The organism is Streptomyces sp. NPDC001700, assembly GCF_053596435.1.
The window spans coordinates 57,672-113,236 of record NZ_JBSFGE010000026.1; the positions used below are offsets into that span (position 1 = coordinate 57,672).

The 55,565-nt window shown below is 71.2% G+C and carries 52 protein-coding genes, 1 tRNA gene and 1 riboswitch (2 of these 54 cut by a window edge); of the genes, 21 read left to right on the plus strand and 32 right to left on the minus strand.

Annotated elements, in window-relative coordinates:
- The 6 genes from ACWC5C_RS34270 to ACWC5C_RS34295 all read right to left on the minus strand — a co-directional run.
- Positions 1-735: the 5' portion of a hypothetical protein gene (locus tag ACWC5C_RS34270; protein WP_450881902.1), read on the minus strand. The gene continues 621 nt to the left of window position 1, outside the view; only the first 735 of its 1,356 coding nucleotides appear in the window; its start codon is at positions 733-735; its stop codon lies off the left edge, out of view.
- 14 nt (positions 736-749) lie between these two features.
- Entirely contained in the window at positions 750-1,769 is a 1,020-nt protein-coding gene (locus tag ACWC5C_RS34275) for a neocarzinostatin apoprotein domain-containing protein (RefSeq protein ID WP_450881904.1), read from the minus strand.
- Complete coding sequence (locus ACWC5C_RS34280; protein ID WP_450881906.1) at positions 1,766-2,659, minus strand: COG1470 family protein; 894 nt, start codon at positions 2,657-2,659, stop codon at positions 1,766-1,768. The genes ACWC5C_RS34275 and ACWC5C_RS34280 overlap by 4 nt, the downstream gene beginning before the upstream one ends.
- 7 nt (positions 2,660-2,666) lie before the next feature.
- Positions 2,667-3,464: an LPXTG cell wall anchor domain-containing protein gene (locus tag ACWC5C_RS34285; RefSeq protein ID WP_450881908.1), complete on the minus strand. Its 798-nt coding sequence runs from the start codon at positions 3,462-3,464 to the stop codon at positions 2,667-2,669.
- 186 nt (positions 3,465-3,650) lie between these two features.
- Entirely contained in the window at positions 3,651-4,160 is a 510-nt protein-coding gene (locus ACWC5C_RS34290) for an ATP-binding protein (protein ID WP_450881910.1), read from the minus strand.
- A 183-nt stretch (positions 4,161-4,343) separates the two neighbouring features.
- Positions 4,344-4,712 carry an STAS domain-containing protein gene (locus ACWC5C_RS34295; RefSeq protein WP_009717368.1) on the minus strand — a complete coding sequence of 123 codons (369 nt, stop codon included), beginning with the start codon at positions 4,710-4,712 and terminating at the stop codon, positions 4,344-4,346.
- A 254-nt stretch (positions 4,713-4,966) separates the two neighbouring features.
- Between ACWC5C_RS34295 and ACWC5C_RS34300 the strand changes: the two genes are divergently transcribed.
- On the plus strand, positions 4,967-5,929 hold the full coding sequence (locus ACWC5C_RS34300; RefSeq protein ID WP_450881912.1) for an RNA polymerase sigma factor SigF: 963 nt from the start codon (positions 4,967-4,969) through the stop codon (positions 5,927-5,929).
- Positions 5,930-6,008: 79 nt separating this feature from the next.
- Here ACWC5C_RS34300 and hutI read toward each other — a convergent pair whose 3' ends face one another.
- The 4 genes from hutI to hutU form a co-directional block, all read right to left on the minus strand.
- Positions 6,009-7,205, minus strand: a complete 1,197-nt coding sequence (gene hutI, locus ACWC5C_RS34305; RefSeq protein WP_450881914.1) for an imidazolonepropionase — start codon at positions 7,203-7,205, stop codon at positions 6,009-6,011.
- A 110-nt stretch (positions 7,206-7,315) separates the two neighbouring features.
- On the minus strand, positions 7,316-8,698 hold the full coding sequence (locus ACWC5C_RS34310) for a formimidoylglutamate deiminase (protein ID WP_450881916.1): 1,383 nt from the start codon (positions 8,696-8,698) through the stop codon (positions 7,316-7,318).
- Entirely contained in the window at positions 8,689-9,876 is a 1,188-nt protein-coding gene (locus ACWC5C_RS34315; protein ID WP_450882011.1) for an allantoate amidohydrolase, read from the minus strand. The genes ACWC5C_RS34310 and ACWC5C_RS34315 overlap by 10 nt, the downstream gene beginning before the upstream one ends.
- Before the next feature lie 92 nt (positions 9,877-9,968).
- Positions 9,969-11,630 carry a urocanate hydratase gene (gene hutU / locus ACWC5C_RS34320; protein WP_450881918.1) on the minus strand — a complete coding sequence of 554 codons (1,662 nt, stop codon included), beginning with the start codon at positions 11,628-11,630 and terminating at the stop codon, positions 9,969-9,971.
- Between the two features lie 166 nt (positions 11,631-11,796).
- Here hutU and ACWC5C_RS34325 point away from each other — a divergent pair, with 166 nt between their 5' ends.
- Together ACWC5C_RS34325 and ACWC5C_RS34330 are read left to right on the plus strand one after the other, a co-directional pair.
- Complete coding sequence (locus tag ACWC5C_RS34325) at positions 11,797-12,822, plus strand: zinc-binding dehydrogenase (protein ID WP_450881920.1); 1,026 nt, start codon at positions 11,797-11,799, stop codon at positions 12,820-12,822.
- 202 nt (positions 12,823-13,024) lie between these two features.
- A complete protein-coding gene (locus ACWC5C_RS34330) occupies positions 13,025-14,389 on the plus strand; it encodes a diaminopimelate decarboxylase (RefSeq protein WP_450881922.1) in 1,365 nt (454 codons plus the stop codon).
- 277 nt (positions 14,390-14,666) lie between these two features.
- Here ACWC5C_RS34330 and ACWC5C_RS34335 read toward each other — a convergent pair whose 3' ends face one another.
- Positions 14,667-15,545, minus strand: a complete 879-nt coding sequence (locus ACWC5C_RS34335; protein ID WP_385446186.1) for a MurR/RpiR family transcriptional regulator — start codon at positions 15,543-15,545, stop codon at positions 14,667-14,669.
- On the minus strand, positions 15,545-17,122 hold the full coding sequence (locus ACWC5C_RS34340) for an aromatic amino acid lyase (protein WP_450881924.1): 1,578 nt from the start codon (positions 17,120-17,122) through the stop codon (positions 15,545-15,547). Before ACWC5C_RS34340 ends, ACWC5C_RS34335 begins: the two co-directional genes overlap by 1 nt.
- A 163-nt stretch (positions 17,123-17,285) precedes the next feature.
- Here ACWC5C_RS34340 and ACWC5C_RS34345 point away from each other — a divergent pair, with 163 nt between their 5' ends.
- The 4 genes from ACWC5C_RS34345 to ACWC5C_RS34360 are packed head-to-tail and all read left to right on the plus strand — an operon-like array spanning position 17,286 to position 20,670.
- Positions 17,286-18,389 carry an ABC transporter ATP-binding protein gene (locus ACWC5C_RS34345; RefSeq protein ID WP_450881926.1) on the plus strand — a complete coding sequence of 368 codons (1,104 nt, stop codon included), beginning with the start codon at positions 17,286-17,288 and terminating at the stop codon, positions 18,387-18,389.
- Complete coding sequence (locus ACWC5C_RS34350) at positions 18,386-19,027, plus strand: ABC transporter permease (protein ID WP_385446189.1); 642 nt, start codon at positions 18,386-18,388, stop codon at positions 19,025-19,027. Before ACWC5C_RS34345 ends, ACWC5C_RS34350 begins: the two co-directional genes overlap by 4 nt.
- A gap of 1 nt (position 19,028) precedes the next feature.
- Positions 19,029-19,706 (plus strand): ABC transporter permease, encoded by a 678-nt coding sequence (locus ACWC5C_RS34355; protein ID WP_450881929.1) that lies wholly within the window; start codon positions 19,029-19,031, stop codon positions 19,704-19,706.
- A gap of 28 nt (positions 19,707-19,734) precedes the next feature.
- Complete coding sequence (locus ACWC5C_RS34360; protein WP_450881931.1) at positions 19,735-20,670, plus strand: ABC transporter substrate-binding protein; 936 nt, start codon at positions 19,735-19,737, stop codon at positions 20,668-20,670.
- Here the strand turns inward: ACWC5C_RS34360 and ACWC5C_RS34365 are convergent.
- From ACWC5C_RS34365 to ACWC5C_RS34375, 3 genes are read right to left on the minus strand one after another with little or no spacing between them, the layout of a single operon-like run.
- Entirely contained in the window at positions 20,657-21,385 is a 729-nt protein-coding gene (locus ACWC5C_RS34365) for a hypothetical protein (protein ID WP_450881933.1), read from the minus strand. The genes ACWC5C_RS34360 and ACWC5C_RS34365 overlap by 14 nt on opposite strands.
- Before the next feature lie 15 nt (positions 21,386-21,400).
- Positions 21,401-21,610: a DUF397 domain-containing protein gene (locus tag ACWC5C_RS34370; protein WP_450881935.1), complete on the minus strand. Its 210-nt coding sequence runs from the start codon at positions 21,608-21,610 to the stop codon at positions 21,401-21,403.
- Between the two features lie 11 nt (positions 21,611-21,621).
- Positions 21,622-22,473, minus strand: coding sequence for a helix-turn-helix domain-containing protein (locus ACWC5C_RS34375; RefSeq protein ID WP_450881937.1), 852 nt, complete (start codon positions 22,471-22,473; stop codon positions 21,622-21,624).
- Positions 22,474-22,708: 235 nt separating this feature from the next.
- Between ACWC5C_RS34375 and ACWC5C_RS34380 the strand changes: the two genes are divergently transcribed.
- Positions 22,709-23,026, plus strand: coding sequence for a hypothetical protein (locus ACWC5C_RS34380; RefSeq protein ID WP_450881939.1), 318 nt, complete (start codon positions 22,709-22,711; stop codon positions 23,024-23,026).
- 9 nt (positions 23,027-23,035) lie between these two features.
- Here the strand turns inward: ACWC5C_RS34380 and ACWC5C_RS34385 are convergent, their stop codons facing one another.
- From ACWC5C_RS34385 to ACWC5C_RS34400, 4 genes are all read right to left on the minus strand, one after another.
- A complete protein-coding gene (locus tag ACWC5C_RS34385) occupies positions 23,036-25,354 on the minus strand; it encodes an ATP-binding protein (RefSeq protein WP_450881941.1) in 2,319 nt (772 codons plus the stop codon).
- 54 nt (positions 25,355-25,408) lie between these two features.
- Positions 25,409-26,032 carry a DUF6879 family protein gene (locus ACWC5C_RS34390; RefSeq protein ID WP_450881943.1) on the minus strand — a complete coding sequence of 208 codons (624 nt, stop codon included), beginning with the start codon at positions 26,030-26,032 and terminating at the stop codon, positions 25,409-25,411.
- Positions 26,019-26,294, minus strand: a complete 276-nt coding sequence (locus tag ACWC5C_RS34395; RefSeq protein WP_450881945.1) for a hypothetical protein — start codon at positions 26,292-26,294, stop codon at positions 26,019-26,021. Before ACWC5C_RS34395 ends, ACWC5C_RS34390 begins: the two co-directional genes overlap by 14 nt.
- Positions 26,295-26,373: 79 nt before the next feature.
- Complete coding sequence (locus ACWC5C_RS34400) at positions 26,374-27,756, minus strand: acyl-CoA synthetase (RefSeq protein ID WP_450881947.1); 1,383 nt, start codon at positions 27,754-27,756, stop codon at positions 26,374-26,376.
- Positions 27,757-27,840: 84 nt separating this feature from the next.
- Between ACWC5C_RS34400 and ACWC5C_RS34405 the strand changes: the two genes are divergently transcribed.
- Positions 27,841-28,257, plus strand: a complete 417-nt coding sequence (locus ACWC5C_RS34405) for a hypothetical protein (protein ID WP_450881949.1) — start codon at positions 27,841-27,843, stop codon at positions 28,255-28,257.
- Between the two features lie 251 nt (positions 28,258-28,508).
- Here ACWC5C_RS34405 and ACWC5C_RS34410 read toward each other — a convergent pair whose 3' ends face one another.
- Positions 28,509-29,894, minus strand: coding sequence for a cystathionine beta-synthase (locus ACWC5C_RS34410; protein WP_450881951.1), 1,386 nt, complete (start codon positions 29,892-29,894; stop codon positions 28,509-28,511).
- A 190-nt stretch (positions 29,895-30,084) separates the two neighbouring features.
- On the opposite strand from ACWC5C_RS34410, the gene ACWC5C_RS34415 reads away from it, so the two are divergent.
- The 3 genes from ACWC5C_RS34415 (at position 30,085) to ACWC5C_RS34425 (ending at position 34,345) form a co-directional block, all read left to right on the plus strand.
- On the plus strand, positions 30,085-31,083 hold the full coding sequence (locus ACWC5C_RS34415; protein ID WP_450881953.1) for an SGNH/GDSL hydrolase family protein: 999 nt from the start codon (positions 30,085-30,087) through the stop codon (positions 31,081-31,083).
- Between the two features lie 854 nt (positions 31,084-31,937).
- A complete protein-coding gene (locus tag ACWC5C_RS34420) occupies positions 31,938-33,158 on the plus strand; it encodes an acetyl-CoA C-acetyltransferase (RefSeq protein WP_450881955.1) in 1,221 nt (406 codons plus the stop codon).
- A gap of 245 nt (positions 33,159-33,403) precedes the next feature.
- Positions 33,404-34,345 (plus strand): hypothetical protein, encoded by a 942-nt coding sequence (locus tag ACWC5C_RS34425; RefSeq protein WP_450881957.1) that lies wholly within the window; start codon positions 33,404-33,406, stop codon positions 34,343-34,345.
- A gap of 168 nt (positions 34,346-34,513) precedes the next feature.
- On the opposite strand, the gene ACWC5C_RS34430 is transcribed toward ACWC5C_RS34425, so the two are convergent.
- On the minus strand, positions 34,514-34,861 hold the full coding sequence (locus ACWC5C_RS34430) for a hypothetical protein (RefSeq protein WP_450881959.1): 348 nt from the start codon (positions 34,859-34,861) through the stop codon (positions 34,514-34,516).
- Between the two features lie 121 nt (positions 34,862-34,982).
- Here ACWC5C_RS34430 and ACWC5C_RS34435 point away from each other — a divergent pair, with 121 nt between their 5' ends.
- Positions 34,983-35,213, plus strand: a complete 231-nt coding sequence (locus ACWC5C_RS34435) for a DUF4287 domain-containing protein (protein ID WP_450881961.1) — start codon at positions 34,983-34,985, stop codon at positions 35,211-35,213.
- A gap of 140 nt (positions 35,214-35,353) precedes the next feature.
- On the opposite strand, the gene ACWC5C_RS34440 is transcribed toward ACWC5C_RS34435, so the two are convergent.
- Positions 35,354-36,250: a Bax inhibitor-1/YccA family protein gene (locus tag ACWC5C_RS34440; protein ID WP_450881963.1), complete on the minus strand. Its 897-nt coding sequence runs from the start codon at positions 36,248-36,250 to the stop codon at positions 35,354-35,356.
- A 207-nt stretch (positions 36,251-36,457) separates the two neighbouring features.
- A tRNA-Leu gene (locus ACWC5C_RS34445) sits at positions 36,458-36,540 on the minus strand.
- Positions 36,541-36,942: 402 nt separating this feature from the next.
- Between ACWC5C_RS34445 and ACWC5C_RS34450 the strand changes: the two genes are divergently transcribed.
- The gene (locus ACWC5C_RS34450) at positions 36,943-37,725 is read left to right on the plus strand and encodes an ABC transporter ATP-binding protein (RefSeq protein WP_385446910.1); all 783 of its coding nucleotides are present in this window, start codon (positions 36,943-36,945) and stop codon (positions 37,723-37,725) included.
- Positions 37,726-37,799: 74 nt separating this feature from the next.
- Positions 37,800-40,346 carry an ABC transporter permease gene (locus ACWC5C_RS34455; RefSeq protein ID WP_450881965.1) on the plus strand — a complete coding sequence of 849 codons (2,547 nt, stop codon included), beginning with the start codon at positions 37,800-37,802 and terminating at the stop codon, positions 40,344-40,346.
- Between the two features lie 88 nt (positions 40,347-40,434).
- On the opposite strand, the gene ACWC5C_RS34460 is transcribed toward ACWC5C_RS34455, so the two are convergent.
- The 9 genes from ACWC5C_RS34460 to ACWC5C_RS34500 all read right to left on the minus strand — a co-directional run bounded on the left by ACWC5C_RS34460 (position 40,435) and on the right by ACWC5C_RS34500 (position 50,782).
- The gene (locus ACWC5C_RS34460; protein WP_450881967.1) at positions 40,435-41,754 is read right to left on the minus strand and encodes a class I SAM-dependent methyltransferase; all 1,320 of its coding nucleotides are present in this window, start codon (positions 41,752-41,754) and stop codon (positions 40,435-40,437) included.
- A gap of 193 nt (positions 41,755-41,947) precedes the next feature.
- Positions 41,948-43,336 (minus strand): NAD(P)/FAD-dependent oxidoreductase, encoded by a 1,389-nt coding sequence (locus tag ACWC5C_RS34465; protein WP_450881969.1) that lies wholly within the window; start codon positions 43,334-43,336, stop codon positions 41,948-41,950.
- Between the two features lie 396 nt (positions 43,337-43,732).
- Positions 43,733-44,695 carry a Ppx/GppA phosphatase family protein gene (locus tag ACWC5C_RS34470; RefSeq protein ID WP_450881971.1) on the minus strand — a complete coding sequence of 321 codons (963 nt, stop codon included), beginning with the start codon at positions 44,693-44,695 and terminating at the stop codon, positions 43,733-43,735.
- On the minus strand, positions 44,692-45,234 hold the full coding sequence (locus tag ACWC5C_RS34475) for a DUF501 domain-containing protein (protein WP_450881973.1): 543 nt from the start codon (positions 45,232-45,234) through the stop codon (positions 44,692-44,694). Before ACWC5C_RS34475 ends, ACWC5C_RS34470 begins: the two co-directional genes overlap by 4 nt.
- Positions 45,235-45,302: 68 nt before the next feature.
- Positions 45,303-45,782, minus strand: coding sequence for an FtsB family cell division protein (locus tag ACWC5C_RS34480; protein WP_450881975.1), 480 nt, complete (start codon positions 45,780-45,782; stop codon positions 45,303-45,305).
- A 127-nt stretch (positions 45,783-45,909) separates the two neighbouring features.
- Positions 45,910-47,190 (minus strand): phosphopyruvate hydratase, encoded by a 1,281-nt coding sequence (gene eno / locus ACWC5C_RS34485; protein ID WP_385446913.1) that lies wholly within the window; start codon positions 47,188-47,190, stop codon positions 45,910-45,912.
- Between the two features lie 120 nt (positions 47,191-47,310).
- Complete coding sequence (locus ACWC5C_RS34490) at positions 47,311-47,994, minus strand: transglycosylase family protein (RefSeq protein ID WP_450881977.1); 684 nt, start codon at positions 47,992-47,994, stop codon at positions 47,311-47,313.
- Between the two features lie 6 nt (positions 47,995-48,000).
- A riboswitch (cyclic di-AMP (ydaO/yuaA leader) is annotated at positions 48,001-48,168 on the minus strand.
- A 254-nt stretch (positions 48,169-48,422) separates the two neighbouring features.
- Positions 48,423-49,397, minus strand: a complete 975-nt coding sequence (locus tag ACWC5C_RS34495) for a transglycosylase family protein (protein ID WP_450881979.1) — start codon at positions 49,395-49,397, stop codon at positions 48,423-48,425.
- Positions 49,398-49,510: 113 nt separating this feature from the next.
- Positions 49,511-50,782, minus strand: coding sequence for a cytochrome P450 family protein (locus ACWC5C_RS34500; protein ID WP_450881981.1), 1,272 nt, complete (start codon positions 50,780-50,782; stop codon positions 49,511-49,513).
- Between the two features lie 591 nt (positions 50,783-51,373).
- Between ACWC5C_RS34500 and ACWC5C_RS34505 the strand changes: the two genes are divergently transcribed.
- The 6 genes from ACWC5C_RS34505 to ACWC5C_RS34530 all read left to right on the plus strand — a co-directional run.
- On the plus strand, positions 51,374-52,489 hold the full coding sequence (locus ACWC5C_RS34505) for an ATP-binding protein (protein WP_385446900.1): 1,116 nt from the start codon (positions 51,374-51,376) through the stop codon (positions 52,487-52,489).
- Positions 52,486-52,884: a roadblock/LC7 domain-containing protein gene (locus ACWC5C_RS34510; protein ID WP_450881983.1), complete on the plus strand. Its 399-nt coding sequence runs from the start codon at positions 52,486-52,488 to the stop codon at positions 52,882-52,884. Before ACWC5C_RS34505 ends, ACWC5C_RS34510 begins: the two co-directional genes overlap by 4 nt.
- Positions 52,881-53,252 (plus strand): DUF742 domain-containing protein, encoded by a 372-nt coding sequence (locus ACWC5C_RS34515; protein WP_385446899.1) that lies wholly within the window; start codon positions 52,881-52,883, stop codon positions 53,250-53,252. Before ACWC5C_RS34510 ends, ACWC5C_RS34515 begins: the two co-directional genes overlap by 4 nt.
- Positions 53,227-53,817: a GTP-binding protein gene (locus ACWC5C_RS34520; RefSeq protein WP_385446898.1), complete on the plus strand. Its 591-nt coding sequence runs from the start codon at positions 53,227-53,229 to the stop codon at positions 53,815-53,817. Before ACWC5C_RS34515 ends, ACWC5C_RS34520 begins: the two co-directional genes overlap by 26 nt.
- Positions 53,818-53,826: 9 nt before the next feature.
- A complete protein-coding gene (locus tag ACWC5C_RS34525) occupies positions 53,827-55,209 on the plus strand; it encodes a cytochrome P450 (protein ID WP_450881986.1) in 1,383 nt (460 codons plus the stop codon).
- A gap of 150 nt (positions 55,210-55,359) precedes the next feature.
- On the plus strand, positions 55,360-55,565 hold the beginning of the coding sequence (locus tag ACWC5C_RS34530; protein ID WP_450881988.1) for a cytochrome P450. 1,054 nt of this gene lie beyond the right edge of the window; 206 of the gene's 1,260 nt are visible here — the first part of the coding sequence; the start codon lies at positions 55,360-55,362; its stop codon lies beyond the right edge, outside the window.

Genomic DNA, 55,565 nt, shown 5'->3' on the forward strand with positions numbered 1-55,565 from the left:
GCAGGCGTACTGGACCTGCACCTCCTTGCCGGTGAACGAGTCGCCCTCACCGCCGCCGTTACCTGCGGTGGTGCCGGAGGTGGTTCCGGAGGTGGTACCGCTGGTGGTACCGGAAGTGGTGCCCGATGTGGTGCCCGATGTGGTGCCCGATGTGGTGCCCGATGTGGTGCCGGAGGTCGTTCCGCTGGTGGTGCCGCCCGCGCTGCCGCCCTCCGTCACCTTGATGGTGGCGGCCGCCTTCACGGTCTCCTTCGCCGCGCACTTGGTGTCGGTCTCCAGCGGCTTGCTGACGTTGATGTTGTACGCGCCCGGCGTCAGCGTGACCTCACCGGCCTTCGTCAGCTTCAGCTTGGCCTTCATGTCCGACAGCTTCATCGGACTGTCCTTGGGGATCGGCGGATTCTCCCGAGGTCCCTCCATGGCCAGTTCACCGCTCTGCGCGCCACCCACCGTGAGCGTGCCGGTGGGCAGCACGGTGTTCTCCTCCAGGTCGAGGATCGGCGGGTTCTTGGAGGCGGCCTGGACCGTCTTCCACACCACCTCGACCTCGTCGCCGACCTTCGCGGTCGCCGGAGCCTGCACGTCCACGGTCGTGGTGCCTTGCACCGGGGGCAGTCCGGAGATGGGCGGTGGCAGGCATTCCGTCTCGTACGAGACCTCGGCTGCGTACGCGGTGCTCGCGCCGAGCACCACGCCCGCACCGCCGAGCAGCAGTGCGACGGCGGCCGCACTCACTCTTCGTCGCGTCCTCACGTCGTTCCCTTCGGGTTCGGTCGGTTCTCCTCGGACGATGCGGACAGGTGGTGCGTCGGGGTCCCCGGCAGCGTGTCCGGGGTGAACCAGGGCAGGGCGGCCTCGGTGTCCTTCGCGGCCTTGGTGGGCTTCGCGGGCGGGGGTGTGCGCGGCCGTGCCTTGTCCACGACGGCCATGCCGATACGGAAGACCGCCGCCGGGACGACGACGCACAGCAGGATCCAGAAGAGGGTCACGCCCCAGGGCCGCCCCACGCCCCACGGCTGTTCGACGAGCACCTTGCGCCCGTACTTGAGCGACACCTGATAGTCGCCGTGCGCGCCCGCCGACAACTCGACGGGCAGCTTGACCTGCGCCTTCTGCCCCGGCTTGATGGTGCCCCGCCACTGCTGCTCCTCCCATTCGGGAGCGAAGACGCCGTGCGAGGTGCCCACCTGGAAGACCGGATCGCGGGCCGGGGTCGAGCCGAGATTGCCGACGGTGACGACGAGCCGCCGCTGCGGTGGCGCGCCGAACCAGGTCAGCAGCCCGCTCGAACCGTCGAGCCGCGCGGAGAGCACGCTGAGCCGTTCACCTCCGGTGCGCTGCTCGGGCAGGGGCGCTACGGGATGCCCGGCGACCTTGAACGCCACGTCCACGGCGGCGGCTTCGCCGGTCACGGTCGCGACATGGACGACACAGGGGCAGGGCTTGGGCGGTTCGGCGACCGGCAGCGTCCGGCGGAACGTGCCGTCCGCTGCGGTGGTGACCGCCCTGCCCTCGGCGTTGGCGCAGGAGTTGGTGCCGCCGATCATGTTCTGACCGCAGATGAGCAGGGTCAGCAGGGCGCGCGGCCGCCAGCCGGTGCCGCTCACGGTGACCGTGCCGCCCTTGCCCGCCTGCTCCCGGGACACCTTCGCGGCCGGGCCGTCGTCGGCCGCGAAGGCGGGTCCCGGGGAGGGCAGGACGAGGGCGAGCGCGGTGAGCCAGGCGGCCAGCAAGCCTGCGTAGCGACGGTGGCGCGTCCCGGCGTTCATGCGCTCACCACCCCTGGCTCGCCTGCTCGATTCCCGCCGCGTCTGCGTCTGCGGAACAGCCAGGTGCCGCCGCCCGCCGCGCCCAGCGCCGTGGCCGCCGAGGCGGCGAGCAGCCATCCGGGGGCGGCGGTGTAGGTGGCGGAGGCCGCCGCGTGCGCGCCGCCGCCCGCGGTGACGGTGAGCTTCACGTCCACCGCGTCGAGGGCGGGGGCGTCCGGCCAGCGCTCGGTGAGCCGCACCCGCTTGCCCGGCGGCACCTGGACGGGGAGGGTGCGGGCGTCCCGGCGCAGCACCGCGCCGAAGAGGCCGTCGGCGCGTACGGCCAGCCGTGGCGTCAGCTCGGTGTTGCCACGGTTGACGACCGCGTAGCGGATGGCCGCCCCGCCGCCGCCCCCGGTCCGTACGACCCGTACGTCCTCGACGGAGAGCGCGGACAGCGTGGCGCCGCTGATCCGCAGATGCGTCCGTACGGCGGTCCGGTGGCCGCCGCCCGTGACGACGAGCGTGCCGGAGCGGTCACCGGGCGCCGCGTCGGGCGGGACGGTGATGGTGAAGGGGACATCGGCGCGGGTGCGGGCCGGAACGCTGACCGTGCGCGCGGCGAACGCGATCCACGCTCCCCCGACCCCTTCGCCGCGGAGCCGGAGGGTGTGGGGGCGCTTGTCCTTGTTGGTGACCGAGAGCTTGTCGTGGAGGACGGTGCCGGGCCGTCCCTCCAGGTAGAAGTACGGCCGGTCGGCGGCGTCCGATGCGGTGCCCGCGCCGGGCGCGGGCGCCGCCGACCAGCCGAGTCCTGCGGCAGCGGCGGGTGCCGGGGGCGCGCCCAGCAGCACCGCGGCAACGGTGACGGCGGCGGCCGCGCGTAACGCGGCGCCGGTACGGGACGGCATCGCCGCCCTAGGGGGTGTTTCGCCGGCGGCGGGTCAGCCAGAGCGCCCCGGCGGCTCCGCTGAGGAGCACCGTTCCGCCGAGAGTGCCGAGCGCGATGGCGGAGTCGGCGGGTCCGGTCTGCGGCAGCTGGCCGCCGCCGGTGCTGCCGGTGCCGCCGGTACTGCTCGTACCGCCGGTGCCGCCCGTGCTGCCCGTACCGCCCGTGCTGTCCGTACCGCCGGTGCTGGTGCCGCCGCTGCCGCTCGTACCGCCGGTGGAATCGGAGCCGCCGCTGCCGCCCGGGGCGGTGACGTCGAGGGTCAGCGAGGGCTTGGGGTTGTTGCCCGGGGTACAGGTCGTGGTCGTACCCAGCGCTTTGATGGTCAGGACCCCGGCGGTGAAGGTGACCTTGCCGCTCTTCTTGGGGGTGTACGTGCCCGTCAGCGTGCTGATCTTGATGGGCGTATTGGCGGGGACGGCCTGGTCGTTGGCGGGACCCGACACCGAGACGGTGCCGGTCTCCGCGCCGCCCAGCTTGATGAGCGCGCTGGGATGCATGGCCCCCTTGCCCAGTTCCACGGGGCTGGAGGAGACGCCCTTCTCGAAGGACATCGTGAGCTTGTAGCCACCGCCGCTCGGAGTGCTCTTGATGTCGATCGGCGATACGGCGCTCTTGTCGCCGATCGGCGTCTTGCACTGGTAGTTGACGTCCACCGTGGCCGCGTGGGCGGCCGGAGCGGTGAGCAGTACCGCCGAACCGGCCACGGCCGCGGCCAACGTGAGGGCACCGCCACGGCCGGCCGCGCGGCGCTGGGGTTGGGACACCTGAGATCCCCTCTCGTCAAGCGCCGCAGCCGAATGTAACTGACGGCACATCAGATCGGGCGCCGACAGTACGCCGGGGACCTTGTCGAGGGAAGACACAGAGCACGCCGAATCGGCGTGGGGCTAGAGGGCGCTCAGCGCCCGGGCGGAGAGGGGCTGAGCGGAGAGGGGCCGGGGCCGCGCTCTTCAGGCGGGCGCAGCCAGCTCGGCCCATACGGTCTTGCCGGACCCCTCCGCGTTCCGCACGACCCCCCAGTCGAGGCACAGCCGCTGCACGATGAACATCCCGTGGCCGCCCGGACGCCCGGCGCGGTGCGGGGTGCGGGGTGCGGGCGTACCGGTGCCGAGGTCCACCACTTCGAGGCGGAGCACCTTCGCGTTGCAGCTGACCCGCAGCTCTTCGGGGCCGTCGGCGTGCAGACAGGCGTTGGTGACCAGCTCCGAGACGACGAGCAGCACATCCTCCGCGGCGGCCCGCTGATCGGCGGTCGCGGCCGGAAGCCAGCCCCAGTCACGCAGCGCCTCGCGCGTGAAATCCCGGGCGCGCGGCACGGCGCCGCTGGCTCCGATCAGATGGAGCCTGCGGAGCTGGCGGATCGGCCCAGGGGGAGGAGTGGCCGGTGGGGCAGCCGAAGCGGCAGGGCCGTCCGGATCCGGGCCGCGGTCGCCCGGCGGGTACGGCCGGGTGGTGCTCATCAGCGCTTCACCTCACCGATTCACCGATTCAGGGACAAGGGATACCTGATCTCTTCAACAGTTTCAGCCTGTCTCCTGCCCGGTCAAAGCGTGAGAACACCCACTTCTCCGGTAGGGCTCGTGTGACGCGGACAACGCCCCGATGACACCCTGCCGACACACCGGAATCAGGAGTGGCGGAGATCACTCGACAAGCGCTGCGTCAAGGGACTCGTGGACCGTGAAGACGGCCTCCGCGCCGGTGATCTCGAAGACGCGGGCAACGACCGGCTGCATCCCGGCCAGGTGGACCGCACCGCCCTCGGCCTCGGCCTTCAGGCGCGCGCCGAGCAGCACATTGAGCCCGGTGGAATCGCAGAACTCCAGATGTGAGCAATCCACCACCAGTCGCACGCGCCCCCCTTCCACGCACTGCTCCAGCGGCTCTCGCAGCACCTCGGCGGTGTGGTGATCCAACTCCCCCGTCGGTGTCACGACCGCGCTCGCCCCGTGGTGCCGAACCTCGACCTGGAGCCGGCCCTTGCTGGCGCTGCCGACCATCCCGCGGTCCATGTGCGCACCTCTTCTGGCGTCTCGTTGCTTTCGATTGCGCGCAACGAACCTTACGCCCTTGACCGGTCCTCCGGTAGCCGAACATTTCGCATAGTTCGGCAAATATGGACAACGTGGACTTGCCACGCACCACTGAATACGGGTAGGCGTAGGAGGAACACAATCGAACCCACGGCCCGGCTTTGGAGGCGCCGCTCACCGGAGCAGCACGTCATGGCATCGGCAGCCATATGCCGAGAACGACGGAGGAGACTATGTCACCCCAGCTCGACGACTCGCGTACCGACCCGTCTTGGAGTACCAGGGCCACCGTCTCGTCGACTCACGTACCCGAGGCTCACGTACCCGAACAGTTCGTCCCTGATGCGGATGCCCAGGCGCTCGCCGGATATTCCTACGACGAACTGACCGAATTGTCTGATCTGCCGGAGATACCGTCTTTTGAGACGGTGAGTCCGGTCGACGCGAGGGCCCTTTCGAAGACGCTCTTCGAGCGCGTCGAGGCGCTCGAAGAAGGCACCCACGAGTACGCCTACGTCCGAAACACCCTGGTCGAGCTGAACCTGGCCCTGGTCAAGTTCGCCGCCTCCCGCTTCCGCTCCCGCAGCGAGCCGATGGAGGACATCGTCCAGGTCGGCACCATAGGCCTCATCAAGGCCATCGACCGGTTCGAGCCGGGCCGTGGCGTCGAGTTCCCCACTTTCGCGATGCCGACCATCGTCGGCGAGATCAAGCGCTTCTTCCGGGACACGAGTTGGTCCGTGCGCGTCCCCAGGCGGCTGCAGGAGCTGCGGCTGGACCTGGCCAAGGCCGGTGACGAACTGGCCCAGCGGCTCGACCGCGCGCCGACCGTGACCGAGCTGGCCGCGCGCCTGGACATCACCACCGCCGAGGTCGTCGAGGGCATGGCCGCGAGCAACGCGTACACCGCCAGCTCGCTGGACGCCCAGCCGGAGGAGGACGACTCCGAAGGCGCGCTGGCGGACCGCATCGGGTACGAGGACCACGGGCTCGAAGGCATCGAGTACGTCGAGTCGCTGAAGCCGCTGATCGCCGATCTGCCCGCCCGTGACAAGCAGATCCTCTCCCTGCGCTTCGTCGCCAACATGACGCAGTCGGAGATCGGCGAGGAACTGGGCATCTCTCAGATGCACGTCTCCAGGCTGCTGTCGCGCACCCTCCGTCGGCTCCGCAAGGGACTGATGATCGAGGAGTAACGCTTCCGCAGACGGGTAAGGGCCCGCCCCCGCTTGCCGGGACGGGTCCTTATTCGTGCCCTCTTTCCTTGATGTCGTGTCAGACGAGGGTGCCCGCGCGCCAGACCGCCGAGACCAGCGGTACGCCGGGGCGGTAGGCGAGGTGGACGTGGGAGGGCGCGTCCAGCAGCGCGAGGTCGGCCCGGGCGCCGGGGGCGATCCGTCCCACGTCGTCGCGGCGCAGCGCCCGCGCGCCGCCCGCGGTGGCCGCCCAGACCGCCTCGTCCGGGGTCATCCCCATGTCCCGTACGGCCAGGGCGATACAGAACGGCATCGAGCTGGTGAAGGACGAGCCGGGGTTGCAGTCAGGCGACAGCGCGACCGTGGCGCCCGCGTCCAGCAGCCGTCGCGCGTCCGGGTAGGTCGAGCGGGTCGAGAACTCCGCACCGGGCAGCAGCGTGGCGACCGTGTCGCCCTGCCCCAGCGCGTCCACGTCGGCGTCGGTGAGATGGGTGCAGTGGTCGGCGGAGGCCGCGCCCAGCTCGACGGCGAGCTGCACACCCGGGCCGTACGAGAGCTGGTTGGCGTGGACGCGCGGGATGAGCCCGCGCTCCTTCCCCGCGGTGAGGACGGCGCGGGCCTGGTCGCCGTCGAAGGCGCCGCGCTCGCAGAAGACGTCGACCCAGCGGGCGTGCGGGGCGCACATGTCGAGCATCGGCCCGGTGACGAGGTCGACGTACGCGGCGGGGTCGTCGGCGAACTCGGGGGCGACGATGTGGGCGCCGAGGAAGGTCACCTCGTCGGTGTGGGCGGCGGCGATGGACAGCGCGCGGGCCTCGTCCTCCGAAGTGAGGCCGTAGCCGGACTTGATCTCCAGGGTGGTGGTGCCCTGGTGCAGGGCCTCCACCACATAGCGGGCGACGTTGGCGTTCAGCACGTTGTTCGAGGCGGCGCGGGTGGCGGCCACGGTGGTGCGGATGCCGCCCGCGCTGTAGGCCCGGCCGGACATCCGGGCGTTGAACTCCTGCGTGCGGTCGCCCGCGAAGACCAGGTGGGAGTGGGAGTCGACGAAGCCCGGGATGGCGGCCCGGCCCGCCGCGTCGACCCGGTTGTCAGTGGCGGGTGCTTTGCTTGTCTCACCAACCCAGGCGATGCGGTCACCGTCGATGACGACCGCGGCGTCCTGGATCAGGCCGAGGGGGCCTTCGCCGAGGGAGGGGTCGTTGGTGACGAGGCTGGAGATGTGGGTGAGGGCGGTCGTGGTGGGGGTCGCGGCCGTGTCCGTGGCGGTGGTCATGGTGGGGGCTTTCTCCTTCATCAACCGGCTCGGCCTGGTCGGCGTGGTCAATCTGGCCGGTGTCGCTGGCCTGGTCGGCCTGGTCGTCAGGCGTGTTGTCGGCCGTGGTGTCAGGCGTGCAGGGCCGCGATGGCCTCGGCCAGTGCTTCGGGCACGCGCGGGACGAGCTGGTGGGCCCCGTCCCGTACGACATGGCGGCCGCCGACCACGGTGTGCCGGACGTCCGCGCTGGTCGCCGCGAATATCGCCGTCTCGGCGCCCAGCCGGGGTGGCGGCCCCGCCGTACGAACCGAGTCCAGCGCGATCGTGGTGAGGTCGGCGAGCGCGCCCACCTCGATCCGGCCGGTGTCCGCGCCCCAGCCGAGCGCGGCGTGGCCGTCGGCGGTGGCGGCGCGCAGCAGCTGGGCGGCGGTCCAGTGGCCGCGGGTGCGGGTGTGCAGCCGCTCGTCCAGCTCCATGGCGCGGGCCTCTTCGAGGATGTCGATCACGGCGTGGCTGTCGCTGCCCAGGCTCAGCGGTGAGCCCGCGTGGCTGAGCTGGGCGGCCGGGCCGATGCCGTCGGCGAGGTCACGCTCGGTGGTCGGGCACATGCACACGCCGGTGGCCGACTGACCCAGCAGCCGGATGTCGCCGGGGGTGAGGTGGGTCGCGTGCACGGCGGTCGTGCGCGGGCCCAGTACCCCGTGGTCGGCGAGCAGCCGGGTGGGGGTGAAGCCGTGCGCCTCGACACAGGCGTCGTTCTCGGCGGTCTGCTCGGACAGGTGGAGGTGGAGCGGCGCCGCCTGCCCCTCGGCCCAGCCGGAGACGGTCGCCAGCTGATCGACGGGGACGGCCCGCACCGAGTGGATCGCGGCCCCGATCCGGGTGTTGCCGTCGCCCTTGAGCGCGGAGACCCGCTCGGCCCAGGCGTCCGCCGTGCCGTCCGAGAAGCGGAGCTGGTGCTGATTGGGCTCCGCCCCGAAACCGGAGGAGAGATAGCAGGTGTCGAGGAGGGTGATGCGGATACCGGCCTCGGTCGCGGCCGCGATCAGGGCCTCCCCCATGGCGTTGGGGTTGGCGTAGCGGCTGCCGCCGGGCGCGTGGTGGAGATAGTGGAACTCGCCGACGCAGGTGATGCCCGCCATGGCCATCTCGGCGTACACGGCGCGCGCGAGATCGAAGTAGCTGTCCGGGGTGAGCCGGTCGGCCACCTCGTACATCAGCGTGCGCCAGGTCCAGAACGAGTCCGGGGCGGCGCCGCCCGACGGGCGCGCCGAGGCGCCCGCCTGCACGATGCCGCGCAGGGCCCGGTGGAAGGCGTGGCTGTGGGCGTTGGCCAGCCCTGGGACGGTCAGCCCGCGCAGGGTGACGGACCCGGCCGGGTGCTGTGCGGGGCTCCCGGGCCGCACGGCCTTGATCCGCCCGTCCGTGGCCACCACGATGACCACGTCCGGCACCACCTGGCCGTCCAGCCAGGCGTACTCCGCCCAGTAGGTCTGCGCCGTCAGTGACACGCCAACCCCTCCAGTACCTGCGCGAGCGCGGCCACACCGGCGAGGCAGTCATCCTCGCCCGCCGTCTCCGCGGGTGAGTGCGAGACGCCGGTGGGGTTCCTTACAAACAGCATGGCGGTCGGAACCGACGCGGACAAAATGCCCGCGTCGTGTCCGGCCCCGGTGGGGAGGACCGGCACGCCGCCGAGCAGGCCCGACAGCTGGTCACGGAGGTCGTGGGCGAATTCCACGACGGGGGTGAAGGACTCCCGGGTAACGCGGACGTCCACCCCGTCGCGCTGCCCGCGCTCGACCGCCGCGCGCTCGATCTCGCCGACGACGGCGGCCAGGGTCTCCTCGTCGGGCGCCCGGGAGTCCAGCCAGCCGCGCACCAGGCTGGCGATCGCGTTCACCCCGTTGGGCTCGACGCCGACCTTGCCGAAGGTCGCCAGGGCTCCCGCGATACGGGCCTTCTTGCGGGCCGCGAGCACCGTGTTCGCGTACGTGAGCATGGGGTCACGGCGATCGTCGAGGCGGGTCGTCCCGGCGTGGTTGGCCTCGCCGTGGAAGTCGAACCGCCAGCGGCCGTGGGGCCAGATCGCGGACGCGACGCCGACGGGGTTTTCTGTGTCGTCCAGGGCTCGGCCCTGCTCGATGTGCAGCTCCACGAAGGCGCCGATGCGGGCCAGGCGCTCCGGGTCCGGGCCGATGGCCTCCGGGTCGTACCCGGCGCGCTCCATGGCCTGCGGCAGGGTGATCCCGTCCGCGTCCCGGAGGGTGTGCGCCCGGTCCTTGTCGAGCTGTCCTGCGGTGAGCCGGGAGCCTACGCAGGCCAGGCCGAAGCGGGCGCCCTCCTCGTCGCCGAAGTTCACGATGGCGAGGGGTTTGGTGGGTTTTGCGTTGCGGGCCCGTAGCTCGTCCAGGGCGGCGAAGGACGAGACGACGCCCAGGGGGCCGTCGAAGGCGCCGCCGTCGGGGACGGAGTCCAGGTGGGAGCCGGTGACCACGGCGTTTCCGGCTTCCGGGTCGCCTAGCCAGGCCCACTGGTTGCCGTTGCGGTCGAGTTCGTAGGTGAGGCCGCGGGTCTCTGCCTGGGCCTGGAACCAGGCCCTGCAGTCGGTGTCGGCGGCGGTCCAGGCGTAGCGGCGGTAGCCGTTCGTGGTGCCGTTGCGGCCGATGGGGGTCAGGTCGCGCCACATCTCGTGGAACGACGGGGTTTCAGGGGCGGGTGCGGGTGCGTGGGTGGGTTGTGCCCACCCGTTCCGCCCGGCGGAACTGTTGCCCACAACAGTCACTCCTCGGTCTCCCTCATGGGGATCCTGACGTCTCGCTCGGCGGCTACCTCGTCGGCGCGGTCGTAGCCTGCGTCTACGTGGCGGATCACGCCCATGCCCGGGTCGTTCGTCAGGACGCGGCGGATCTTCTCGCCCGCCAGCGGCGTGCCGTCGGCGACCGTCACCTGGCCCGCGTGGATCGAGCGGCCCATGCCGACGCCGCCGCCGTGGTGGATCGAGACCCAGGAGGCGCCCGAGGCGACGTTGACCATGGCGTTCAGCAGCGGCCAGTCGGCGATCGCGTCCGAGCCGTCGAGCATGGCCTCGGTCTCGCGGTACGGGGAGGCCACCGAGCCGCAGTCCAGGTGGTCGCGGCCGATGGCCAGCGGGGCGGCGAGCGTCCCGTCGGCGACCATCTCGTTGAACCGCTCCCCCGCCTTGTCGCGCTCGCCGTAGCCGAGCCAGCAGATGCGGGCGGGCAGGCCCTGGAAGTGGACCCGCTCCCCCGCCATCTTGATCCAGCGTGCGAGGGACTCGTTCTCCGGGAAGAGGTCGAGGAGCGCCTTGTCCGTGGCCGCGATGTCCTTCGGGTCGCCGGACAGCGCCGCCCAGCGGAACGGGCCCTTGCCCTCGCAGAACAGCGGCCGGATGTAGGCCGGGACGAAGCCGGGGAAGGCGAAGGCGCGCTCATAGCCCGCGAGCTGGGCCTCGCCGCGGATCGAGTTGCCGTAGTCGAAGACCTCGGCGCCCGCGTCCATGAAGCCGACCATGGCCTCCACGTGCCGGGCCATCGCCTCGCGCGCCCGCTGGGTGAAGTCGGCGGGCTTCTCGGCGGCGTACGAGGCCATCTCGTCGAAGTCGACCCCGATGGGCAGGTACGCGAGCGGGTCGTGGGCGCTGGTCTGGTCGGTGACGATGTCGATCGGCGCGTTCATCGCGAGCAGCTGCGGGACCAGCTCGGCCGCGTTCCCCAGGACGCCGATGGAGAGCGGGCGACGGGCGTCGCGCGCCTCGGTCGCCAGCTGGAGGGCGTGGTCCAGGCTGTCGGCGCGGACGTCCAGATAGCGGTGCTCGATGCGGCGCTCGATGGCGCGCGGGTCGCAGTCGATGCAGATCGCGACGCCGTCGTTCATGGTGACCGCGAGCGGCTGGGCACCGCCCATGCCGCCGAGACCGGCGGTGAGGGTGATCGTTCCTGCGAGCGTGCCGTTGAACTTCTTCTCCGCCACGGCCGCGAACGTCTCGTACGTGCCCTGGAGGATTCCCTGCGTGCCGATGTAGATCCACGAGCCCGCGGTCATCTGGCCGTACATGGTCAGGCCCAGCGCCTCCAGGCGGCGGAACTCCTCCCAGTTCGCCCAGTCGCCGACCAGGTTGGAGTTGGCGATCAGGACGCGTGGCGCCCATTCGTGGGTCTGCATCACGCCGACCGGACGGCCCGACTGGACGAGCATCGTCTCGTCCTGCTTCAGCGTGCGCAGCGTGCGGACCATGGCGTCGAACGAACGCCAGTCGCGGGCCGCCTTGCCGGTGCCGCCGTAGACGACGAGCTTGTCGGGATGCTCGGCGACCTCCGGGTCGAGGTTGTTCTGCAGCATCCGCAGGGCGGCCTCCTGCTGCCATCCCCGGGCGCTCAGCTCCGTACCTCGCGGGGCCCGTACGGGTCGCGGTCCTGACATGGGCCATGCCTCCCTGCCGTCGACTGGATCGAGTTATTCACATCTTGAATGCGATGAATATAGCTAGTCAATAGGGCGAGGGCGGCATACACCCGGGTGGTTCCACCGAGGGGCGTGCGCGGAGAGGCGTGCGCGGGGCGCGGGCGCCAGGACTTAGCGTCCTGCCGTGCCCCTGCCCCGTACGCATCGCGAGGTGCGCCTCGCCGCCCGGCCCCGGCCCCAAGCGCCGCTCACCACCGACCACTTCGAGGTCGTCCACGCCCCGCTGGCCACGCCCGGCCCCGGCCAGGTGCTGGTGCGGAACCGGCTGATGAGCGTCGCCGCCGCCATGCGCCCGCTCGCCTCGGCCGATCCCGGCGCGCTCGGCCTGCCGCAGCTGCGGAGCCGGGTCGGCGACGTCATGCGGGGCCCGGCGATCGGCGAGGTGATCAGCGCCGAGCCGGGCTCTGGCCTGGCCTGCGGTGCTCTCGTACAGCACCGCTGCGGCTGGCGCGAGTACGCCGTACTCGACGCGGCCGAGGCGCGGCCGCTCGACCCCGACGCCCTGCCCGACCCCGCCGCGTACCTCTCGCAGGGCTTCACCGCCTGGCTGGGCGTGGTGCGGGGCGCCGGGGTGCGGCGCGGCGACACAGTGTTCGTCACCGGGGCGGCGGGTGGCGTCGGCACCCTGGCCGGGCAGTTCGCGCGGCTCCACGGCGCCGCGCGGGTCATCGGCTCCACCAGCTCCCGAGCGAAGGCCGACCGGCTCATCGGGGAGCTGGGCTACGACGCGGCGGTGATCCGGGGCGCGGGCCCCATCGAGGAGCAGCTGCGGGCGGCGGCGCCGGACGGCATCGACGTCCTGTTCGACACCGTCGGCGGCGAGCAACTGCGCGCCGCCCTCGCCCTGGCCCGCCGCAGGGCGCGCTTCGCCATCGTCGGCGCGCTCGCCGCCCAGCTGTCCGACGACGCCCTCGCCACCACCCCGATCAGCACCCTCGCCCTCATCGCCCGCGGCGTCACGCTCCGAGGCATCAGCGGCTACGACCACCCGGACGCGCTGCCCGCGTACGTACGCGAATTCGGCCGCGCGCTGCGCGAGGGCGCCATCACCTACCCCCACACCCGCCTCCCCGGCCTCGACCAGGCCCCCCGCGCCCTGGTCGAGCTACTGGAGGGTCGCCATGTGGGGGCGGTGCTGGTGGAGCTGTGAGCGGGGTGCCCCGCCGCCGCGCTGGCCCCGGACCGGTGCGGGCAAACACAGCGGGCCATGCCCGCGCCCCGCCGCGGAGTCGAGCCGGGCCACCCGCCCTGGGGGCCGGGGCAGCCGGGTGGCCTGGCCCGGAACGGTGTGGGCAGGCGGGGGCGTGGTGGTGGCCTGGCACGCTTCGCGGGTCGGGTGGTTGGGTGAGGGCATGAGTGCGCATCTGGGTTCGGGGCCGGGCAGCGCCGTTGAGCGGCGGGAGCAGGCCGTGCGCGGCGCTGTCGAGCAGGGGCTGCTCGGGGACGGGCAGCCTGTCGTCGGGCTGCTCGACGTCACCGGCATCCGCGCCGCCGCCGCCGAGCTGCGGGCGGCGTTCGATGAGGTCGTGGCGCCCGGCACGCCCGTGCTGCACGCCTTCGCCGTGAAGGCCGCCGCGCTCGTGCCCGTCCTGCGGCTGCTGGCCGACGAGGGGCTGGGCTGCGAGGTGGCCAGCCCCGGGGAGCTGGCCCTCGCCCGGGCCGCCGGGGTGGGTCCCGACCGCATCGTCCTCGACTCGCCCGCCAAGACCCCCGCCGAACTGCGCGAAGCCCTCGACCTGGGCATCGCCCTCAACGCCGACAACCCGCAGGAGCTGGCCCGTCTCGACGCGCTCGTGGCGGGCGCGGGCCACCCCCGCTCCCCGCTCGGCCTGCGGGTCAACCCGCAGGTCGGCGGCGGCAGCATCGGCGCGCTCAGCACCGCCACGGCGACCTCCAAGTTCGGGGTCGCACTGCGCGACGTAGGGGCGCGCGACTGGGTCGTACGCGCCTTCGCCGAGCGCCCCTGGCTGACCCGGCTGCACGCCCACGTCGGCTCGCAGGGCTGCCCGCTGGAGCTGATGGCGGCGGGCGTCCAGGCCGCGTACGAACTCGCCGAGGAGATCAACGAGACCATCGGCCGCCGCCAGATCGACACCCTCGACATCGGCGGCGGCCTCCCCGTGAACTTCACGTCCGACGAGGTCACACCCAGCTACCGGGAGTACGCGCGGCTCCTCCGGGCCACCGTGCCGGGGCTCCTCGACGGGCGGTACGGGCTGGTCACTGAGTTCGGGCGGTCGCTCCTCGCCAAGTCGGGCGTGGTGCTGGCGCGCGTCGAGTACGCGAAGTCGGCGGGCGGGCGCCCGATCGCCGTGACGCACGCGGGCGCGCAGCTGGCCACCCGTACGGTCTTCGCCCCCTCCTCCTGGCCGCTGCGGGTCGCCGCGTACGACGCGGACGGCCACCCCAAGCGCACCGACCCCGGCGGGCCGGTCACCCAGGACATCGCGGGCCCGTGCTGCTTCGCGGGCGACCTGGTGGCCGAGAACCGGGCCCTGCCGGAGCTGGCGGCGGGCGACCTGGTGGGCCTGCTGGACACGGGGGCGTACTACTTCTCCAACCACTTCGCCTACAACAGCCTGCCGAGGCCGGGGGTGTACGGATACGTGGCCGGTGATCAGGCGGTCCGCTTCGCGGAGGTACGGAAGCCGCAGACGGTGGCGGAGATCGTGGCGGAGAGCGGAGGCGCGGAGGCCGAGGGCCTGACGGCCCTGTAGCCGGGTGGGTGCGCCTGGGTGCGTGGTGGGTGCCGGTGGCCCAGACCTCCGGCCCGACCCGGCCCCGTTGTGGGCAATCGTTCCGCAGGGGGGCACCTCCCAGCGGTAGCTGGGGGAGGAACGGGTGGGCACAACCCGGCCACCGGCCCGCACCCGGCAGCGAAACCCCAACCAGCCCGGGGCCCGGAGTGCCCCCGGTTTCGGGAAGGGGCGGGGTGGGGGAGAGCCGCCGCGCAGTGGCTCCCCGCCGGTGGGGCGGGTGGCTACCGCCCGGGGGCTACTCCACGAACAGGCCCCGCGCGGCCGCCCGCGCGTCGAACTCCTCCAGCCGCGCCTGCGCGTCCGGCAGCGCGTCGCACATGGCCTCCAGCAGCACCCGCCCCAGCAGCATCGGCGCGCAGGCCGTGTCGAAGGCCAGCCCCGTCCCGACGGCGGCGGGCAGCAGCAGATCGCTGTGGCGGGCGACCGGGGCGAAGGCGCTGTCGGCGACGGTGACGACGGTCAGGCCGGTGTCATGCGCGTACTCCAGCCCCTCCACGACCTCGCGCGGATGGCGCGGCAGGGCGAAGCACAGCAGGGCGGTGGCGCCCGCGCGGTGGGCGGCGTCGACGCGGTCGGCGAGCATCGTGCCGCCCTCGTCCAGCAGCCGTACGTCGGGGTGGACCTTGCGCGCGAAGTACGTGAAGCCCCGCGCCTGGGCGGAAGCGGCGCGCAGGCCGAGGACCGGCAGCGGACGGGACGCGGCGAGCAACCGCCCGGCGCGGAGGACGGGTTCGGGGTCGGCGAGCAGGGCGGCGAGGTGGCGCAGGTTGTCGATCTCGGACTGCACGGCCTGCTGGTACTCGTTGTACGCGCCGTCCCCGGCGGCCCGCTGATCGGCGGTGGGGGCGACGTCGCGCAGGTGCTTGCGCAGCGCCGGGTAGCCGTCGAAGCCGAGCGCGACCGCGAAACGGGTCACGGAGGGCTGGCTGACGCCCGCGAGTTCGGCGAGTTCGACGCTGGAGAGGAACGGGGCGTCGGCCGCCCGCCGCACCATGCAGTGGGCGATGCGGCGCTGGGTGGGGGTGAGCCGGTGCCCCTCGAACAGCGCCTGGAGGCGGGCAGTGCTGCCCCCGTTCGCGCCGGTCGCATCCGCCACCCCGTTGTCCGTACTCATCAGTCCTCCTGACCCTCAGCGCTCTCACGCGCCACAGCAAGCTCAACGCCCTCGCACACGTCGGCCAGCGGGTCCAGCAGACCCACCGCGTCGGCCACATCCTCCGTCAACGGCCGGTCCTCCATCCGCGGATCGAGGACTTCCGCCGCCAGGGCATACGCGGCGGAAGCCGGTACGTCGGGCTCCGGTTCCAGGCCGCGCTGGCGCAGCGCGCGGACCGCGGCGACCAGTTCGCAGGCCAGCACCTGCCGGTAGTGGTCGGCGACGCGGAGCGTCTGGCGGGCGCCGAGCGAGGCGAAGCTGGCCTGTTCCTCGACGCCACGGGAGAGCACGGCGTGGCCGAGGGAGGCGGGGTGGGAGACGGCCCGCATCTCGCCGAGGGCCGCGCCCGCCGCGTACTCCAGGATCATCACGCCGGAGCTGGCGGGCGCGGGGTCGCCGAGGAAGGGGCGGAGCCGGGTGAAGTCGGGTTCGCTGAGCGCGGCGAGCCGGGCCGTGGACAGCCGCGCGGTCTGCAGCGCGGCGAGCCGGAAGTGGTCGAGGGCGAGGGCGGCGTGCGCGGCGTAGAAGTTGCCGTGGTGGTACGCGGCCTCGTCGGCGGAGCTGATCAGCGGGTTCTCGGCGGCGGCGTTGACGTCGACGTTCAGCACTCGCTCCAGCGCGTCGGCCGCGTCCAGCGCCGGGCCGTGGATCTGCGGCAGACAGCGGAAGCCGTACGGGTCCTGGATGCGGCCGAGCGGCGGGGTGGGCCGGGCCGGGGCGCCGAGGAGGGCGCGTATGAGGGCGGCGGCGCGGATGGAGCCGGGGTGCGGGCGGGCGAGCTGGACGGGTTCGGCGTACGCCTCGTACGAGCCGCCGACCGCGATCAGCGAGAGCGAGGCGACGGCGAGCGAGGCGGACAGCAGTCGCCGCAGGTCGTCGAGGGCGAGCGCGGACTGGCCGAGGGTGAGGGCGTTGCTGCTGATGAGCGCGAGGGCGTCGTTGCTGTCGAGGGTGATGGGGGCGGGGGCGCGGCCGCCGGGGGCGGCGTCGGCGAGGTCCCAGGGGTGCTCGCCGACGAGGGCCAAGCCCGCCTGGGCGAGCGCGGCGAGGTCGCCGGTGCCGACCGCGCCGAACTCGTTGACCACGGGGTGGACACCGGCGTCCAGCGCCCGGACGAGCGAGGTGACGACGGAGGGGCGCAGCCCGGCGCCGCCCGCGAGCACCTGGTTGGCGCGGACGGCCATCATGGCGCGGACCTCGCGGCCGGGCAGCGGGGCGCCGATGGCCCCGGCGTGGCTGCGCAGCAGCCGCAGCCCGTGGTCGGCGCCGGGGCCGACCTCCTCGGTGCGGTTGGCGCCGACGCCGGTGGAGCGGCCGTAGACCCGTCCGGTGGCGGCGAGCCGGTCGGCGGTCTCCCAGGCGCGCTCGGCGAGGGCGAGGGCGGCGGGGTCGGGGGCTGCGGGTAGGTTTCTGCGGTCGGCCAGGCGTACGACGTCGGCGACGCACAGGCCGCGGCCGTCGAGCGTGATCCGCGGTGCGGCGGTGACACCGGCGCCGCAGGCGGTCGCCGTCGAATCCAGCATGTGAGACACCATCCAGGGCAACCCCTCTCGAACCCACCCTTTACGGGCTAGCCGCCAAGCGTTTACGTCCCATATCGCGAGCAGAAGTAACCGGCGATTAACGCACACCTATTGACTTCTATTCACTCGACTACGACTGTGCATGACTATATGCAGGCAGGGCAAGGGGAAGCGGATGATCAGCTTCAAGCACGTCAGCAAGCACTACCCGAACGGCACCACCGCCGTCGACGATCTCAACCTCGAACTACCCGAGGGAGACATCACCGTCCTGGTCGGCACCTCCGGCTGCGGCAAGACCACCACCCTCCGGATGGTCAACCGCATGGTCGAGCCGAGCAGCGGCACGGTGAGCGTCGGCGGCCGTGATGTCCTCAAGGCCGACGCCGCCGAGCTGCGGCGCGGCATCGGCTATGTGATCCAGCAGGCGGGACTCTTCCCGCACCGCACGATCCTGGACAACATCGCGACCGTCCCGCTGCTGCTGGGCTGGGGCCGCCGCAAAGCGCGGGCGCGCGCCGCCGAGCTGCTGGAGCTGGTCGGGCTGCCCGAGGGCTCCGGGAAGCGCTATCCGCACCAGCTCTCGGGCGGTCAGCAGCAGCGCGTCGGGGTGGCCAGGGCGCTGGCCGCCGATCCGCCGGTGCTCCTGATGGACGAGCCGTTCGGCGCGGTCGACCCGGTCGTCCGCACTCAGCTCCAGAACGAGCTGCTGCGACTCCAGAGCGAGCTGCGCAAGACGGTCGTCTTCGTCACCCACGACATCGACGAGGCGGTCCGCCTCGGCGACCGGATAGCGATCTTCCGCACCGGCGGCCACCTCGTGCAGTGCGCGCCCCCGGCCGAGCTGCTGGCGGCCCCCGCCGACGACTTCGTGGCGGGCTTCCTGGGTGCCGAGCGCGGGCTCAAGCTGCTCTCGCTGTCCACCCTCGCCGGTCTCCCCCAGGAGCGCGCCGACGACAAGGGCCGCTGGCGGCTGGTCACCTCCGGCCGCGGCGAGCCCCTGGGCTGGCGCGACTCCGAGGGCCCGGACGGCGACAACGCCCCGCTGCTGCCGGTGCGCCCGCTGCGCGACACCGACTCGCTGCTGGCCGCCCTCGACGAGTCGCTGGCCTCCCCCGCCGGGCTGGTCGCCCGGGTGGACGCGGACGGCGTGCTGACCGGGGTCACCGGGCGCGAGCACATCCACGAGCACGCGGGCCGCCGCCACGCGGAAGCGGGCCGTACGAACACCGAAGCGGCTGAGGACGCCCCGGACCCCGACGCGAGCGTGACCGCATGACCGTCGACTGGGACTGGTTCCCCGACCACGTGGACGATCTCACCACGCTCACCCTCGACCACCTCTCCACCGCCGTTCCAGCCGTCCTCTTCGGCCTGCTGATAGCGGTGCCGCTGGCGGTCATCGCGCATCGCGTACGGCCGCTGCGCGGCGTCCTCCTCGGCCTCTCGAACGTCCTCTTCACCATCCCCTCCATCGCGATCTTCGTGCTGCTGCTGCCGCTCACCGGCCTCACCCGCACCACCGCGATCACCGGCCTCACGATCTACACCCTGACCGTGCTGCTCCGGAACACCGTCGAGGGCCTGGACAGCGTCCCCGCCAAGGCGCGCGAGGCATCCACCGCGATGGGCGCGCGCCCGCTGCGCACCCTGCTCACGGTCGAGCTGCCGCTCGCCTTCCCGGTGATCATGGCGGGCGTACGGGTCTCCACCGTGATGGCGATCTCCCTGGTCAGCGTGGCCAGCTACATCGGATACGGCGGCCTCGGCCAGCTGTTCACCGATGGCTTCCAGCGCAACTACCCCACCCCGGTCGTCGCCGGAGTCGTCCTGTCCCTGCTGCTCGCCCTGGTCGCGGACGCCGTGCTGGTCGCCATCCAGTGGCTGTGCACCCCCTGGCTGAGGAGGCGTGCCTGACATGATCGAACTGCTGAAGAACCTCGGCCAATGGCTGACCAGCGGCGCCCAGTGGTCCGGTCCCGACGGCATCGCGACCCGCCTCCTGGAACACCTCCAGTACTCGCTGCTGGCCACCCTCGTCGCCGCCCTCATCGCCCTCCCGGTCGGGCTGCTCATCGGCCACACCGGGCGCGGCGCGTTCCTCGCCATCAACATCTCCGGCTTCGGGCGCGCGCTGCCCACCGTCGGCCTGGTCACCCTGGTCTTCCTGGCCAGCGGGCTCAGCATGTGGCCGGTCTACGTCTCGCTGGTCGCCCTCGCGGTCCCGGTCATCGTCACCAACACGTACGCGGGCATGGCCGCCGTCGACCCCGAGGTCCGGGACGCGGCGCGCGGCCAGGGCATGCGCTGGCACCACGTCCTCTTCCAGGTCGAGATCCCGCTCGCCCTCCCGCTGATCATGACGGGGCTGCGGCTGGCCTGCACCCAGGTCGTCGCCACCGCCACCATCGCCGCGTACGTCAGCTTCGGCGGCCTCGGCCGCTACGTCTTCGACGGGCTCGCCCAGCGCGACCTGGTGCAGGTCCTGGGCGGGGCGGTGCTGGTCGCCGTCCTGGCCATCGCCCTGGATCTGGCCCTGGCCTCCGTACAACGCCTGCTCTTCCGCAACCGCCCCGCCCGCACGCCCGCGCACTGACGCCCCGCGCCCTGACGCAAGGAGACCCATGAACCGCAGGAAACTGCTCGGCGGCCTGCTCGCCGGAGCGTCCGTGCCCACCCTCGCCGCCTGCGGCGGCGGCATCACCTCGCTCAAGGGCGACGGCGGAGGCGGCGAGGGCGGTGGCAGCAGCGCGGGCGGCCTCGTCATCGGCACCGCCAACTTCACCGAGAACCAGCTCCTCGGCTACCTCTACGCCGAGGCCCTCGGCGGCGCCGGAGTCAAGACGAGCGTCCGGCCCAACCTCGGCTCCCGCGAGATCGTCATCCCCGCCCTCCAGCAGGGCGACATCGACCTGCTCCCCGAGTACCAGGGCAATCTGCTCCTCCACTTCGACGACAAGGCCCCCCAGACCCAGGCGGGCGACCTGCAGAACGCCCTCACCGTCGCCCTCCCGAGCGGCCTCGAAGCCCTCTCGTACGCGGCCGCCGAGGACAAGGACGTCTTCTGCGTCACCCGCGAGACCGCCGACAAGTACGGCCTGCGCAGCTTCTCCGACCTGAAGAAGCACAACGGCAAGCTCGTCTTCGGCGGCCCGGCCGAGGACAAGAACCGGGTCGTCGGCCTGGTCGGCCTCAAGGACCGCTACGGCGTCACCTTCAAGGAGTTCAAGGCCCTCGACGCCTCCGGCCCGCTGGTCAAGGGCGCCCTGAAGAAGGGCGACGTCGACGTCGCCAACCTCTTCTCCACCGACCCCGACATCGAGGGCAACGGCTGGGTGATCCTCGCCGACCCCAAGGCCCTCATCCCCGCCCAGCACATCGTCCCCGTCATCCGCGCCGCCAAGGCCGACACCAAGGTCCGCAAGGCCCTGGCCAAGCTGGGCGTCGCCCTCACCACCCACGAACTGGCCCGGCTCAACAAGCTGGTCGACAAGGAGAAGAAGGACCCGGACGAGGTGGCCGCCGACTGGGCCGCCGACCACGGCCTCACGAAGAAGTAGCGGCGGGAGCGGTCGCCTCTGCGGTGACGTCGGCGACCACTTCCACCATGTCCGGGCCGTACGCGTCCGAGTTGAGAACCTTCAGCAGGAGGCAGAAGACCCCATCGAGCCCGTACCGGGAGGCAAGCTGGACGTGGTGCCGGGCCAGGTAGCGTACTGCCGCCTGGTTGTTGACCCCGCGCTGACCGGCGGCGAGAAAGACCGGACGGTCGCCCTCCGGTGTGGTGAGGCGGGCGAGCACCACATACTCGGTTACGCCCTTGGACAGCCGGTACACCTCATTACCGGTGGTGAACGCCAAACCGTCGGGGATGTTCTCGTAGTCGGTGTTCACCTCGATCCCCGGCAGCAGCGAACGCATATGGGCCTCGGTGCGACGGTTCGACGTCGGACCACCGACGCAGAACTCGGTCCGCGCGCCGAAACCCAGGCGGGCGGCGTCGTGCTCCACGATGTCGGCACGCGCTCCGCACTCCTTGATGAGAGCGGAGAGTTCGAGGAGCGCGAAGGCATCATGGCGCTGGACACTGCGGCCAGGTGCGCTCGGGTCCTGGTTGACCACGAGCAGGCATTCCGAGCCGTTCGACAGCCCGAAGAATCTCTGCTTGCGGAGGAGCTGGCGCCGCCACAGGTAGGTCCTGAACAGCCAGCCCCCGCCGGCGCTGATCAGGCTGGTGACCAGCCCCAGAACGATGTTGAGCGCGTTGTCATCCATAGGCGCTGTGGCGCGTCACCGCTTCCGGGTGAGGTGGTCGAGGCCGCCGCGCTTGGCGATGCGTATGAAGGTCCCGAGCGAGGCGGGGGTGGTGGTGACGACCGCTGCGGGGTCGTCGCTCTCGCGCAGTGAGATCTTGCCGTTCAGGGCCGCGAGTTCCACGCAGTGATTTTCCGCGTTGGTGCCAGAAAACGAAGACTTACGCCAGATTCCCGTGCTGACCATGGCCAGACCTTTCACAGTTCCTGTGTGAGGCGGTGGATGAAGTCTCGCGACTCCTCCACCGCCAAAGAGGAGAGCGTCGCCCTGTCGAGCAGCGCGCGGTACCTTGCGAGTTGCGACTCCGCGTCCATCCACAGCGAACCGTGCCAGGCATCGAGCTGCACGGTGTCGAGCTTGGGCACTGGGCCACCCACGTAGAGCATGGACGCCCCGGCTCCACCGAAACCGTCCACATCGAAGGGGATCACCCGGACGGTCACGTTCGGCCGCTCGGACTGCGCCAGGATGAAGGAAAGCTGCTCGCGTGCGACCTTCCGGTCGGCGACACGCGTTCGCAGCACGGCCTCGTGAATGACCGCTTCGAAGCGGGGCGCCGCATCTCGCTCCAGGACCTCTCGGCGCCGCACGCGGAAGGAAACCTGCGCTTCGAGCTGTTCCAGTGGCGGTTCGGGAAGGCCATACGCCATGAGGGCCCGAACGTAGTCCTCGGTTTGCAGCAGACCCGGCACATAGACAGCTTGGAGCGTACGCATACCCGTGGCGTGATGCTCCAGCTCCGCCAGGTCCAGCGCCCCGTGCGCGAGAGTGCCTCGGTACTCCTCCCACCACCCCTTGGTGCGCTCTGCCGCCATAGTCGCCAGCGAGTCCAGCAACGCGGGGTCGAGACAGGCATATTGGGAGGCCATCCGCCGCAGGCGTTCCTCGCTGACGCCAGCCTTCCCCGCCTCGATCTGGCTTATCTGGATCGCGTTGGCCCCGAGCAGTTCAGCGGCTTCGCGTGCGGTCATGCCTGCCGCTTCGCGCATCTTCCGCAGCTCGGCGCCCAGGCGCTGCTGGCGCGCCGTGGGAATGCTCCTGGGTGGCATGCGTCTTCCCCTCCTGGCCCGTCGAACAGTTTCTCGCGCGTCCCACGCGGCGGTCCAACCAGTTCCGAGAGCCTCGGTCATAACATTGCGACGGACTAACCTTATGACCTACTCTGAGTGACGCGTTCATCACTCAAGGATGACCGGCCAAGCCGGAAGCGTATCGCTCCCTCCATGCCCGCTGCCCTGGCACCGGCATGTCCGAAGGAGCGGCGAACACCTCTCGGAGGCTCACATGGAGACGCCCGAAACCTTCGACAAGGAACTGTGCGACCTCGTCACCGACTTCGCACCCAAACTCTTCGCCGTGGTCCAGGAGTACGACGTGGAACCAGGGTTACGGGATGGCGCCATCGCCGCCTGGGGCCTGGTCTTCGACGACGGCGCCGTGCGCGTGACCAGCGTGGACGGAACCCGACAGCTCTCCCTCAAGTCCCCCGAGCGGGCAACCTGGTACTTCGGTCGGCGGACCGACGACTCCAACCACGCCACACGGCTCGTCTGGCTACCCCCGTCCGGGACCGCCACCTTCGACCGCGCCGAGCCCTCCTGACGGGTTGCGTCACCCCAGGGCGGCGGCGATGCGGTCGCGCAGCTCGGTCGCCCGGGGGTCGTCGTAGGGGGCCAGTGCGTGCAGGGCCTCGGTCCAGTGGCGGCGCGCCTCCTCGGCGCCGTCCGCCTCGCGCAGCGCACCGGCGAGGCCGTCGAGGGCGAGTGCCGTGTGCCACGGGTCGTCCAGTTCGCGGTGGGTCGCCGCGGCGCGGCGGTGGAAGTCGGCCGCCTCGCCGGGGCGCCCGAGGCGCCGGTACGTCTCGCCCGCGCCGTCCCAGGCCCGCGCCTCCCGTGCCCGGTCGCCGAGGCGGCGCTGGAGCGAGGCGGCCCGCTGGAACGAGACCAGGGCGTCGTGCGGTTCACCGCTGGCCTGCTGCGCCCGGCCCAGCTCCAGCAGCCAGTACCCCTCCCACATGTGATTGCGGTGGGTTCGGGCGATGTCGAGTGCGCCCTCGGCGGACCGCAGCGCCTCCTCCGGCTGCCCGCGATCCCGCTGGACGGCGCTCAGGATGCGCAGCGCGTTGCCCTCGCCGCCCTGGTTGCCCAGCTCGCGGTGCATCTCCAGGGCCCGGTGGACGAAGGCCGACGCCTCCTCCGGCCGGGCCAGCTCGTGCGTCACCTCGGCGAGGTTCGCCGTCACCACGGCCTGCCAGTGGGCCGCGCCCAGTTCCTGGAAGAGCGCAGCGGCCTGGTCGAAGTGGTCCTTCGCCGCCTCAAGCCGACGCGCCCGCAGGTGGATCAGTCCGATGTCGTTGAGGGACAGCGCCTCTCCGAGACGGTCCCCTGTCTCCCGGCGCGCGGCCAGGGCGCCCTCATGGTGCTCGGCGCCCTCGGCCAGGCGATGGGACTGCGTACAGGCCATGCCGAGGCTCTCCAGAAGCTCGGCCTCGGCTGTGCGGTCGCCCAGTCGGCGTGCGGCGCCCAGTCCGACCTTGCTCATGGCGAGCCATTCCTCGAACGGGTTCAGGAGCATGTGCACGCTCCGCAGCACCGCGGGCAGCTGCCAGGCGATCGCGTCGAGCCCGGCCTCCTCGGCGGCGCGCGTCGCGGCCAGCAGATTGCCGCGCTCCGCCTCGTACCACCGCATGGCCGCCTCGTAGTCCGCGAAGGACGCCGCGGCGACGCCGTCGCTCAGGGACTCGAGCGGGATATGGGCCTCCTGGGGGTTGATCCAGGTCTGGGCCGCGTCCGCGGAGTGCAGGTACCAGAGCAACACCCGGCGCAGCGCCGCCTCGCGGCCCTCGGACGGCTCCTCGTGCCGCGCCTGGTCGGCCGCGTAGGCGCGCAGCAGGTCGTGGAATTCATAGCGGTCGGGCCCGGTCTGCTCCAGCAGATGGGCGCCGACCAGGACGTCCAGCAGATGCCGCACGCGTCCGGGACCATGGTCCCCGTCCAGGGCGGTGGCGGCCGCGGTGCCGAACTCGGCGCCCGGATGCAGTCCGAGCAGCCGGAAGAGACGCGCCGCCTCCGTGGGAAGCGCCCGATAGGACCAAGCGAACACGGTACGCACCGCCTCGGCCTCCTCGTCGTCTCCCACGCTCAGGGCATCCCACAGGGCTGACTCGTCGCGAAGGTCTCTTATCAGCTCGCCAAGTCCCATATGGGGACGGCTGGCGGCCCGCTCGGCCGCGATGCGCAGGGCCAGCGGCAGGCGGGCGCACAGCCGGGCCAGCTCGACGAGCTGGTCCCGGTCGTCCTGGGGCCGGTGGGCGGCGGTGACGACGCTCAGCAGGGCGACGGCCTCCGGCTCGTCCAGCGTGGCCAGCGTCAGCGTATGTGCCCCGTCGCGGACGGCCAGCCCCGACAGGCGGCTCCGGCTGGTCACGATCACCAGGCAGCCCGCGGTCCCCGGAAGCAGCGGCCTGACCTGGCCCACCGTGGCCGCGTTGTCCAGGATGACCAGCATCCTGCGCCCGGCCAGCAGCGACCGGTAGAGCGCCGCGCACGCCTCCGGGTCCGCCGGAATCGCCGTCACCGGCACGCCCAGGGCCGAGAGGAACCGGTGCAGCACCTCCTGCGGGGTGACGGGTGCGCCCGGGTCGTAGCCGCGCAGGTTCACATACAGCTGACCGTCCGGGAAGCGCTCCTTCACCCGGTGCGCCCAGCGCAGCACCAGGGAGGTCTTGCCGACGCCCGCGGTCCCGGCGAGGACGCAGACGGAGATGGATTCACCGCCGCCGTCGGTCACGATCGCGTCGAGCCGCCCCAGCTCCTCGCCCCGGTTGACGAACCCCCGGACATCCCCCGGCAGTTGCCGGGGCTTGGTCCGGTCGGGGCTGCTGTCACCGTGGAAGTGGATGCCTCCGCTGATGTCCCGGGCCTGCACCACGTCACCCGCGGACCCCGACAGTTCGGAATGCGTCCCATGGTCCTCGTTGATCGGCTACTCCGGTGATGGTGGTGGCAGATGGGCTACTTCACGGGCGAAGTACGACGTCAGATCCTCACCGGCGGCGTAGAGATCCCTGGTGAGGGCCCGGCAGCGCGCGGTGGTCGCCGGGTCCGTGAACCGCACGGCGCCGTCGAGGATGCCCTCGTCCGAATAGCGGATCTGGTACGTCGTGCGGTCGCCCAGCGTCAGCAGCTCCGGCAGCGGTCCGGATCTCTCCAGCTCACCGAGGTGCTCGGGGCCGATCACCCTGATCTTCTCCCCGCATTCGGCGCGCAGCCGCAGCAGATGCAGCTCCCATTGCAGATACGGGGCGATCGGTCGCTCCACCACCCGCACCCGGAACAGGGTGATCCGGTGACGTTCGACGTCCTGCGAGAACTCCCGCAGATAGTCGCGCTCCTCCTCGATGAGGCGGAGAGATGCGTCCCAGTCGCCGCGGGCGAACGCCTCCCAGCTGGCGAATCCCGGCTCCCTGAAGCGCTGTTGGCGCTCCAGCTTCCATGAGTCCTGGCCGTCGATCGTCCACTGCCGCTCGCGGAAGTCGGCGCGGTAGGCGTCGAGGGAGAGGGCTTCGCCCTGGGCGGGGTCGAGGCGGGGGCCGTCAAGACCGAGCATCGGGGATATCCGGTTTCGCCGCGCTCAGGGTGTTGCCGGGGATGACGACCAGCCGCTCGTCCGGGGCGATGCTGGCGTCCTCGGGGAGTCTCGCCCGGTAGGCCTCGGTGAGATCGCGGCCGATGACCGCGATGTCACCGTTGTCGAGCTGCCAGATGTCGGGGCATCCGTCACGCCCTCCGGTGTTCCCCAGTTCGCGCGCCGATCGTCCTAATCGGCGCGCGAACGATGCGGACGGGTCGGCTTCCCATGCGCGGGGCATCGTCTCTCCACTCAGCCGTCGTGGTCACTGAGTGTAGGAATCGCTATCACCGATGGCAACGGCGAGAGAGGAGGCGGGGTCAGGCCGGGGGGAGGAGTTTCTTTTGGGGCTTGCCCATGGCGTTTCGGGGGAGGGCGTCCAGGAAGCGGACCTTGCGGGGGCGTTTGTGGACGGAGAGCTGGGTGGCGACGAAGTCGATCAGGTCCTGTTCGCCGATGCCGTCGGCGACGACGTACGCGACGATCTGCTGGCCGAGGTCGTCGTGGGGGGCGCCGACGACCGCGGCCTCGCGGACGGCGGGGTGGTCGAGGAGGGCGTTCTCGACCTCGCCCGCGCCGATGCGGTAGCCGCCGGACTTGATCATGTCGGTGGAGGCGCGGCCGACGATGCGGTGGAATCCGTCCGGGTCGAGCGCGGCGATGTCGCCGGTGCGGAACCAGCCGTCGTCGGTGTAGGAACCGGCGGTGGCCTCGGGGCGGTTCAGGTAGCCGTCGAAGAGGGTGGGGCCGGTGAGCTGGAGTTCGCCGATCTCGGCGCCCTCCTCGGCGACGATCCGGGTGCGGATGCCGGTGAGCGGGGTGCCGACGGAGCCGGGGCGGCGTTCGCCGTTCGCGCGGGTGGAGATGGTGATGAGGCTTTCGGTCATGCCGTAGCGCTCGACCGGGCGCTGGCCGGTGAGCTGTTCCAGGTCGCGGAAGACCGGGGCGGGCAGCGGCGCGGAGCCGGAGACCAGGAGGCGGGCGGCGGACAGGGCGCGGGCGGCCTCGGGGTCCTGGACGACGCGGTTCCAGACCGTCGGCACGCCGAAGTAGAGGCTGCCGCCCGCCGCCGCGTACGCCGCCGGGGTGGGCTTGCCGGTGTGGACGAGGCGGCTGCCGGTGCGGAGGGCGCCGAGGACGCCGAGGACCAGGCCGTGCACGTGGAACAGCGGCAGCCCGTGGACCAGGGTGTCGTCCGGCGTCCAGGCCCACGCCTCGGCCAGCCCGTCCAGGTCGGCGGCGACCGCGCGGCGTGAGATCAGGGCGCCCTTGGGCGCGCCCGTGGTGCCCGAGGTGTAGAGGATGAAGGCGGTGGACTCCGGGTCGGGCTCGGGCTTCGTCCAGGCCGCCCGCTCGGTCAGGTCGACGGGGACCGTCTCGACCGGCGCCTCGGCGCCGGGGTCGTCGGTCAGCAGCAGGGCGGCGCCCGAGTCGCGCAGGATGTGGTCCCGTTCGGCGGGCCCGGAGTCCGGCGGTACGGGGACCACGGGCACCCCGGCGAGCAGCGCGCCGACCACCGCCGTCACCGTTTCCGCGGTCGGGGTCGCCCGGACCGCCACGACCGGCGCCCCGGCCACCCGGGCGGCCACCGCGCCCGCGGCGCCCAGCAGTTCCTCGCGCGAGAGGGCGCGGCCCGCGACGGTGAGCGCGTCGGGGCGGTCACCGCCCGGCGCGGCGAGGGAGGTGAGGAGAGGTGCGGTCACGGTACTGACTCCTTTCGGGCCCCCTCTGCGTTTCGGGGGGCTGGCCCTACCGACAGAGCGTCCCCGTGACCGTACCTTCGAAGCATGGACGCCCATGACCCGGAGCTGAAACGGGAACTCGACGCGACCCTGCAGACCCGCAAGGAGCTGGGCGCGGAGTACGAGTCCGAGCTGATCGACGCCTTCATGGAGAAGGTCGAGCGGCGCTTCGACGATACGTCGGACCGTGAGCTGCGGCGGCAGCGGGCCGAGCGGCAGATGGCCGCCGCGCGCGGGGCGCGCCCGTACGCGGGCGGGGGCGGCGGGGAGGCCGCGGGGGTGGGGTTCGGCGAGCGGTTCGCCTTCGTCGGGGTGTCCCTGGTGCTCGCGGTGCCGCTGTCGGCGATCGGCGTGGTCAACGCGGGGCTGCCGGGGCTGCTGGTCACCTGGGCCGGGATCGTCGGCGTCAACGCGGTTCACGCGCTGGGGTTCTTCGTCCGGTTCCGCCGGGAGCGGGAATGAAAAGCGCGGGAACCGCCGCACCCCGGCGTAGCGCCGAGGGCGGGACGACGGCGGTTCCCGCGAGGGACGCGATGAGCCGCGTCCTAGGGCGACCATGGAGGTCCGGGAGCCGCTCCGGATGTCCTGTCGCCGCATTCTGGGGTGTCGGTGTCGCCCTTTCCGACATCCCCTAATCTGCCGGGCGCGTGTTAACGCTGTGCTGCGTGCGCGTGACGCTCACGTACCACTTCGTCAAAGCCCCAACCGCGGTGTCACTTCGCGCCGTTGGCGAGGTAGGCGAGCAGGTCCTGGCGGCTGACGACGCCCCTGGGCTTGCCCTCCACCAGCACGACCGCCGCGTCCGCCCGGCCCAGGACGGCCATCAGGTCCTCGACGGCCTCGCCCGAGCCGACGTGCGGCAGCGGCGGGCTCATGTGCTTCTCCAGCGGGTCGCCGAGGGAGGCACGCTGGGCGAACAGGGCGTCCAGCAGCTCCCGTTCGACGACCGAGCCGATGACCTCGGCGGCCATCACGTCGGGGTGCCCGGCGCCGGGCTTCACGATGGGCATCTGCGAGACGCCGTACTCCCGCAGGACCTCGATGGCGTCCCCGACCGTCTCGTCCGGGTGCATGTGGACGAGCGACGGCAGCCCGCCCGCCTTGCCCTGGAGGACGTCGCCGACGCGCACGGCCGGGCCCTCCTCCTCCAGGAAGCCGTAGTCGGCCATCCACTCGTCGTTGAAGATCTTGGAGAGGTAGCCGCGGCCGCTGTCCGGGAGCAGGACGACGACCACGTCGTCCGGGCCGAGCCGCTTCGCGACCTCCAGCGCGCCGACGACCGCCATCCCGCAGGAGCCGCCGACCAGCAGCCCCTCCTCCTTGGCGAGCCGCCGGGTCATCTGGAAGGCGTCCTTGTCGGAGACGGCGACGATCTCGTCGGCGACGGTCCGGTCGTACGCGGTGGGCCAGAAGTCCTCGCCGACGCCCTCGATGAGGTACGGGCGCCCGGAGCCGCCGGAGTAGACGGAGCCCTCGGGGTCGGCGCCGATGACCTTGACCCGGCCCTCGCTCACGTCCTTCAGGTAGCGGCCGGTGCCGCTGATCGTGCCGCCGGTGCCGACGCCCGCCACGAAGTGGGTGATCTTGCCGTCGGTCTGCTCCCACAGCTCGGGGCCGGTGGTCTCGTAGTGGGAGCGCGGGTTGTCGGGGTTGCTGTACTGGTCCGGCTTCCAGGCGCCCGGGGTCTCGCGCACCAGGCGGTCGGAGACGTTGTAGTACGAGTCCGGGTGGTCGGGGTCGACGGCGGTCGGGCAGACGACGACCTCGGCGCCGTACGCCCGCAGCACGTTGATCTTGTCGGTGGAGACCTTGTCCGGGCAGACGAAGACGCACTTGTAGCCCTTGCGCTGGGCGACCATCGCGAGGCCCACACCGGTGTTGCCGGAGGTCGGCTCGACGATCGTGCCGCCAGGCTGCAGCGCGCCCGACGCCTCCGCCGCCTCGATCATGCGGACCGCGATGCGGTCCTTCACCGAGCCGCCGGGGTTGAAGTATTCGACCTTGGCCAGGACGGTCGCCCGGATGCCCTCGGTCACGGTGTTGAGCTTCACCAGCGGGGTGTTGCCGACCAGCTCAATCATCGATTCGTAGTACTGCACGCCTGCTCCTGGTCCGGAATCCGCGGGATCTCCGCGTCGGGACCCCCGCGTCGCGGGCCCGTACAGCCAGCTTATTGCGCGGAGCCGGGCGGTGACCCGTGCGGTTGTGGACGAGCACGCAGGGGGCACCAAGTGGTTAGCAAGGCGTACAAAGGTACAGAAGGCGTGCGGACGGAGGTGGGCTGGACCCATGTCGATGTCGAGGGCGAGGGTGGCGCGGCGGATCGCGGCCGCGGCGGCGTACGGGGGCGGCGGGATCGGGCTGCTGGGCGGGGTGACCGCGGTGCTGCTGCTCACCGAGCTGTCCCTGGCGAGGCGGATCGTCGGCGGGTCGGAGGAGGGACCGCCGCGGGCGGACGGCCGCTACGGCTTCGCCTTCGCCCGCAGGACCGGCCAGCCCCCTCTGCGGCTGGCCTTTCTCGGCGACTCCACGGCCGCCGGACAGGGCGTCCACCGCCCTAGTCAGACGCCGGGCGCGCTGCTGGCCTCCGGGCTCGCGGCGGTGGCGGAGCGCCCGGTGGACCTGCGGAACGTCGCGCTCCCGGGGGCGCAGTCCAGCGATCTGGAACGGCAGGTCACGCGGGTGCTGGAGGATCCGGAGCAGCTGCCGGACGTCTGCGTCATCATGATCGGCGCGAACGACGTCACCGGGCGGATGCCGCCCGCGCAGTCGGTGCGGCTGCTGGCGGAGGCGGTGCGGAGGCTGCGCGAGACGGGGTGCGAAGTGGTCGTGGGCACGTGCCCTGATCTGGGCACCATCGAGCCCGTCTACCAGCCCCTGCGGTTTGTCGCACGGCGTTTGAGCCGTCAGCTGGCGGCGGCGCAGACGATCGGGGTGGTCGAGCAGGGCGGTCGTACGGTGTCGCTGGGCGATCTGCTGGGGCCGGAGTTCGCGGCGAACCCGCGGGAGCTGTTCGGGCCGGACAACTACCACCCCTCGGCGGAGGGGTACGCGACGGCGGCGATGGCGGTGCTGCCGACGTTGTGCGGGGCGCTGGGGTTGTGGCCGGAGGAGGCTCCGGAGACTCGCGACGAGGGCATTCTGCCGGTGGCGACCGCGGCGGCCGAGGCGGCGGCGGAGGGTGGTACCGAGGTGACGGCCGCGCGTGGGCCGTGGGCCCGGCTGCTGCGGCGGGGGCGGCCCGCCGGGGAGGGCAGCGCGGCGCCGGTCCCGCCGGTGCCGCGCTGAGGGCGGCTTGTCCCCCACCCCGCCCCTACCCGACCCCGGGGCTCCGCCCCGGACCCCGCTCCTCAAACGCCGGAGAGGCTGGATGTGCCCGGCCGGGGCTGGGTTTCCCGGCCGGGGTTGGGTGTCCCGACCCAGGGCTGGGACGCAGCGGCCGGGAATGGGGCGCGCCGCCCCGGGGCCGGGGGCGGGACATCTCCGCCACTGGCCCCTGCTCCTCGCCCCGCCGAACGGGACCGGAGCCCGGCGGAGTTCCAGCACCCGACAAGGCGCGGGCAGAGACCGAGCGGTGCCGGGGGGGGCGAAAAGCCCCCCGGTGCGAAGCCCCGGTGGAGGCCGGGGCGGAGCCCCCGATGCGAGCCCGGGCGGAGACCCGGTGGGGGCCAGGGGCGCAGCCCCGGTGGGGGGCTGGGGCCGAAGACCCCGATGCAGGCCCGGGCGGAGACCCGGTGGGGGCCAGGGGCGAAGACCCCGATGCGGGGCCCGGGCAGAGCCCCGGTGGAGGCCAGGGGCGAAGACCCCCATGCGGGGCCCGGGCAGAGACTGAGCGGGGCCGGGGACGAAGACCCCGATGCGGGGGCCGGTGCGAAGACCCGGTGGGGGCCGGGGCCGAGGACCCCGGTGCGGGCCCGGGCGGTGCCCCGGTGGGGGCCAGGGGCGCAGCCCCGGTGGGGGCCGGGGCGGAGCCCCGGGGGCGGGGAGGGGCGGGGTGGGGGAAGAGCACGGCGGAGCCGCACGACTGAGCGTACGCTTAGGAAAAAGAGGCCGGGGTCACAGCGTTCGCCCCGTGACCCCTGCTCTACGTGCGGGTAACTTCCCTCACAGTCCCACCCCTCGATCCGCCCCATGGAGCCGTGATGCCCGAAGCCGTGATCGTCTCTGCCGCCCGTTCGCCCATCGGCCGTGCCTTCAAGGGGTCGTTGAAGGATCTGCGGCCCGATGACCTGACCGCGGAGATCATTCAGGCCGCCCTCGCCAAGGTTCCGCAGCTGGATCCGCGGGAGATCGACGATCTGATGCTCGGCTGCGGGCTGCCGGGTGGGGAGCAGGGGCACAATCTGGGGCGGATCGTGGCCGTGCAGATGGGGATGGACCATCTGCCGGGGTGCACGATCACCCGTTACTGTTCGTCGTCGCTCCAGACGTCGCGGATGGCGCTGCACGCCATCAAGGCGGGCGAGGGGGACGTGTTCATCTCCGCGGGCGTCGAGATGGTGTCGCGCAGCGTCAAGGGCACCTCGGACGGGCTGCCGGACACCCACAACCCGCTGTTCGCCGACGCCGAGGCCCGTACGGCCGCGCTCACCGAGCAGGAGGGCACCGACTGGCACGATCCGCGCGAGGACGGGCTGATCCCCGACGCGTACATCGCGATGGGCCAGACCGCCGAGAACCTGGCCCGGCTCAAGGGGATCACCCGCGAGGACATGGACGCGTTCGGCGTGCGGTCCCAGAACCTCGCCGAGGAGGCCATCAAGAAGGGCTTCTGGGAGCGTGAGATCACCCCCGTGACGACCCCGGACGGCACGGTGGTGGCCACGGACGACGGGCCGCGCGCGGGGACGACGCTGGAGGGCGTACAGGGCCTCAAGCCGGTCTTCCGCCCCGACGGCCTGGTCACCGCGGGCAACTGCTGCCCGCTCAACGACGGCGCCGCCGCGCTCGTGATCATGTCCGACACCAAGGCGCGCGAGCTGGGGATCACGCCGCTCGCCCGGATCGTGTCCACCGGCGTCTCCGGGCTCTCCCCCGAGATCATGGGGTACGGACCGGTCGAGGCGTCCAAGCAGGCGCTGGCCCGGGCCGGGATGGCGATCGGCGACATCGACCTGGTCGAGATCAACGAGGCGTTCGCCGCCCAGGTCATCCCGTCCTACCGGGACCTGGGCATCGACCTGGACCGGCTCAACATCAACGGTGGCGCGATCGCGGTGGGCCACCCGTTCGGCATGACCGGCGCCCGGATCACCGGCACGCTGATCAACTCGCTGCAGTTCCACGACAAGCAGTTCGGTCTTGAGACCATGTGCGTGGGCGGCGGCCAGGGCATGGCGATGGTCATCGAGCGGCTGAGCTGAGCCGGGCCCGTACCCGGCGGCTACACGGCCTGAGCGCTAGTTGTGACCCAATCTCCCCCAGGATGTGACCAACGTCCTGGGGGAGACCCGTCACCCCAGCTCAGCGACGGTGGAGGGCCCCCTTCCGGGCATGGACTTCGGTCCGCTCGGTGACGTCACGCACTGACGCCGAGAGGCGAACCGAGTCAAGCTGAGGTAGGAATTCGGGGGATCGACAGCAACCGGGAGTTACGTCAGTGAGCCCCATGACCCTTGCCCTCCTGCTGGCCGCGGTGGCCGCCACGGCCACCGGCGCCGCAGCACTGCACACCGCGCGCGGAGTGCGGCGGCAGATCACCGAGCTGCGCGCCGAGCTGGCCGCCACGGTCGCCGCCGCCGGGCGGGCGGACCGGTCCGGGGAGGACGCCGTCACGGTGCCCGCCGCCCGCGCCACCCCCGCCGCCGAGATACGGGCGGCCGTCGCCGACGCGCTGGCCGAGGAGCGGGAGCGCGAGCTGGCCGAGGCCAGGGCGTTCTGGGCCGCCCAGGAGGCCCGGGACTCCGCCGGGTCGTCCGACGCCCCGTCGCTGCTCGGCGGGCTGGCCGGGCTCGGCGAGGACGCCCAGCACGACGCGCTCTTCGTACCCCGCCAGGCCGACCTGGCCGGTCCCGAGCCGCTGCTCGGCCTGGACGCGCTGGGCCCCGACGCCCGCGACGCCGCGGAGCAGGACCCCGAGGAGCCGATGGAGCCGATGGAGCTGGAGATGGGCGCCGAGGTGGGCGCGGAGGTCGGCGCGGAGATCGGCGCCGACACGGAGCAGGAGGCCGAGTCCTTCGAGTCGCCCGAGCTGGCCGCCGCGCGCCGCCGCCACCCCTCGCACCCCGACTTCACGCCCTCGCCGCCGATCGCCGACCACGACCGCACCGTGGCCCGGCTGACCGAGCTGGCGGAGGCCCGTACCCCGCTGGCGGACGTACGGCCAGGACCGCTCGGCACGCTCGACGTGTACGTCTTCGCCGACGGCACCACGATCTGCATGACCCCCGGCCACCGGGAGACGGCCGAGCGGCTGGCGGACGCGCTGCGCGAGGGCACCGCCCCGGTGCTGCTCGGCGGCTCGGGCGTCTCGGGCGCGTACGCGCTCACCTTCGGCTGCGGGGACGAGAACGTGTACGTCCTCGCCGACCGCGTCATCGCCTCGCTGTGACGCCGTAGGGCAAGCATCATCCGGTGTGCGCCGTGAGCCCGCGCGCCGCGCACAGCAGTCCGCTCCCCCGGCCCGCCTCCGTACGCCCCCCGCGCCCGTACGCGCCGTACGCCCCGCACGCGCCACGCGCGCCACGGAGGGGCCCAGAGGGGCCCGTACGCACCGCTCTCAGAGGCCGCAGCGCCCGGCCGCCGCCTCCACGAGCGCCACCGCCTCCGCCGCGCGCCCGCTCCCGCCGCTCTCCGCGACCGCGGCGCCACCCGGCGCGCGCTCCAGCGCGTGCACCAAATCATGACCGGCCACCGCGACCTGGTCGGCGATCGTGAACACCCCCGCGTCCGGCATGATCCGCGGCGGCGTCCCGGGCGCCTCCAGACGCTGGGCCCGCACGGACAATTCCCTCGCCAGAGCCAGTCCTTCGGCCGCCGCGCCCTGGCGCAGCCGGGACTGCGGAAGGGAGCGCAGCCGGTCGGCGAGGCGGTCGACGGCACGGAGCAAGGAGGTCGCATCATCCACGCCGAGAGCGTATGCGCCACCGACGGACTGTTGCCAACGGCCGAACACTCAGGCACGGTGAGCTGAAGGACCCCTCCCGGGTGTTCACCCGGGCCCGGAATGGACGCGTCCGGAGGCGCCGATGTCCCAGATCTTCTCCGACGAGACTCACCGGAACCTACTCTCCCGCATCCCCCAATGCACCGGCCGTGACATTGCCGACTGGCTGCGCACGGTAGACGACGGCCCCGCCTTCTTCCGCTTCGAGGAGAAGGTCAGCTGGCTGCGGGGCGAGCACCAGCTCGCCTATGGGCACGCCAAAGCGATCATCCACGAACACGACCTGAGGCGCGCGGCGCGCAAGCTGCTGTAGCCCGCTGCCGCCTGGAGGCAGACGCGTGTACCACAGACGGGCACGACACGAGAGCGGGTTACGTCGCAGACGGCCGAAGGGCCCGCGGAGGCAATCGCCTCCGCGGGCCCTTCGGCTGTTCAGCTCAGCTGTGACAGGGACTAGTCCCTGAAGATGGAGATCAGCCGGAGCAGCTCCAGGTAGATCCACACCAGCGAGAGCGTCAGACCGAACGCAGCCAGCCAGGACTCCTCGCGCGGAGCACCGTACCGGACGCCGTCCTCGACCTGCTTGAAGTCCATCGCCAGGAACGCGGCACCGAGCACGACGCCGATGATCCCGAAGATGATGCCCACCGGACCGGTGCGCAGGCCCATGCCGTCACCGCCGCCGATGGCGGCGAACAGCAGGTTGACCGCCATCAGCAGGATGAAGCCGATGGCCGCCGCGAGCACGAAGCGCTGAAAGCGCGCGTTCACCCGGATGAGCCGGGTCTTGTACGCGGCGAGCACACCGACGAAGACGGCCATCGTGCCGAGGACCGCCTGCATCGGGGCGCCGGACCAGCGCTCGTTGTAGACCTGGCTGATGACGCCGAGGAAGAGCCCCTCGAAGAGGGCGTACCCCAGGATGAGCGCGGGCGAGGCCTTGCGCTTGAACGCCTGCACCAGGCCCAGCACCATCGCGATCAGCGCGGCACCGATGCCCGCGCCGATGGGCAGCTGGGCGATCCACGCCGCCGCTGCGGCGACGATGACCGTGCCCAGCGTCATGCCGGTGCGCATGACGACGTCGTCCATCGTCATCCGGTCGGTCTGCGGACCGGCCGGGGGTGCCCCGTACATCTGCTGGAGCTGCTCGGGCGTCAGGTTCTGCTGGGCACCGGCCGCGTAGGGGTTGCCCGGTGCCTGCTGCTGCTGCGCGTACGGATTGCTGCCCGCGTAGGGGTTGCCCTGGACTGCGGCGGGGCCCCCGGCCTGCTGGGCCGCGCCGAAGCCGGCGTAGCCGCCGCCGCGGCTGAACCCCCGTCGCGAGAAGACCGGGTTGCTGCTCCTCATCTCACTCCTCCATGGCCGCCCTGCGCGACCTTGACTCAAGAGTAATGGGTAAGCAAAGAAAGCACTCTAGTGCCCAGGGAGGATCTTTTCACGCGCGTACGGACAGCGCGAGGTTCCCGCGGAAGCGGGGGCGGGGCCGGACGCGGGCCCTGGTCGCACGATGGGCGACCGGCCACGCACGCAGAGTGCGGCCACAAGATCTGGAGGTGCCCGGAACCGGACTTGAACCGGTACGCCCGCGAGGGGCAGCGAGGTTTAAGCTCGCCGTGTCTGCATTCCACCATCCGGGCAGCGGCTCACCCTGGGACGTACGAAGTGACGTACTTCCCTCCCCATAGGAGAGCAGCACGAGCCTATCCGGGCCGATGGACCCGAACAGCGAATCACCGGACCGAGGTTGTCTTATTTTATTGGCAACTGAGGGCCCATCAGCAGTGGGTCAGGGTACCCGCCGATGCCGGCGCCCGACCGGACCTGCTTATATGCCCTGTGACCCCTTTGACGGCGGATTGACGCAATCTCGATGCCCCCGTTCGGGGGGTCCTCTCCTACCCAAGGAGGACTCCGGCTGACGCGCCTACGACCCGAGTCGCGCGCAGAACCGGAGGAGCGAGGGATCCCGTCCTTGTTTATGGCAAGGACCATGGAAGGACGTCCCGGCCGACCGCACCGCACGACAGGAGCCCCGCACCGTGACCACCACCACTTCCGGCGTCGAGTCCGCCGCCCGTCCCACGACGGCGGCGGCCCGAGCAACGGACCTCTCCAAGGTCTACGGACAGGGAGAGACCCAGGTCGTCGCCCTGGACGCCGTCTCCGTCGAATTCCGGCAAGCCGAGTTCACCGCGATCATGGGCCCCTCGGGCTCGGGCAAGTCCACGCTCATGCACTGCATGGCGGGCCTGGACTCGGTCTCCAGCGGCTCGGCCCGCATCGGCGACGTCGAACTGACGGCCCTGAAGGACAAGAAGCTCACCCAACTGCGCCGCGACAAGATCGGGTTCATCTTCCAGGCGTTCAACCTGCTGCCGACGCTGAACGCGCTGGAGAACATCACCCTCCCGATGGACATCGCGGGCCGCAAGGCGGACCCGGCGTGGCTGGACCGGGTCGTCGAGACGGTCGGTCTGGCCGGGCGGCTCAAGCACCGCCCCAGCCAGCTCTCCGGCGGTCAGCAGCAGCGCGTCGCCGTCGCCCGCGCGCTGGCCGGTAAGCCCGAGATCATCTTCGCGGACGAGCCCACCGGTAACCTCGACTCCCGCTCCGGCGCCGAGGTGCTGGGCTTCCTGCGCAACTCGGTGCGCGAACTGGGCCAGACCGTGGTCATGGTGACCCACGACCCGGTCGCCGCGGCCTACGCCGACCGGGTGGTCTTCCTCGCCGACGGCCAGATCGTGGACGAGCTGATGGACCCGACCGCCGACTCCGTGCTGGACCGCATGAAGCGGTTCGACGCCAAGGGCCGTACGAGCTGACGCGAGGCGCGCGTCCGTCACCGCACGCCGCTGTCGCCTCCGCACTCCCCCTTCCTCCCCTGGACTGAACTCTCATGCTCCGTACCGCCTTGCGCAACGTGCTCGCGCACAAGGCCCGGCTGCTGATGACCGTCCTCGCCGTCATGCTCGGCGTGGCCTTCGTCTCCGGCACCCTGGTCTTCACCAACACCATCTCCGCCGCCTACCAGAAGAGCTCCGAGAAGGGCTTCGACGGCGTCGACGTCGCCATCACCCCGCACAAGTCCGACTCCGGCTCCAGCCTCTCCGGCGAAACGCCGCGGCTGGGCCAGGCGGTGCTCGACAAGGCGGCCAAGGTGGACGGCGCCGCCTCCGCCACCGGCGTCGTCAAGGGCTACTCCGCCCTCTCCGACCGTAACGGCGAGCTGCTCGGCGGCGGCTTCTCCACCCTCGGCGGGAACTACTACCCGGGACCCGACGGCAAGGACCCGCGGTACACGATGACCGAGGGCCACGCGCCCAAGGGGCCGGGCGAGATCGCGCTCGACTCCAAGTCCGCCGAGAAGGGCCGCTACAAGGCCGGTGACAGCATCCGGGTGTCCGTGAACGGACCCGTGCGCACCGAGAAGATCGCGGGCATCTTCACCACCGACGACGGCAATGTGGCGGCGGGCGGCAGCCTCGCGCTGTACGACAACGCCACCGCGCAGAAGCTGTTCGCCAAGCCCGGCCAGTTCGACGAGATCGACGTGAAGGCCGCCCCCGGCACCTCGCAGGCCGCGCTCAAGTCCGCGGTCGACAAGGTCCTGCCGGACAACGCCGAGGCCGCCACCGGCCAGAAGCTCGCCGACGACCAGGCCGAGCAGATCAAGCAGGGCATGAGCAGCATGCAGACCGCGATGCTGGTGTTCGCCGGGATCGCGCTCTTCGTCGGCATCTTCATCATCGCCAACACCTTCACCATGCTGGTCGCCCAGCGCACCAAGGAACTGGCCCTGATGCGGGCGGTCGGCGCGAGCCGCCGCCAGGTGACCCGCTCGGTGCTGATCGAGGCCACGGCCGTCGGCGTCATCGCGGCCGTCGTGGGCATGGCCGCCGGTGTCGGCATCGGCGCCGGGCTGCGCTCGCTGCTCAGCTCCACCGGGGCCACCGTCCCGGACGGGCCCCTGGTCATCGAGCCGACCACGGTGGCGGCGTCGCTGCTCGTCGGCGTCGTGGTGACCGTGCTCGCCGCCTGGCTGCCGGGCCGCCGCGCCGCGAAGATCCCGCCGATCGCCGCCATGAGCAGCGTCCACGCGGCGCCGACGACCCGTGGCCTGGTGGTACGGAACACCATCGGCGCGCTGCTCGGCGCGGCCGGTGTCGCGCTGGTGCTGTACGGCTCCGGCCAGGGCATGGACGGCAAGGGCCCGATGGCGTTCGGCGCCGCGGTCCTGGTGATCGGCGTGTTCGTGCTCACCCCGCTGCTGTCCCGGCCGCTGATCGCGGCGGCCTCGCCGGTGCTGCGGCTCTTCGGGATGTCCGGCAAGCTCGCCCGGCAGAACGCGGTGCGCAACCCGCGCCGTACCGCCGCCACCGCCTCCGCGCTGATGGTCGGCCTCACCCTGATCACCGGCATGACGGTCATCGCGGGCAGCGTCCAGAAGGGCATCGACCAGATGGCCTCGGACGGGCTGAAGTCCGACTACGTCGTCAGCATGGGCGGCGCGGGCGGGGCGCCGCGGCCGCTCTCCCCGGAGGTGGCCAAGACGCTGGAGAAGCAGCCCGAGGTCACCGCGGTCAGCCCGCTGCGCCAGGCCCCGGCCAAGATCGGCGGCGAGACGACCACCCTGTCGGGCGTCAACGCCAAGGCCATCAGCGAACTGGTCGGCGTGGACTTCCTCCAGGGGTCCTTCTCCGGCTTCGGCGGCCAGAAGGCCGTCGTCGACGACAAGACCGCCGACCAGCACGGCTGGAAGGTCGGTTCGGCCATCCCGGTCACGTACCAGGACGGCAGCAGCGCCAAGCTGACCGTGGGCGGTGTGTACGAGGGCAACCAGATGATCCGCGGCGTCATGGCCGACACCGCGACCATCACCCCGCACATGACCACCGTCGCCGACTTCCAGGTGATGCTGAAGACCAAGGGCGGGGCGACCGAAGCCAACAAGGACGCGCTGACGAAGGCGCTCGGGGACAACCCGGCCCTCCAGGTCCAGAACAAGAAGGACATCTCCGACAGCATCGCCAAGCTGTTCACCCTGATGCTGAACATGCTCTACGGCCTGCTGGCCATGGCCGTGATCGTCGCGGTGCTCGGGGTCATCAACACCCTGGCCATGTCGGTCTTCGAGCGGTCGCAGGAGATCGGCATGCTGCGCGCGATCGGCCTGGACCGGCGCGGCATCAAGCGGATGGTGCGGCTGGAGTCGCTGGTCATCTCGCTGTTCGGCGGGGTGCTCGGGATCGGCCTCGGCGTCTTCTTCGGCTGGGCGGCCGGTGAGCTGATCGCCACCGGGCTGACGACCTACGAACTGGTCCTGCCGTGGGGCCGGATGGGTCTGTTCCTGGCGATGGCCGCGTTCGTGGGCGTGCTGGCGGCCCTGTGGCCCGCGCGCCGGGCGGCCAGGCTGAACATGCTGGAGTCCATCAAGGCCGAGTAGTACCGCCTTGGAGTGACCCGAACGGGCCTGACGCGCTTCCCGCGCGTCAGGCCCGTTCTTCTGTGTCTCCGGTCAGCCGCGTCTTCGGTCAGCCGCGCCAGTCGCGGGTCCGCAGCGGCAGCCCGGACGCGCCGCCCTCCGGCGTACGGACGGCAAGGATCTGGTTGACGCCGATCCGGTTGCGTTCGAACGACAGGGCGCAGGCGGCCATGTAGAGCCGCCAGACCCGGGCCCGGCCCGGGGAGGTCAGCCGGACGGCCGCCGGCCAGGACCGCTCCAGGTTGGCGACCCAGCGGCGCAGGGTGAGCGCGTAGTGCTCCCGGATCGCCTCCACGTCGCGCACCTCGAACCCGGCCTCCTCCAGCTGGGTCACGGTCCGGCCGACCGGGGCCAGTTCGCCGTCGGGGAAGACATAGCGGTCGATGAACTCGTCGACGTGGTACGCCTCCTCGTCCCGCTCGGGGCGCCGGGCGATCTGGTGGTTCAGCAGCCGCCCGCCGGGGGCCAGCAGCCGGTGCAGGATGCCGGTGTACTCGGCGTACCGTACGGAACCCACGTGCTCGGCCATGCCGATCGAGGAGATCGCGTCGTACGGACCGTCGTCGATCTCGCGGTAGTCCTGCACCCGGATCTCGACCTTCTCGGTCAGCCCGGCGTCCGCGATGCGCTTGCGGGCGTACGACGCCTGCTCCTCGGAGAGCGTGATGCCGACCGCGCGCACCCCGTACTCGCGCGCCGCGTGCAGCACCATCGAGCCCCAGCCGCACCCCACGTCCAGCAGCCGCTGGCCGGGTTCCAGCGCGAGCTTGCGGCAGACGAGGTCGAGTTTGGCGTGCTGGGCGTCCTCCAGGGTCGCGTCCGGTCTGTCCCAGTACGCGCACGAGTAGACCATCGACGGGCCGAGCACCAGCTCGTAGAAGTCGTTGCCGACGTCGTAGTGGTGGCTGATGGCCTGTTTGTCACGGCGCAGGGTGTGCAGCGGCCCGCGGGTCGACCCGGCCTCCTCGCGCGGCGGGGCCGGGGGCAGCCCGGGACCGGCGAGGGCGACGAGATCGCGGACGGCGTGGCGCACCCTGGGGTCGCGCGCCGCCTTCCACGCCGTGACGAGCCGGGCCGGGCGCCCGGCGGCGGGTTCGTCGTCCCGCTCCCACAGCAGCCCGGCCAGCTGGTCCAGCGCCTCGTAGAGGTCGCCCTCGATCTCCAGGTCACCCGCCACCCAGGCCCGGGCCAGGCCCAGTTCGCCCGGCTTCCACAGCATCCGGCGCAGCGCCCGGCGGTTGCGCAGGATGAGGACGGGGGTGCCGGGCGGGCCGGTCTCGCTGCGGTCCCAGGCCCGGATGCGGAGCGGGAGCGGGGCCCCCAGCGCCTCCTCGGCCAGGGTGGCCAGTCGCACGGCGGCGTCGGTCATGTCGGCACACCTCCATGATGGCGAGTCAGGGAAGATTTACTCACCACGTAAACACCATGGAACCGCCCGGACAGTCCCGCCGACACGTCTGGAATCGGTAAAAAAGCGCACGCGAAGGGCGCCCGCCCCACGGATGGCGGACGCCCTTGGCGTGTGTTCGGTATTCAGCTGTGCTCGGTGCCCGGGGCCGTCGTCAGGACGCCTTGGCCTTCTCCGCGGCGACGTCGGCGGCGGGCTTCTTCGCGGCGGCGGCCGCGGAGACCGGGGCGGCGGCCTCGTAGAACTCCTCGCGGGGGTTCTCCATGGCGCCGAGCGAGACGACCTCGCGCTTGAGGAACATGCCCAGCGTCCAGTCGGCGATGACCCGGATCTTCCGGTTGAAGGTCGGCATCGCCAGACCGTGGTAGCCACGGTGCATGTACCAGGCCAGCCGGCCCTTGAGCTTGATCTTCATCTTGCCGACGACGATCATCGCGACGCCCTTGTGGAGGCCGAGACCCGCGACGGCGCCCTTGTTGGCGTGCTTGTACTCGCCCTGCGGGAAGCCCCGCATGCCCGAGATCACGTTGTCGCCGAGGACCTTGGCCTGGCGCAGCGCGTGCTGGGCGTTCGGCGGGCACCAGGCGCCCTCGCCGCTGGCGAGGTCCGGCACCTGGGCGTTGTCGCCCGCGGCCCAGATGTAGTCGGTGCCCTGCACCTGGAGGGTGGCGCCGGTGTCCACGTGGCCGCGCGGGCCGAGCGGGAGGCCGAACCGGGCGAGCGCCGGGTTGGGCTTGACGCCCGCGGTCCACACGAGGGTGTTGGTGTCGACCTCGAGGCCGTTCTTGAGCACCACGTGGCCGTCGACACAGGAGTTCATCGAGGTGTTGAGGTAGATCTCGACACCGCGCTTCTGCAGGTGCTCCAGGCCCCACTGGCCGAGCTTCGGGCCGACCTCGGGGAGGATCTTGTCGGCCGCGTCGACGAGCACGAAGCGCATGTCCTCGCGCTTCACGTTCGGGTAGTACTTGGCCGCGTCGCGGGCCATGTCCTCGACCTCGCCGATGGTCTCCGCGCCCGCGAAGCCACCGCCGACGAAGACGAAGGTGAGCGCCTTGCGCCGGATGTCCTCGTCCGTGGTGGAGTCGGCCTTGTCGAGCTGCTCAAGGACGTGGTTCCGCAGGCCGATGGCCTCTTCTATGCCCTTCATCCCGATGCCGTTCTCGGCCAGGCCGGGAATCGGGAAGGTGCGGGAGACCGCGCCCATCGCGATGACGAGGTAGTCGAAGGGCAGCTCGTACGACTCGCCGACGAGCGGCTGGACGACGGCGACCTTGCGGTCCTGGTCGATGTTCGACACCCGGCCGGTGAGGACCTCCGCCTTGGGAAGCACACGCCGCAGCGGAACCACGACGTGGCGCGGAGAGATGCTGCCGGCCGCAGCTTCGGGGAGGAAGGGCTGGTACGTCATGTACGAGCGAGGGTCGACGACCGTGACAGTCGCCTCGCCGTACCGCATCTTCTTGAGGATGCGGCGCGCCGCGTACAGGCCTACGTACCCACCGCCTACAACGAGGATCCTGGGACGCTCCGTGGTGCTCATGATTCGAGTATCCAGCACCCCTCGAGGGGGACCTCGTGAGCCCCTTCACAAGCAATGTGGGGGTATCTGCTACACTCCGCCGCCCCCTTGCTGGACGGCATAGCTCCGCCGGGGAACCGGTAACCGGAGCGAGGGGTTCCCAGCCCCGCTGAGCAGCGATAGCCGTTGAACGCGCGAGTAGACCAGAGGGTTCCCGAGCGGTCCGTCGCACCAACCGTTCAGCCCGTGTTCCGGCCGATTTGATGAACACGGTCGCCAATAGCGGCCCTGAGGCGGCCCAGAAGGCGGCCACCAGGCACCTTTTTCATGTGAAGAGTTTCACGAACTCCGTTGGCGAGGGTCCGCGGAAGGCCCCGGAAGGGCCCTCCGCAGCCGCTCAGACGATAACGTCCACGCTCAGGCGATGCTCCAGGCGATGCCGTCGAGGATGTCATGTTCGCTCACGACGACCTCCTCGGCGCCCGTCCGATCCATGATCGCCAACAGCACCAGGGCGCCCGTGGTGATCACGTCGACCCGGCCCGGATGCATCGCGCCGATCGCCGCCCGCTCCGCGTGGGTCGAGGTCAGCAGCTTGGCCGTGATCTCGCCGACCTGACCGGCGTGGACCCGGGCGTGGTGGATCGCGGCCGGGTCGTACTCCGCGAGGCCCAGCGCGATGGCGGCGACGGTGGTGACCGTCCCCGCCAGCCCGACCAGGGTGTGGCCGCCCTCCCCGGGGCGGCAGCCGCCGGTGAGCGGCACGGTCTCCTCGGCGAGGTCCAGCGCCCGCTCGATATCCGCCCTGATGGCCGAGATCTGATCCTCCGTCGGCACCTCGGCGACCCGGCCGTCCGTGACGAGATGCCGCTCCGTCAGCCGGACGCAGCCGATGTCGACGCTACGGGCCGCCCGCACCCCGTCGTCGCCGCTGACGAACTCCGTCGAGCCGCCGCCGAGGTCCACCACCAGGAACGGGCCGCTCAGGTGCTCATGCCCGGTCAGCTCCTTGGTCGCGCCGGTGAAGGAGAACTCCGCCTCCTGGTCCCCGGTGATCACCTCGGGCTCGACACCGAGGATGTCCACGACGCCACGGACGAACTCGTCGCGGTTCTCGGCGTCCCGCGAGGCCGAGGTGGCGACGAAACGGACGCGCTCGGCGCCCAGCGTGCGTATGGCCTCCGCGTACTCCCGGCACGCGGCGAAGGTGCGCTCCAGCGCCTCGGGGGCCAGCCGACCGGTGCGGTCCACGCCCTGGCCCAGCCGGACGATCTTCATCCGGCGGTCCAGCTCGGTCAGCTCGCCCGTGGCCGGGTCGGCGTCGGCGACCAGCAGCCGGATCGAGTTGGTGCCGCAGTCCACGGCCGCGACGCGGGTCATACGGTCTCCTCTTCCTCCGTCGGGGCGCAGGGCGCGACGCACGGGCCCTTGCGCCACCACTCGGGCAGCAGCGCGATCGCCTCGTCGCCGAGCGGGTTGACCCCGGGCCCGGCCGCGAGGGAGTGGCCGACCAGGACGTGCAGGCACTTCACCCGGTCGGGCATGCCGCCCGCGCTCGGGAAGCCCTCCAGCACCTCGATGGCGTCGCGGCGCGCGATGTAGTCCTCATGGGCGGCGCGGTAGGCGGCGGCAAGCTCAGGGTCCTCGCCCAGCCGGGCCGTCATCTCCTTCATCACGCCCTCCGCCTCCAGCGTGCCGATCGCGGACGCGGCGCGCGGGCAGGTCAGGTAGTACGTGGTGGGGAACGGCGTGCCGTCCTCGAGGCGCGGCGCGGTCTCGACGACATCGGGGTTGCCGCAGGGGCAGCGGTGCGCGACGGCGCGCAGGCCGCGCGGGAGGCGGTTCAGCTGCTCCTTGACGGCGGCGATGTCCGCGTCGGTGGGCGCGGTGGGCTCCGTCTGCGGAGGGGGCGTGTCCATGAGGGGAAAGTTCTCTTCGATCGGTGTCGGACCGGGTGCGGCCGTATGCGGCGCCGGTGCGGCGCGTATCAGCGGTCCACGGCGGCGGCCGCCTTCGGCGTGTCCGCCGTGTCCACGGCGTCCCAGAGGTTGGTGTACCAGGGGCGGTCGGCCGCGCCCCGGTCGGTGGAGCGCTCGGCCCTGGCGCCGGGGTCCACCATGCTGAAGCCGGTCTCGCCCGGCATCAGGTAGTGCAGATGCGCGCGGGCCTGCCGCTCGATGTACGCGGGGTCGCGCAGCCGGGCCTTCTGCTCGCTCAGCTTGGCCACCTCGGCGCGCTCGCGCTGGGCCTGGCGCCGCTGGTCGGCGATGTCCGAGCGCTGGGAGACGTACTGCCGCATCGGGTAGGCCAGCGCGACCACCAGGGAGCAGACGACCAGCGCGAGGAGGGCGGCCCGGCCGGTGAGCCGGCTGCGGCGGCGCTTGATCCGGGCACGGTAGACCCGGGCGGCGGCGTGTTCGCCGAGCGCCTTGAGTCTGGTCGCGGTGGAGAACCGATCCGCCGGCACGTCGCCTCCCCGGTGATGACTTCGGTCAAGCAGTGCCCGTCTGAGTTGGGCCGTCCCCGGCCACGGTACGGGACCGCGGCCGGGGACCGGCGTCAGACGTGTCCGCTCCTCGGAGCCGAGAAGCGGGTCAGCCCTTGAAGCGCGGGAAGGCGGAACGGCCCGCGTACACCGCGGCGTCGTCCAGGATCTCCTCGATGCGCAGGAGCTGGTTGTACTTGGCCACCCGCTCGGAGCGGGCCGGGGCGCCGGTCTTGATCTGGCCGCAGTTGGTGGCGACGGCCAGGTCGGCGATGGTGACGTCCTCGGTCTCACCGGAGCGGTGCGACATCATGCACTTGAAGCCGTTGCGCTGGGCCAGCTCGACGGCGTCGAGGGTCTCGGTCAGCGAGCCGATCTGGTTGACCTTGACCAGCAGCGCGTTCGCGGTGTCGTTCTCGATGCCGCGGGCCAGCCGCTCGGGGTTGGTGACGAACAGGTCGTCACCGACCAGCTGGACCTTGTCACCGAGCTGGTCGGTGATCGTCTTCCAGCCGTCCCAGTCCTCCTCGTTCAGCGGGTCCTCGATGGAGACCAGCGGGTACGCGTCGACCAGCTCGGCGTAGTACGCGGTCATCTCGGACGCGGTGCGGGCCTTGCCCTCGAACTGGTAGACGCCGTCCTTGTGGAACTCGGAGGCGGCGACGTCGAGCGCGAGCGCGATGTCCTGGCCGGGCTGGTAGCCGGCCTTCTTGATGGCCTCGACGATCAGGTCCAGGGCGTCCCGGTTGGAGTCGAGGTTCGGCGCGAAGCCGCCCTCGTCGCCGAGGCCGGTGGACAGGCCTCGCTCCTTCAGCACGCCCTTGAGGGTGTGGTAGACCTCGGCGCCCCAGCGCAGGGCCTCGGAGAAGGACTCCGCGCCGACCGGCGCGATCATGAACTCCTGGATGTCCACATTGGAGTCGGCGTGCGAGCCGCCGTTGAGGATGTTCATCATCGGGACCGGCAGCAGATGCGCGTTCGGACCGCCGAGGTAACGGAAGAGGGGCAGGTCGGACGCCTCGGAGGCGGCGTGTGCCACGGCAAGGGAGACGCCGAGGATGGCGTTGGCGCCGAGCGAGGACTTGTCCGGGGTGGCGTCCAGGTCGAACATCGCCTGGTCGATCAGGCGCTGCTCGGTGGCGTCATACCCGACCAGCTCGGGGCCGATCTGCTCGATGACGGCGAGGACGGCCTTCTCCACGCCCTTGCCGCCGTAGCGGTTCTTGTCGCCGTCACGGAGTTCGAGGGCCTCGAAGGCGCCGGTGGAGGCGCCGGACGGGACGGCGGCACGGCCGGTGCTGCCGTCGTCGAGGCCGACCTCGACCTCGACCGTGGGGTTGCCTCGCGAGTCGAGGATCTCGCGAGCTACGACGACGTCGATGGACGGCACGAGGATCTCCTTCGTATGGGTCTTCGGTAGCAGCATGAGCCTAACCGCACCGAAGCCCCGGCGGGGTGCACCGTGGGGGCGGCGCACCCGGCCGGGGCTCGTTGACTACGGTGTGGCAGTTCAGCTCAGGTGGAGCTGCTGGCCGGGGAAGATCAGGTCGGCCTTCTGGACGATGTTCTTGTTCAGCTCGAAGAGCTTCTTCCAGCCGCCCTTGACGTCCTCGGCCTTGGCGATCTTGCCAAGGGTGTCACCGGACTTGACCTTGTACTCGCCGTCGCCCTTCTTGATCGGGCCGCGGGCCTGGTCGCGCGCGGCCTTCTCGGGCGCGCTGCGCGGCGCGGCCTTCGGCTCGGCGGACGGGGCCTGCTGCTGAGGCTGCGCGGACTCGGACTGGCTCTGCTGCGGCGCGGACGGCGCCGGGGCGGCCGGGGCGCCGCCGGAGGTCAGGCCCTTGCCGCAGACCGGCCAGGCGCCCTTGCCCTGGCTGGCGAGGACCTTCTCGGCTACCTGGATCTGCTGGGCCTTACCGGCTTTGTCGGCCGTCGGAGCGAAGGCGGTACCGCCGAAGGCGGCCCAGGTGGAGGAGGAGAACTGCAGGCCACCGTAGTAGCCGTTGCCGGTGTTGATCGACCAGTTGCCACCGGACTCACACTGCGCGACCTGGTCCCACTGGGAGCTGGTGGCGGCAGAGGCGGACGTCGCACCGATGAGCGGAGTGGCCACAGCGGCTCCGGCGAGGCCGACGAGCGCGGTGATACGGGTGGCCTTGGAGGGACGGCGGTGCTTGCCCTGAGCATTGGACATGTTGGTTCGTTTCCTCACCGACGCCTACGAGGTGAGCTGTCGGGTTCGGGCGTGAGTTGCCCGGCTGGGTACGGAGGTCCGCACCCTGCTTCACCCCTAGCCGTTCGGCCGATTCCGCTGGCCTCCCGGCACTTACCTTGGGTCCCCCGCTCCTGCCTTCGGCGCTGGCGCGTCGGTACCGGACGACCGCCGGCAGGACTCGGCGTGACGGTCGACGGTGCTCGTTGTGGCGAGCGGAAAGACGTTAAACACACGTCCGGGAAACGTTCAAACACCCTTATCGCAGCGAAGAGGGACGTTATCGATCTCACTCGGCCCACATCAGCGCAGGTGGGGCCGGGTGCGGAGAGACCGGACAGGACGGACGCCCCGGGAAATGTGACGAGAGGTATGTCTCACCGGATCCAGATCGGGCAAATCCCCCCGAACTACTGGCCCCTGATGGTGAGGTCAAGTCGCTGACCAGGGACAATGAGATCCGGGTCGGTTCCGATGGCCTTTTCGTTGGACGCGTAGAGCCGACGCCAGTCGCCGCCCAACTCCTGCTTTTCGGCGATTGCTGAAAGATTGTCACCCGGACGCACCGTGTAGCCGCCATCCGAGGGGTTTTTGTCCCGGTCCGTACCGCCACGCGAGGCATGGCCGCTCGGCCGCTCATCCCGGTCCCGTTCGCCCCGGTGCTTCCCCGAAGAGCCCTCGGAGCCGCCCTCGGTGGAGGAGGGGGTCGGCGAGGGGTCGGCGGTGCTGGAGGAGGGGGACGGGGAGGGCGCGTCGCCGTCCGGCCCGTCGGACTCGTCGGGCGAGGCGGAGGCGGAACGGTCCGGCCGCTCCCGCCCGTCGGACCCGTCCGGCGCGCCGGGGGTGTGCGACGCGCGGGGCGTATCCGTCGCGTCGGGGGTCGTACGGGACGAGTCGCCGCCCCGCCCGCCCGAGCCGTCCGAGTCGCCCGAGCCGTCCGAGTCGCCGCGCTGGGCGTCCTGCCGGGGCGGGGGTGCCGTACTGCCCGGGTTCACGTCCGGGGCGTCGCCGCCGTGGCTCAGCCCGGCGTTCAGCGCGCAGCTGGGCCACGCGTCGGGGCCACGGTCGCCGAGGATCGACTCGGCGACGGATATCTGCTGGGAGCGGCTGGCGAGGTCGGGGCGCGGGGCGTAGCTCGTGCCTCCGTACTTCTTCCACATGTCGAGGGTCAGCTGAAGACCGCCGTAGAAGCCGTTGCCCTCGTTGGCGCTCCACATCCCGGCGCTCTCGCACTCGGCGACCCGGTCCCAGGTGGAGGCGGGGGCGGCCTGGGCGCCGGTCGCTCCGAAGAGCGGGATGGCGATGCTCGCACCGGTCACCCCCGCCGCGACGACGATGGCCGGAGCCTGGCGGGGGCGGCGGTGACGTCCGTTCCCGGAAAGCATGCGAATCGCCTCTCGTGTGGGGGCTGGTTTGTCGGTTGAACATAGCGACGTCACACGATCATCACAAGCCGGTGTATCCCAGGTCACGCCATGGTCACGCGGCTGACCGGCAGTCACTTTCCCCAGGTCACCGGGAGGGTGCGCAGCCCGCGCATGATGAGCCCGCCGCGCCAGCGCAGTTCCTCCGGCTCCGCCCCGAGCCGGAGGTCGGGGATGCGGCGCAGCAGGGTGGCGAGGGCGGTCTGGGCCTCCAGTCGGGCCAGCGGGGCGCCCAGGCAGTAGTGGATGCCGTGGCCGTAGCCGAGGTGCTGGTTGTCGGTGCGGGCGAGGTCGAGGGTGTCCGGGCCGGGAAAGCGCTCGGGGTCGCGGTCGGCGGCGGCGAGCACCACCAGCACCGGTTCCCCCTCGGCGATGTGCTGCCCGCCGATGGTGACCGGCTCGGTGGCGAACCGCCAGGTGGCCATCTCCACCGGGCCGTCGTAGCGCAGCAGTTCCTCGACGCCGGTCGCGAGCAGTTCCTCGTCCCCCTCTTCTAGGGACCGTTGCAGCCGGGCGCGCTGTCCGGGGTTGCGCAGCAGCGCGTAGAGGCCGTTGCCGATGAGATTGACGGTCGTCTCGAACCCGGCGAACAAGAGGATGAAGGCCATCGCCGCGGCCTCGTTCTCGGTGAGGTGGTCGCCGTGGTCGCTGGCCCGGATCAGATCGGAGATGAGGTCGTCGCCGAGCGCGGCGCGCTTCCGGTGGATCAACTCGGCCAGATACGCGCGGATCCGCTTCACCGCGCGGGCCACTCCGCCGCGCGGGCCGCCGCCGTGCCGGATCATCGTGGCGGCCCAGTCCCGGAAGTCGTCCTGGTCCTCGCGCGGGACGCCGAGCAGATCGCAGATCGCGTAGATGGGGAGAGGGAAGGCGAACTCATGGATGAGGTCGGCCTCCCCCCGGTCCGCGAAGGCGTCGATGAGGTCGTCGGTCAGCTCGCGCACCCGCGGGGCGAACGCGGCGACGCGGCGCGGGGTGAACGCCTTGGATACCAGCCGCCGCAGCCGGGTGTGGTCCGGAGGATCGATATTGAGCAGATGTGTCGTCAGATCCGCGCGCTGCTCGCCCGGGATGCCCACTTTGCCGCGGGCGTGAGCGGACTCACTGTGGCGCTGGGGGTTCTTCGACAGCCGGGCGTCGGCCAGTGTCTGCCGGGCGTCGGCGTACCGGGTCACGAGCCAGGCCTCGACCCCGCTGGGGAGCGTGGTCCGATGCACCGGGGCGTGCTCGCGTAGCCAGGCGTACGCGGGGTAGGGATCGGTGGCGAACTCCCAGGTGAAGAGGGTGGGAGCGGGGGCAGGACAAGGCTGGTCTGACACGCCCCGACGATACCGGCCGGCGCTCATGGATTCCGATACGCCACTTATCGGAAGTAAATCCATAACGCGCAAGTAAAGCCAATTAATGTCGAAGCAATTCGACGACCATCTCCACACACCCTCCACGATGCGCTCACAGCGCGCGGCGATTGCCCGAAATCTGATGGCTGCGACCATCGCCCACAGCGGCCCGCGACAGGCTCCGCCCAGACCTCCGGCACATGCGCTGACGTCGCCCAATGAGGCAAAATGCGGGGGTGGCTGAAACAGTGTCAGGTGGTTGAATGAGACTCCGGCACATGCACGGGGCCACCTGCCTCTGGTGATACGATCACCGCGCTTGCCAGGCGAGCCAAGGGCCCGTAAGACACACGGCGATCCGGTAAATCAGCCGAGAGGGTTACCACTCTGAGGAGCACTATGCCGCCAGTTGGGCATATGGAGCCGTGCCGGCGCACCCCTGCCTGTGCGCAGCCCACGGCAGGGCCAGTGCGGTGCGCCCCGTTCCCTCGGGTGCCGTACGGGAGCTGACTTACCGCCGCTTCTCCATAACACCCGGATTCTTCTCACGCACCCACCCTTCAGTCCCTGGCGGTCTAGTCGTTTAAAGAGAGTCTTATGACGCATTACATACAGGATCCTGCGCTCTGGGCCCTGATCGCTGGCACGCCTCTCGCCGCAACCGCCATTATCCGCGGGCGAAAAGCGAGAGCGAAGCTCAGTACCGAGAAGGCGGAACTTGAAAACCGAACCGCCGATCTCGAAAACAACTACGCGGCAGCGGTTCAGGATGCTCAGATACGCTCCGAGGAAGCCACCAAGAGCGCACTGAAGTCCGCTATGCGGACGCTTCAGGGTCTCGCCAACGAGCAGCAGCTGGCGATCACGAAGCTGCAGGACCGCTACGGCGAGCACCACATTCTCCAGGACCTGCTGGAGATCGACCACATGAACTCGCAGTTCGGCCGCCGTGCGCAGTCGATCGCCGTTCTGTGCGACGGCTGGCTGGGCCGTCAGCGGGCCGTCGCCTCCGTCTACGACGTGGTACGCAGCGCCAAGGGCCGCATCCGCCACTACACGCGCGTCGAGATCCGCTCCCAGAGCAACTTCGCTCTGGTCAGCCGGGCCGTCGAACCGGTCGCGCTGGCGCTGGCCGAGCTGCTGGACAACGCGACCAGCTACTCCGCCCCGGATTCCCCGATCGACATCACCATCCGCACCGTCCCCAAGGGCGTCTGCATCATCATCGACGACGCCGGCGTCGGTATGAACGAGGAAGAGAAGAACCGGGCCGACGAACTCCTCTCCGCCACGCGCGCGGCGGGTGTCACGGGCCTGGGCAATCCGCCGCAGTTCGGCTTTGCCGTGATCGGCGTGCTCGCTTCCCGCTACGGGTTCACCGTCTCCGTCGATTCGGCCTCTCCCTACGGTGGTGTGCGCGCGGTTGTGCTTCTTCCCGAGGACCTTCTGACCAACATGCCCGAGCCGGAAGAACAGCCCGCACCCCGTACGGAACCGGCGGCCGGGGCCCCCGAGGAGAGCGACGAATCCACCGCGGGCGGATTGCCCAAACGCCGCCGCAAGGGCTCCATCTCCATCGTGCCGCGCTCGGACGCGGCGAACGCCCCCGCCCGGACGAGCGAGCAAACCGCTTCGATCATGGGCGCCTTCCAGCGCGGCACACAGTCCGGTCGCTCCGCAAACCCGAACAGGGAAGGGCATGATCCTCAGTGAACAACGACCTGTCATGGATGCTTGACAGCGCCCTGGAAGTACCCGGGGCACGTCACGCGATCCTGGTTTCCGCCGACGGTCTGCTGATGGCCCGATCTCAAGAGGTCAGGAAGGACGAGGCCGACACCGTCGCCGCCGCGATGAGCGGCATCCAGTCGCTGAGCCGCACGATGGCCGGCTTCTGCGGCGACCCTCAGATGAACTGGCGGCAGACGCTGGTCGAGTTCGACGGCGGCTGGGTCTTCCTCATATCGGCGGGCGAGGGCGCGTACCTGGCGGTCTCCTCGGCGCCCGACGTCGACATGGCCGACATCACCTTCCGTATGCAGCAGCTCGTCGGTCAGCTCGGCAAGGCGCTGACCACACCACCCCGCGAATCGGGCGTTCAGGCATGACCGCGCCGGAGGAGCAGGAGCCCGAGTCCGCCGGATTAGTGCGACCGTACGTCATCACCAACGGCCGCGGGCTCCCGGACAGCGACCAGTTCAACCTGATCACCCTGGTCACCGCCTCCGAACAGAGACGTGCCCCGACGCTCGACCCGGAGAAGCGGAGCCTGCTGGACCTGTGTTCAGGGGGCTATCTCTCGGTCGCCGAGATCGCGGGCCACATGGGGCTGCCGATCGGCATCGTCAAGGTCCTGCTGTCCGACCTGTCGTCGGACGGCTATCTCGTCACGCGCGCCCCCGCGCCTCCCGCCCAGCTCGTCGACGTTTCGCTCCTTCAGGAGGTACTGGATGGTCTCCAGGCCCGCTTCGGATGAGGACGTCTATCTGGACGACGCGGTGCAGATCGCGGCCAAGATCCTGGTCGTGGGGCACTTCGCGGTCGGAAAGACGACGTTCATCGGCACCATGTCGGAAATACCCCCGCTGCGCACCGAGGAACGGATGACGCAGGCCGGTGCGCACGTCGACGATCTGATGGGCACCCGGGGCAAGACCACGACCACCGTGGCCATGGACTTCGGCCGCCTCACGCTCAGCGAACGGCTGGTCCTCTATCTCTTCGGCACACCCGGACAGGAGCGCTTCGTCCAGGTGTGGGAGGACATGACAAAGGGCGCGCTCGGAGCGCTGATCCTGGTCGATCCGGAACGCCTCAAGGAATCCTTCCCGGTGATCGACCTGGTCGAGCAGTACGGACTTCCCTACGCGATTTCCGTCAACCACTTCGACGGCACACCGGCCCGCCCCGATGAGGAACTGCGCGAGGCGCTGGATCTGCTGCCCGAGACACCTGTCGTCACCTGTGACGCACGTGACGAGAAGTCATCGGCCAACGCGCTGATGGCGCTTGTTCGTTACCTGCAGGAACGTACCCGCTAGGAGCACGTAATGGAGACACAATCGGACTTCCCGGGTCCGCCGCCGGGTTGCCCTGCCCATCGCGGCGGCGGTGAGCGGGTGCCGCTGCACGGACCCGAGTTCGCGGCCGACCCGGAAGCCTTCTACACGCACCTGCGGTCGTACGGGCCGATCGCACCGGTCGAGCTGTCCCCCGGCGTGCCGGCCATGCTCGTCACGGACTACTCGGCGGCCCTCCAGGTGCTGCAGAACCCGGATGCCTTCGCCAAGGATGCCCGCCGATGGCGTGATTTCAACGAAGGCAAAGTGCCGCAGAACAGTCCGGTTGTGCCCATGCTGGGATATCGCCCGAACTGTCTGTTCACCGATGGGGCGGAGCATCTGCGGCTGCGCCAGGCGGTGACGGACAGCCTCGCGGGCGTGGACCCGCACTGGCTGAGCCGCCATGTCGAGCAGGTCGCCGCCTACCTCATCGCCCAATTCAGCTCCCGGGGCACGGCCGATCTGCTCAACGAATACTCCAAGATGCTGCCGCTCCTGGTCTTCAACGAGCTTCTCGGCTGCCCGCCGGAAATCGGTGACCGACTGGTCTTCGGCACCTCCGGGATTTTCGACGGCGGAGTCGACGCGGAAAAGGCCAACGAGGAGCTGACCCAGGGCCTGCTGGAGCTGGTCGCACTCAAGCGGCGGCAGCCGGGAAACGATGTCACCTCGCGGCTGATGCAGCACGGCGCGAAGCTGAGCGACGAGGAGATGATTCATCAGCTCGTGATGCTCATCTCGGCCGGTACGGAACCCCAGCGGAACCTCATCTCCAACGGCCTCTACCTCATGCTGTCCGACGAGCGGTACTCGGGCGGCGGACTGCTGGTGGAGGACGCCATCGATGACGCCCTCTGGAACCTGGCCCCGATGGCGAACTACGCCCCGCACTATCCCGTGCAGGACACCGAATTCGGTAACGCTCGGCTTTCTGCGGGCGATTTGGTTCTCATCAGCTTCGCGGCGGCAAATACGGATCCCAAACTCTCCTCGTCCCGCCAGGTCCTGAGCAAGCGGGCCCATCTCGCGTGGAGCGCGGGACCGCACGCCTGCCCGGCCAAGGACCCCGCTCAGCTCATCGCCGTGGCGGCCATCGAGAAGCTGCTCAACACGCTTCCCGACATCGAGCTGGCGGTCCCGCTCTCCAGCCTGGCCTGGCGTCCCGGCCCGTTCCACCGGGCGCTGGCCGAGCTGCCCGCCCGCTTCGCCCCGGTGCAGCCCCGGCGGATCGCCGCACCCCCGTCCGGGCAGCGGCAGACCGCCCCGACCGCACCGTCGGCCACTCCTTCGACAGCGCCTCGACGCCACGCCCAGGAAAAGCCGGAGAAGGGTAGCTGGTGGAGCTCCTTCCTGGCCTGGTGGAAGGTGTGACGTTGTCCACAGTCCAAACCGTTTGCACCGTGAATGAATGTTCAATCACGGGGGTAGAACCTATCGCGAATTCGCGTGATCCATACGTCACTCTCGGTAATTCACGCGAAAAGAGATAAGCATGCCCGGGGTATTGGACTTGAAGGAGTCATGGTGGAATCTGTCGCTGCCGGCAGCATTGTCGACCGACGATCCGTAGTTTCACTCATGTCCCGCCTTCGCTCATCGCGAGGGCAATCAAACCCCTATCCGATCTACGCGGAACTCAGGGCGATGGGAGATGTTGTGCCCGCGCCCTGGGGCGGCTTTCTACTCCTCTCCCATGATGTCTGCGACCAGGTACTGCGCAGCAAGAA

Excerpts from the sequence above, each read along its gene's own strand:
- ACWC5C_RS34395 (WP_450881945.1), bottom strand. The coding sequence starts at position 26,294 with ATGCCCCGCGCATGGGAAGCCGACCCGTCCGCATCGTTCGCGCGCCGA.
- ACWC5C_RS34350 (WP_385446189.1), top strand. The coding sequence starts at position 18,386 with ATGACCGTCGACTGGGACTGGTTCCCCGACCACGTGGACGATCTCACC.
- ACWC5C_RS34490 (WP_450881977.1), bottom strand. The coding sequence starts at position 47,994 with ATGTCCAATGCTCAGGGCAAGCACCGCCGTCCCTCCAAGGCCACCCGT.
- ACWC5C_RS34405 (WP_450881949.1), top strand. The coding sequence starts at position 27,841 with ATGGACGCCCATGACCCGGAGCTGAAACGGGAACTCGACGCGACCCTG.
- hutI (WP_450881914.1), bottom strand. The coding sequence starts at position 7,205 with ATGACCACCGCCACGGACACGGCCGCGACCCCCACCACGACCGCCCTC.
- ACWC5C_RS34275 (WP_450881904.1), bottom strand. The coding sequence starts at position 1,769 with ATGAACGCCGGGACGCGCCACCGTCGCTACGCAGGCTTGCTGGCCGCC.
- ACWC5C_RS34375 (WP_450881937.1), bottom strand. The coding sequence starts at position 22,473 with ATGCCACCCAGGAGCATTCCCACGGCGCGCCAGCAGCGCCTGGGCGCC.
- ACWC5C_RS34360 (WP_450881931.1), top strand. The coding sequence starts at position 19,735 with ATGAACCGCAGGAAACTGCTCGGCGGCCTGCTCGCCGGAGCGTCCGTG.
- ACWC5C_RS34415 (WP_450881953.1), top strand. The coding sequence starts at position 30,085 with ATGTCGATGTCGAGGGCGAGGGTGGCGCGGCGGATCGCGGCCGCGGCG.
- ACWC5C_RS34315 (WP_450882011.1), bottom strand. The coding sequence starts at position 9,876 with ATGTGGCGCGACCTGACCCCCATCGGCCGCAACGGCACCACGAACGGC.
- ACWC5C_RS34340 (WP_450881924.1), bottom strand. The coding sequence starts at position 17,122 with ATGGTGTCTCACATGCTGGATTCGACGGCGACCGCCTGCGGCGCCGGT.
- ACWC5C_RS34300 (WP_450881912.1), top strand. The coding sequence starts at position 4,967 with ATGTCACCCCAGCTCGACGACTCGCGTACCGACCCGTCTTGGAGTACC.
- ACWC5C_RS34440 (WP_450881963.1), bottom strand. The coding sequence starts at position 36,250 with ATGAGGAGCAGCAACCCGGTCTTCTCGCGACGGGGGTTCAGCCGCGGC.
- ACWC5C_RS34335 (WP_385446186.1), bottom strand. The coding sequence starts at position 15,545 with ATGAGTACGGACAACGGGGTGGCGGATGCGACCGGCGCGAACGGGGGC.
- ACWC5C_RS34520 (WP_385446898.1), top strand. The coding sequence starts at position 53,227 with ATGGTCTCCAGGCCCGCTTCGGATGAGGACGTCTATCTGGACGACGCG.
- ACWC5C_RS34365 (WP_450881933.1), bottom strand. The coding sequence starts at position 21,385 with ATGGATGACAACGCGCTCAACATCGTTCTGGGGCTGGTCACCAGCCTG.
- ACWC5C_RS34420 (WP_450881955.1), top strand. The coding sequence starts at position 31,938 with ATGCCCGAAGCCGTGATCGTCTCTGCCGCCCGTTCGCCCATCGGCCGT.
- ACWC5C_RS34525 (WP_450881986.1), top strand. The coding sequence starts at position 53,827 with ATGGAGACACAATCGGACTTCCCGGGTCCGCCGCCGGGTTGCCCTGCC.
- ACWC5C_RS34495 (WP_450881979.1), bottom strand. The coding sequence starts at position 49,397 with ATGCTTTCCGGGAACGGACGTCACCGCCGCCCCCGCCAGGCTCCGGCC.
- ACWC5C_RS34455 (WP_450881965.1), top strand. The coding sequence starts at position 37,800 with ATGCTCCGTACCGCCTTGCGCAACGTGCTCGCGCACAAGGCCCGGCTG.
- ACWC5C_RS34505 (WP_385446900.1), top strand. The coding sequence starts at position 51,374 with ATGACGCATTACATACAGGATCCTGCGCTCTGGGCCCTGATCGCTGGC.
- ACWC5C_RS34380 (WP_450881939.1), top strand. The coding sequence starts at position 22,709 with ATGGAGACGCCCGAAACCTTCGACAAGGAACTGTGCGACCTCGTCACC.
- ACWC5C_RS34470 (WP_450881971.1), bottom strand. The coding sequence starts at position 44,695 with ATGACCCGCGTCGCGGCCGTGGACTGCGGCACCAACTCGATCCGGCTG.
- ACWC5C_RS34355 (WP_450881929.1), top strand. The coding sequence starts at position 19,029 with ATGATCGAACTGCTGAAGAACCTCGGCCAATGGCTGACCAGCGGCGCC.
- ACWC5C_RS34295 (WP_009717368.1), bottom strand. The coding sequence starts at position 4,712 with ATGGACCGCGGGATGGTCGGCAGCGCCAGCAAGGGCCGGCTCCAGGTC.
- ACWC5C_RS34500 (WP_450881981.1), bottom strand. The coding sequence starts at position 50,782 with ATGAGCGCCGGCCGGTATCGTCGGGGCGTGTCAGACCAGCCTTGTCCT.
- ACWC5C_RS34280 (WP_450881906.1), bottom strand. The coding sequence starts at position 2,659 with ATGCCGTCCCGTACCGGCGCCGCGTTACGCGCGGCCGCCGCCGTCACC.
- ACWC5C_RS34390 (WP_450881943.1), bottom strand. The coding sequence starts at position 26,032 with ATGCTCGGTCTTGACGGCCCCCGCCTCGACCCCGCCCAGGGCGAAGCC.
- ACWC5C_RS34290 (WP_450881910.1), bottom strand. The coding sequence starts at position 4,160 with ATGAGCACCACCCGGCCGTACCCGCCGGGCGACCGCGGCCCGGATCCG.
- ACWC5C_RS34345 (WP_450881926.1), top strand. The coding sequence starts at position 17,286 with ATGATCAGCTTCAAGCACGTCAGCAAGCACTACCCGAACGGCACCACC.
- ACWC5C_RS34460 (WP_450881967.1), bottom strand. The coding sequence starts at position 41,754 with ATGACCGACGCCGCCGTGCGACTGGCCACCCTGGCCGAGGAGGCGCTG.
- ACWC5C_RS34370 (WP_450881935.1), bottom strand. The coding sequence starts at position 21,610 with ATGGTCAGCACGGGAATCTGGCGTAAGTCTTCGTTTTCTGGCACCAAC.
- ACWC5C_RS34515 (WP_385446899.1), top strand. The coding sequence starts at position 52,881 with ATGACCGCGCCGGAGGAGCAGGAGCCCGAGTCCGCCGGATTAGTGCGA.
- ACWC5C_RS34475 (WP_450881973.1), bottom strand. The coding sequence starts at position 45,234 with ATGGACACGCCCCCTCCGCAGACGGAGCCCACCGCGCCCACCGACGCG.
- ACWC5C_RS34435 (WP_450881961.1), top strand. The coding sequence starts at position 34,983 with ATGTCCCAGATCTTCTCCGACGAGACTCACCGGAACCTACTCTCCCGC.
- ACWC5C_RS34330 (WP_450881922.1), top strand. The coding sequence starts at position 13,025 with ATGAGTGCGCATCTGGGTTCGGGGCCGGGCAGCGCCGTTGAGCGGCGG.
- hutU (WP_450881918.1), bottom strand. The coding sequence starts at position 11,630 with ATGTCAGGACCGCGACCCGTACGGGCCCCGCGAGGTACGGAGCTGAGC.
- ACWC5C_RS34465 (WP_450881969.1), bottom strand. The coding sequence starts at position 43,336 with ATGAGCACCACGGAGCGTCCCAGGATCCTCGTTGTAGGCGGTGGGTAC.
- ACWC5C_RS34425 (WP_450881957.1), top strand. The coding sequence starts at position 33,404 with ATGACCCTTGCCCTCCTGCTGGCCGCGGTGGCCGCCACGGCCACCGGC.